49 protein-coding genes, 4 tRNA genes, 3 rRNA genes, 1 pseudogene and 1 riboswitch (2 of these 58 only partly in view) are annotated in these 57,671 nt (G+C 53.1%); of the genes and pseudogenes, 36 read left to right on the top strand and 21 right to left on the bottom strand.

The window, feature by feature from the left end; genetic code table 11:
• Nucleotides 1-320 (bottom strand): annotated as a pseudogene (locus tag ACVV26_RS21510) (IS3 family transposase) (it extends 799 nt beyond the left edge of the window).
• 186 nt (nt 321-506) lie between these two features.
• Between ACVV26_RS21510 and ACVV26_RS21505 the strand changes: the two are divergent.
• The gene (locus ACVV26_RS21505) at nt 507-1,715 is read left to right on the top strand and encodes a type II restriction endonuclease (RefSeq protein WP_474799261.1); all 1,209 of its coding nucleotides are present in this window, start codon (nt 507-509) and stop codon (nt 1,713-1,715) included.
• A 34-nt stretch (nt 1,716-1,749) separates the two neighbouring features.
• Here ACVV26_RS21505 and ACVV26_RS21500 read toward each other — a convergent pair whose 3' ends face one another.
• The 7 genes from ACVV26_RS21500 to ACVV26_RS21470 all read right to left on the bottom strand — a co-directional run bounded on the left by ACVV26_RS21500 (nt 1,750) and on the right by ACVV26_RS21470 (nt 10,573).
• Nucleotides 1,750-3,183: a DNA cytosine methyltransferase gene (locus ACVV26_RS21500; protein WP_313049510.1), complete on the bottom strand. Its 1,434-nt coding sequence runs from the start codon at nt 3,181-3,183 to the stop codon at nt 1,750-1,752.
• Between the two features lie 568 nt (nt 3,184-3,751).
• On the bottom strand, nt 3,752-5,446 hold the full coding sequence (locus ACVV26_RS21495) for an NAD-dependent malic enzyme (RefSeq protein WP_064407398.1): 1,695 nt from the start codon (nt 5,444-5,446) through the stop codon (nt 3,752-3,754).
• Nucleotides 5,447-5,511: 65 nt separating this feature from the next.
• The gene (locus ACVV26_RS21490; protein WP_086817676.1) at nt 5,512-6,372 is read right to left on the bottom strand and encodes a fumarylacetoacetate hydrolase family protein; all 861 of its coding nucleotides are present in this window, start codon (nt 6,370-6,372) and stop codon (nt 5,512-5,514) included.
• A gap of 35 nt (nt 6,373-6,407) precedes the next feature.
• Nucleotides 6,408-7,016 carry a L(+)-tartrate dehydratase subunit beta gene (ttdB, locus tag ACVV26_RS21485; RefSeq protein ID WP_064407400.1) on the bottom strand — a complete coding sequence of 203 codons (609 nt, stop codon included), beginning with the start codon at nt 7,014-7,016 and terminating at the stop codon, nt 6,408-6,410.
• Nucleotides 7,013-7,912, bottom strand: a complete 900-nt coding sequence (gene ttdA, locus ACVV26_RS21480; protein WP_074189069.1) for a L(+)-tartrate dehydratase subunit alpha — start codon at nt 7,910-7,912, stop codon at nt 7,013-7,015. Before ttdA ends, ttdB begins: the two co-directional genes overlap by 4 nt.
• 34 nt (nt 7,913-7,946) lie before the next feature.
• Nucleotides 7,947-9,242, bottom strand: coding sequence for an MFS transporter (locus tag ACVV26_RS21475; RefSeq protein ID WP_200012514.1), 1,296 nt, complete (start codon nt 9,240-9,242; stop codon nt 7,947-7,949).
• A 416-nt stretch (nt 9,243-9,658) separates the two neighbouring features.
• Nucleotides 9,659-10,573: a LysR family transcriptional regulator gene (locus tag ACVV26_RS21470; RefSeq protein ID WP_064407408.1), complete on the bottom strand. Its 915-nt coding sequence runs from the start codon at nt 10,571-10,573 to the stop codon at nt 9,659-9,661.
• Between the two features lie 219 nt (nt 10,574-10,792).
• Here ACVV26_RS21470 and ACVV26_RS21465 point away from each other — a divergent pair, with 219 nt between their 5' ends.
• From ACVV26_RS21465 to ACVV26_RS21420, 10 genes are all read left to right on the top strand, one after another.
• Nucleotides 10,793-11,860 (top strand): tartrate dehydrogenase, encoded by a 1,068-nt coding sequence (locus ACVV26_RS21465; protein ID WP_064407402.1) that lies wholly within the window; start codon nt 10,793-10,795, stop codon nt 11,858-11,860.
• Nucleotides 11,861-11,876: 16 nt separating this feature from the next.
• Complete coding sequence (locus ACVV26_RS21460; protein ID WP_474799260.1) at nt 11,877-13,148, top strand: glycerate kinase type-2 family protein; 1,272 nt, start codon at nt 11,877-11,879, stop codon at nt 13,146-13,148.
• Between the two features lie 295 nt (nt 13,149-13,443).
• Nucleotides 13,444-14,564, top strand: a protein-coding gene (locus ACVV26_RS21455) for an IS3 family transposase (RefSeq protein WP_105580531.1) whose coding sequence is annotated in 2 segments (ribosomal slippage) — nt 13,444-13,702 and nt 13,702-14,564 — 1,122 coding nt in all. Because the reading frame shifts where the segments join, the coding sequence is not laid out codon by codon here.
• 558 nt (nt 14,565-15,122) lie between these two features.
• Entirely contained in the window at nt 15,123-15,344 is a 222-nt protein-coding gene (locus ACVV26_RS21450) for a helix-turn-helix transcriptional regulator (RefSeq protein ID WP_313050971.1), read from the top strand.
• A gap of 516 nt (nt 15,345-15,860) precedes the next feature.
• Nucleotides 15,861-16,052, top strand: a complete 192-nt coding sequence (locus ACVV26_RS21445) for a helix-turn-helix transcriptional regulator (RefSeq protein ID WP_474799259.1) — start codon at nt 15,861-15,863, stop codon at nt 16,050-16,052.
• 137 nt (nt 16,053-16,189) lie between these two features.
• Nucleotides 16,190-16,618 carry a hypothetical protein gene (locus tag ACVV26_RS21440; protein WP_313050968.1) on the top strand — a complete coding sequence of 143 codons (429 nt, stop codon included), beginning with the start codon at nt 16,190-16,192 and terminating at the stop codon, nt 16,616-16,618.
• Nucleotides 16,615-18,987: a VapE domain-containing protein gene (locus ACVV26_RS21435; protein ID WP_313050967.1), complete on the top strand. Its 2,373-nt coding sequence runs from the start codon at nt 16,615-16,617 to the stop codon at nt 18,985-18,987. The genes ACVV26_RS21440 and ACVV26_RS21435 overlap by 4 nt, the downstream gene beginning before the upstream one ends.
• A gap of 551 nt (nt 18,988-19,538) precedes the next feature.
• Nucleotides 19,539-20,024 carry a terminase gpP N-terminus-related DNA-binding protein gene (locus ACVV26_RS21430; protein WP_474799258.1) on the top strand — a complete coding sequence of 162 codons (486 nt, stop codon included), beginning with the start codon at nt 19,539-19,541 and terminating at the stop codon, nt 20,022-20,024.
• Nucleotides 20,025-20,092: 68 nt separating this feature from the next.
• A complete protein-coding gene (locus ACVV26_RS21425) occupies nt 20,093-20,725 on the top strand; it encodes a hypothetical protein (RefSeq protein ID WP_474799257.1) in 633 nt (210 codons plus the stop codon).
• A gap of 412 nt (nt 20,726-21,137) precedes the next feature.
• Complete coding sequence (locus ACVV26_RS21420) at nt 21,138-21,707, top strand: recombinase family protein (RefSeq protein ID WP_474799256.1); 570 nt, start codon at nt 21,138-21,140, stop codon at nt 21,705-21,707.
• On the opposite strand, the gene ACVV26_RS21415 is transcribed toward ACVV26_RS21420, so the two are convergent.
• From ACVV26_RS21415 to ACVV26_RS21405, 3 genes are all read right to left on the bottom strand, one after another.
• Nucleotides 21,691-21,987: a hypothetical protein gene (locus tag ACVV26_RS21415; protein WP_474799254.1), complete on the bottom strand. Its 297-nt coding sequence runs from the start codon at nt 21,985-21,987 to the stop codon at nt 21,691-21,693. The two genes, ACVV26_RS21420 and ACVV26_RS21415, sit on opposite strands and share 17 nt — an antisense overlap.
• A gap of 264 nt (nt 21,988-22,251) precedes the next feature.
• A complete protein-coding gene (locus tag ACVV26_RS21410; protein ID WP_474799252.1) occupies nt 22,252-22,494 on the bottom strand; it encodes a hypothetical protein in 243 nt (80 codons plus the stop codon).
• Nucleotides 22,495-22,521: 27 nt separating this feature from the next.
• On the bottom strand, nt 22,522-22,851 hold the full coding sequence (locus tag ACVV26_RS21405; RefSeq protein WP_474799250.1) for a hypothetical protein: 330 nt from the start codon (nt 22,849-22,851) through the stop codon (nt 22,522-22,524).
• A gap of 95 nt (nt 22,852-22,946) precedes the next feature.
• Here ACVV26_RS21405 and ACVV26_RS21400 point away from each other — a divergent pair, with 95 nt between their 5' ends.
• The 5 genes from ACVV26_RS21400 to ACVV26_RS21380 are packed head-to-tail and all read left to right on the top strand — an operon-like array spanning nt 22,947 to nt 27,373.
• Entirely contained in the window at nt 22,947-23,747 is an 801-nt protein-coding gene (locus ACVV26_RS21400) for a hypothetical protein (protein WP_474799249.1), read from the top strand.
• Nucleotides 23,748-23,762: 15 nt separating this feature from the next.
• On the top strand, nt 23,763-24,041 hold the full coding sequence (locus ACVV26_RS21395; protein WP_474799247.1) for a DUF5681 domain-containing protein: 279 nt from the start codon (nt 23,763-23,765) through the stop codon (nt 24,039-24,041).
• A gap of 10 nt (nt 24,042-24,051) precedes the next feature.
• Nucleotides 24,052-24,213: a hypothetical protein gene (locus tag ACVV26_RS21390; protein ID WP_474799246.1), complete on the top strand. Its 162-nt coding sequence runs from the start codon at nt 24,052-24,054 to the stop codon at nt 24,211-24,213.
• Nucleotides 24,214-24,238: 25 nt separating this feature from the next.
• A complete protein-coding gene (locus ACVV26_RS21385; RefSeq protein ID WP_474799245.1) occupies nt 24,239-24,565 on the top strand; it encodes a hypothetical protein in 327 nt (108 codons plus the stop codon).
• Nucleotides 24,566-24,571: 6 nt separating this feature from the next.
• Complete coding sequence (locus ACVV26_RS21380; protein WP_474799243.1) at nt 24,572-27,373, top strand: lytic transglycosylase domain-containing protein; 2,802 nt, start codon at nt 24,572-24,574, stop codon at nt 27,371-27,373.
• A gap of 227 nt (nt 27,374-27,600) precedes the next feature.
• Here the strand turns inward: ACVV26_RS21380 and ACVV26_RS21375 are convergent, their stop codons facing one another.
• The 3 genes from ACVV26_RS21375 to trmA form a co-directional block, all read right to left on the bottom strand.
• The gene (locus ACVV26_RS21375) at nt 27,601-28,521 is read right to left on the bottom strand and encodes a hypothetical protein (RefSeq protein ID WP_474799241.1); all 921 of its coding nucleotides are present in this window, start codon (nt 28,519-28,521) and stop codon (nt 27,601-27,603) included.
• The gene (locus ACVV26_RS21370; RefSeq protein ID WP_313050880.1) at nt 28,514-28,723 is read right to left on the bottom strand and encodes a hypothetical protein; all 210 of its coding nucleotides are present in this window, start codon (nt 28,721-28,723) and stop codon (nt 28,514-28,516) included. The genes ACVV26_RS21375 and ACVV26_RS21370 overlap by 8 nt, the downstream gene beginning before the upstream one ends.
• Nucleotides 28,724-28,882: 159 nt before the next feature.
• Complete coding sequence (gene trmA / locus ACVV26_RS21365; protein WP_474801957.1) at nt 28,883-29,989, bottom strand: tRNA (uridine(54)-C5)-methyltransferase TrmA; 1,107 nt, start codon at nt 29,987-29,989, stop codon at nt 28,883-28,885.
• Nucleotides 29,990-30,102: 113 nt separating this feature from the next.
• Nucleotides 30,103-30,287, top strand: a riboswitch (cobalamin riboswitch).
• Nucleotides 30,288-30,355: 68 nt separating this feature from the next.
• Here trmA and btuB point away from each other — a divergent pair.
• The 9 genes from btuB (at nt 30,356) to ACVV26_RS21320 (ending at nt 38,841) form a co-directional block, all read left to right on the top strand.
• Nucleotides 30,356-32,197, top strand: coding sequence for a TonB-dependent vitamin B12 receptor BtuB (btuB, locus tag ACVV26_RS21360; protein WP_474801954.1), 1,842 nt, complete (start codon nt 30,356-30,358; stop codon nt 32,195-32,197).
• Entirely contained in the window at nt 32,142-32,993 is an 852-nt protein-coding gene (gene murI, locus ACVV26_RS21355; RefSeq protein ID WP_474799239.1) for a glutamate racemase, read from the top strand. Before btuB ends, murI begins: the two co-directional genes overlap by 56 nt.
• Before the next feature lie 382 nt (nt 32,994-33,375).
• Nucleotides 33,376-34,917: ribosomal RNA gene (locus tag ACVV26_RS21350) — 16S ribosomal RNA — on the top strand.
• 70 nt (nt 34,918-34,987) lie between these two features.
• Nucleotides 34,988-35,064, top strand: a tRNA-Ile gene (locus tag ACVV26_RS21345).
• A gap of 107 nt (nt 35,065-35,171) precedes the next feature.
• Nucleotides 35,172-35,247 (top strand) — tRNA-Ala (locus tag ACVV26_RS21340).
• A gap of 197 nt (nt 35,248-35,444) precedes the next feature.
• Nucleotides 35,445-38,353 (top strand): 23S ribosomal RNA (locus tag ACVV26_RS21335).
• 112 nt (nt 38,354-38,465) lie between these two features.
• A 5S ribosomal RNA gene (gene rrf / locus ACVV26_RS21330) occupies nt 38,466-38,581 on the top strand.
• Together the 16S, 23S and 5S rRNA genes with 4 tRNA genes alongside form the textbook arrangement of a ribosomal RNA operon.
• Nucleotides 38,582-38,635: 54 nt before the next feature.
• Nucleotides 38,636-38,712: transfer RNA gene (locus tag ACVV26_RS21325), tRNA-Asp, on the top strand.
• A 53-nt stretch (nt 38,713-38,765) separates the two neighbouring features.
• Nucleotides 38,766-38,841: transfer RNA gene (locus tag ACVV26_RS21320), tRNA-Trp, on the top strand.
• Nucleotides 38,842-38,913: 72 nt separating this feature from the next.
• Here ACVV26_RS21320 and hdfR read toward each other — a convergent pair.
• The gene (gene hdfR / locus ACVV26_RS21315; protein ID WP_474801951.1) at nt 38,914-39,765 is read right to left on the bottom strand and encodes an HTH-type transcriptional regulator HdfR; all 852 of its coding nucleotides are present in this window, start codon (nt 39,763-39,765) and stop codon (nt 38,914-38,916) included.
• Between the two features lie 89 nt (nt 39,766-39,854).
• Between hdfR and ACVV26_RS21310 the strand changes: the two genes are divergently transcribed.
• A complete protein-coding gene (locus ACVV26_RS21310) occupies nt 39,855-40,193 on the top strand; it encodes a MaoP family protein (protein ID WP_312984603.1) in 339 nt (112 codons plus the stop codon).
• Between the two features lie 25 nt (nt 40,194-40,218).
• Here the strand turns inward: ACVV26_RS21310 and ACVV26_RS21305 are convergent, their stop codons facing one another.
• A complete protein-coding gene (locus ACVV26_RS21305; RefSeq protein ID WP_474799237.1) occupies nt 40,219-41,739 on the bottom strand; it encodes a YifB family Mg chelatase-like AAA ATPase in 1,521 nt (506 codons plus the stop codon).
• Between the two features lie 335 nt (nt 41,740-42,074).
• On the opposite strand from ACVV26_RS21305, the gene ilvL reads away from it, so the two are divergent.
• From ilvL to ilvA, 6 genes are all read left to right on the top strand, one after another.
• Nucleotides 42,075-42,173: an ilv operon leader peptide gene (ilvL, locus tag ACVV26_RS21300; protein ID WP_474799236.1), complete on the top strand. Its 99-nt coding sequence runs from the start codon at nt 42,075-42,077 to the stop codon at nt 42,171-42,173.
• A gap of 139 nt (nt 42,174-42,312) precedes the next feature.
• Nucleotides 42,313-43,959 (top strand): acetolactate synthase 2 catalytic subunit, encoded by a 1,647-nt coding sequence (gene ilvG / locus ACVV26_RS21295; protein WP_474799234.1) that lies wholly within the window; start codon nt 42,313-42,315, stop codon nt 43,957-43,959.
• Complete coding sequence (gene ilvM, locus ACVV26_RS21290; protein ID WP_312984599.1) at nt 43,956-44,225, top strand: acetolactate synthase 2 small subunit; 270 nt, start codon at nt 43,956-43,958, stop codon at nt 44,223-44,225. The genes ilvG and ilvM overlap by 4 nt, the downstream gene beginning before the upstream one ends.
• A gap of 16 nt (nt 44,226-44,241) precedes the next feature.
• Complete coding sequence (locus tag ACVV26_RS21285; RefSeq protein WP_125295429.1) at nt 44,242-45,171, top strand: branched-chain amino acid transaminase; 930 nt, start codon at nt 44,242-44,244, stop codon at nt 45,169-45,171.
• A 60-nt stretch (nt 45,172-45,231) separates the two neighbouring features.
• A complete protein-coding gene (gene ilvD, locus ACVV26_RS21280; RefSeq protein WP_474799233.1) occupies nt 45,232-47,082 on the top strand; it encodes a dihydroxy-acid dehydratase in 1,851 nt (616 codons plus the stop codon).
• A 2-nt stretch (nt 47,083-47,084) separates the two neighbouring features.
• The gene (ilvA, locus tag ACVV26_RS21275; RefSeq protein WP_474799232.1) at nt 47,085-48,629 is read left to right on the top strand and encodes a threonine ammonia-lyase, biosynthetic; all 1,545 of its coding nucleotides are present in this window, start codon (nt 47,085-47,087) and stop codon (nt 48,627-48,629) included.
• On the opposite strand, the gene ilvY is transcribed toward ilvA, so the two are convergent.
• On the bottom strand, nt 48,626-49,516 hold the full coding sequence (gene ilvY / locus ACVV26_RS21270; protein WP_125295432.1) for an HTH-type transcriptional activator IlvY: 891 nt from the start codon (nt 49,514-49,516) through the stop codon (nt 48,626-48,628). The two genes, ilvA and ilvY, sit on opposite strands and share 4 nt — an antisense overlap.
• Before the next feature lie 150 nt (nt 49,517-49,666).
• Here ilvY and ilvC point away from each other — a divergent pair, with 150 nt between their 5' ends.
• Nucleotides 49,667-51,142 (top strand): ketol-acid reductoisomerase, encoded by a 1,476-nt coding sequence (gene ilvC, locus ACVV26_RS21265; RefSeq protein ID WP_474799230.1) that lies wholly within the window; start codon nt 49,667-49,669, stop codon nt 51,140-51,142.
• Nucleotides 51,143-51,189: 47 nt separating this feature from the next.
• On the opposite strand, the gene ppiC (ACVV26_RS21260) is transcribed toward ilvC, so the two are convergent.
• Nucleotides 51,190-51,471, bottom strand: coding sequence for a peptidylprolyl isomerase PpiC (gene ppiC, locus ACVV26_RS21260; RefSeq protein WP_001140255.1), 282 nt, complete (start codon nt 51,469-51,471; stop codon nt 51,190-51,192).
• A gap of 47 nt (nt 51,472-51,518) precedes the next feature.
• Nucleotides 51,519-51,800 (bottom strand): peptidylprolyl isomerase PpiC, encoded by a 282-nt coding sequence (gene ppiC / locus ACVV26_RS21255; RefSeq protein ID WP_125295434.1) that lies wholly within the window; start codon nt 51,798-51,800, stop codon nt 51,519-51,521.
• A gap of 121 nt (nt 51,801-51,921) precedes the next feature.
• Here ppiC (ACVV26_RS21255) and rep point away from each other — a divergent pair, with 121 nt between their 5' ends.
• Entirely contained in the window at nt 51,922-53,952 is a 2,031-nt protein-coding gene (gene rep / locus ACVV26_RS21250; RefSeq protein WP_474799229.1) for a DNA helicase Rep, read from the top strand.
• Between the two features lie 24 nt (nt 53,953-53,976).
• Here rep and gppA read toward each other — a convergent pair whose 3' ends face one another.
• Entirely contained in the window at nt 53,977-55,461 is a 1,485-nt protein-coding gene (gene gppA, locus ACVV26_RS21245) for a guanosine-5'-triphosphate,3'-diphosphate diphosphatase (protein ID WP_474799227.1), read from the bottom strand.
• 5 nt (nt 55,462-55,466) lie between these two features.
• Nucleotides 55,467-56,735 (bottom strand): ATP-dependent RNA helicase RhlB, encoded by a 1,269-nt coding sequence (rhlB, locus tag ACVV26_RS21240; protein ID WP_474799226.1) that lies wholly within the window; start codon nt 56,733-56,735, stop codon nt 55,467-55,469.
• Between the two features lie 118 nt (nt 56,736-56,853).
• Here rhlB and trxA point away from each other — a divergent pair, with 118 nt between their 5' ends.
• Together trxA and rho are read left to right on the top strand one after the other, a co-directional pair.
• The gene (trxA, locus tag ACVV26_RS21235; protein ID WP_002437994.1) at nt 56,854-57,183 is read left to right on the top strand and encodes a thioredoxin TrxA; all 330 of its coding nucleotides are present in this window, start codon (nt 56,854-56,856) and stop codon (nt 57,181-57,183) included.
• 352 nt (nt 57,184-57,535) lie between these two features.
• A protein-coding gene (gene rho, locus ACVV26_RS21230) for a transcription termination factor Rho (protein WP_002437993.1) crosses the window boundary here: on the top strand, nt 57,536-57,671 show its beginning. Its footprint extends 1,124 nt past the window's final position; the window shows 136 of its 1,260 coding nt (coding positions 1-136); it begins with the start codon at nt 57,536-57,538; its stop codon lies off the right edge, out of view.

The raw sequence follows: 57,671 nt of genomic DNA, 5'->3' as shown, positions 1-57,671 counted from the left end.
CCAGAGCTGACGGTGATCGTTAATGAAGCGGTACTTTAGTCGGGCTCCCTTGCAAAGTACCGCGCCGCCTTTTTCAAGATATCCCGCTCCTCCTCAGTTCGCTTGAGCTGCGCTTTCAACCGGAGGATCTCCGTCCGGGCATGCAGCAGATCCTGCGCCTGGTGCCCGGTGGCATCAGGTTTTATACAGCGGATCCATTTATAAAGGCTGTGCTGCGAGACGCCCAGGCGTTCAGAAACGTCGGCGACGGAATAGCCCCGTTCGGTGATCTGGCGGACAGCTTCTTCTTTAAACTCAGGGGTAAACCGTGGTGTGCCCATAGACTCCTCCTATGCTCAAAATATAGGGCAGATTTTTCTATGGGCCCGGGGTCACTCCAGTTTTCATGCTTCCTGGCTACGGCCGGGTTAACTTGCACTGTAATCATCCCGGTAAGCATTACTGGCTGCTTTTGTCTGACTATGAAAAAATGGCGAACTGAATTTCAGGACAACAGAGGGATGTGTATGTCGGCTTTTCATAACTGGTTACTTGAGATCGCAGGTGGGAATTACTTCGTTTATATCAAACGTCTTTCCGCCAATGACACTGGCGCCACAGGGGGCCATCAGGTCGGGCTTTATATCCCTTCCTGTATTGTTGAAAAGTTGTTTCCGTCTATCAACCATACCCGTGACCTCAACCCTTCGGTCTTTCTCACCGCACATGTATCATCTCATAGCTGCCCGGACAGCGAGGCCCGGGCGATTTATTACAATAACCGCTATTTTGGCAAAACCCGGAATGAGAAACGGATCACTCGCTGGGGAAGAGGCAACCCGCTTCAGGATCCTGAAAATACCGGGGCCCTGACGCTTCTGGCCTTCAGGCTTGATGAGCACGGTGGGGACAGTACGGCTGTAGACATCTGGGTCTGCGTCAGCCCGGACGAAGAAGACGTTATCGAGACCGCTATCGGTGAAGTGATCCCCGGTACGCTAATATCAGGCCCTACCGATCGCATTCTGGGCGGCCTGTCTCTGCAGCAGGCGCCCGTTAATTATAAATACATTATCCCGGAGGACTGGCAGCATCGCTTCCCGTCAGGAAATGAAATTATTGAGTATGCCGCCGGGCATTATGTGAAAAATTCACGCGATCCGGATGAGCAGCTTATTGACCGCCGGCGCGTCGAGTACGACATCTTTCTGCTGGTTGAGGAACTCCACGTTCTGGACATCATCCGCAAAGGATTTGGCTCCGTGGATGAATTCATTGCGCTGGCCAACTCCGTCAGTAATCGCCGTAAATCCCGGGCTGGCAAGTCTCTGGAGCTGCATCTGGAGCATCTTTTCATTGAGCACGGGCTACGGCATTTCGCCACGCAGGCAGTCACGGAGGGCAATAAAAAGCCCGACTTTCTGTTCCCCTCCGCCGAGGCTTACCACGACACTGAGTTTCCTGCAGACAATCTGCGCATGCTGGCCGTCAAAACCACCTGTAAAGACCGCTGGCGCCAGATACTGAATGAAGCCAACAGAATTTCTCCGGTTTACCTGTTTACGCTCCAAGAAGGGGTGTCACAGGCGCAGTACAAAGAAATGCAGGCGGAAGGGGTCAGGCTGGTCGTGCCGTCGTCCTTACATAAAAAATATCCGGAAGCGGTAAGGGCAGAATTAATGACGCTGGGCGCCTTAATTGCCGAGCTGACAGGGCTTTACGCCGATCTTCCTTAAATAATCTCCCGGCATACTCTGCCGGGATGCGCACTCAGATGTTTTCTACCTTCTCGGCATCGGCAGAAACGGCTTTCAAGATGTAAGGTTCCAGCAGTCTCGCAACCGCTTCAAACACAGGGACCACTACGGAGTTACCGAACTGGCGGTAAGACTGCGTGTCCGACACCGGAATACGGAAAGGCCTGCCGTCGGGCTTCTCGAAGCCCATGAGGCGCGCGCACTCACGCGGTGTCAGCCTGCGCGGCCGATGCGCCTGATTTTCTTCGTTCGCGAAATCTGTTTCACCCGTAGCCATATCCCAGCCACGATCAATCAGAATTTCAGATCCGTCTTTGTGATAGCGGGCAGAAAGCGTACGGGCAACGCTTTCCTTGTTTTCAGGGTTGACCAGGCCAAAACCGAAGCCGTTTCCCTTAGCCGCGTGCTTTTTGGCGTAGTTGTAAAGATACTCCCAGAGCTTCGGCGTCAGGATATATTTGCTGTCAACCATGGGCTCCAGAAGCTCGCCAAATGACGGTCGCTGTTCCGGATAAAAACGACTGACGTCCCGCAGGGTAAAGCCCTGATGAATATTCAGATCGCGGCGGAAACCAACCAGCACGATACGTTCACGGTGCTGGGGCAGGAAATGCTTTCCGTCGATGACTTTAGGATCGCTTTTACCCATGTCAGCCGCATCCGCCACTTCATAACCCAACTCGTCCAGGGTCTTCATAATGACTTTAAAGGTTTTACCCTTGTCATGGCTCTTCAGGTTTTTGACGTTTTCCAGCACAAAGACAGCCGGCTTTTTGGCGCGAATAATGCGCGCGACATCAAAGAAAAGCGTTCCCTGAGCTTCACATTCGAAACCGTGCGCCCGGCCGAGTGAATTCTTCTTGCTTACGCCAGCCAGGCTGAACGGCTGACACGGGAAACCGGCCAGAAGTACATCATGATCCGGCACGTGCTCGTCAATAAAGGCGTAGGCATCTGTTTCAGGCACTTCAGGTTTGTCACTGAGCGTGACTTCGCGAATGTCGAGATTAAACGTGTGCGCCTGCTCGTCGTTAAACCAGTTGGCTTTATACGTGCGCACTGCCTCTTTATTCCATTCACTGGTAAACACGCACTGACCGCCGATAGCCTCAAACCCTTTTCGTATACCACCAATGCCCGCAAACAGGTCAATAAACCGGAAGGCATAGTCCGGGTGATGCGCAGGCGCTTCCGGCAGCATTTTTCGCAGAAGCGCTTCTTCTGCTGACGTCAGCGACTTGGGCGGGCACTTACCATTGATCCAGCGATTAAGCGTCTCGCGACTCCACTCATTTTTACCGACTTTCCTGAGTAGCTCTGCCACGTATTTCTGGTCATAGATTTCCAGTACCTGTCCGATGAGCTTTTTATCATTTTCCTGACGCAACAGCTCTTCCACTGCCGCTTTCTCAAGCAGATCCTGTGCCAGTAATTCAAATTCAGACATATTGCCTCCAGGGGGTCTTATGGGTGAAACTTTATCACTCAAATGACCCAGAGGAAAGAGTTAATCTGGATATTTAAACAGTGTCTTGTCAGAGCGCCTGATGAACACTCAATGAGCTAGTCTCAGGCAAGACTTTGCAGAGGGCAGCTAAACCCAGTGAAGATCAAGCTATGAGCATACTTTTCAAGCTATGTGGGTATTTGCATTCATTTGACTACCATTTTGCATTCTACTTGACCATCGCCAACAAGAAATCGCCACCCATGTTGAGGGGGAAGACATAACAATACGTGAACGGCAGTTGTGTGCCAAAAGCGGACATGGCTAACAACACGGTACGTTAAATGGGGAGCAGATCAGCTCCACTGTGTATGCAACAGCGGGGCCTTCTTTGGCATTCAGAAAATGGCGACGGTGCTCAACTAACTTCTGGAACAACCTGATACCCGGGAAAAGGTTCCCCATTCTGTGCACATCCACCTCATCAGTTGCAGACATCATATTTCTGATGAGGTGTTAGGCATCTTTAGGCCACTCCACTTTTTACGTTATGTCGCAGTGCTACACCTTAGAACGAAGTGCGACGATAGTGTCGGTATTCCGGTTGCCAGAAGTTCGCCTCAATGGATTTGTTGAGCACTTCATCTGAGAGCTTTGCTGCCAGACCCTGCGACATGGCGCACTTGGCCACCATTCTGGCGATATGGCGAGAAACCTGATGGATCCCTGCCAGATCCGGCAACAGCGCGCCGTCTTCCCCGTTAACCAGCGGTGAGCACTCCGCCAGGGCTCGACTGGCTGACATCAGCATGGCATCGGTTACCCGTCTGGCACCAGAGGCGATGACGCCCAGCCCTATCCCCGGGAAAATGTAAGAGTTGTTGCACTGGGCGATGACATAGCGCTTGCCCTTGTATTCCACCGGTGCAAACGGGCTGCCGGTCGCCACCAACACCTGGCCATCAGTCCAGCGAATGAGATCCGCAGGAGTCGCTTCCACCCGCGAGGTGGGGTTAGAGAGCGGGAAGATGATAGGCCGGGCACAGTGCTTGTGCATAGTCTTCACCACCTCTTCGCTAAATAATCCCGGCTGGCCAGAGACGCCGATCAGGATATCCGGGCGACCATGCTCCATCACCTCCAGCAGAGAGATGTTGCCCTCCACCGGCCATTCTCTGATCCGCTCCAGCGGCTGAGAGAGTTTGCGCTGGAAGTCGAGCTGGTTCGGGTGCTTGTCGGTGATGAGGCCGCATCTGTCGACCATGAAGACCCGGCTACGCGCCTGTGCATCCGTCAACCCTTCCGCTTTCATCTGTGCCACTATCTGTTCGGCGATGCCACAACCCGCACTGCCCGCGCCAAGGAAGGCGACGCGCTTTTCGGAAATCCGGGTTCCGGAGGCTTTGCAGGCGGCAAGCAGGCTACCTAACGCTACCGCGGCAGTGCCCTGAATATCATCGTTGAAACAGCACAGCTCGTCTTTGTAGCGATTGAGCAGCGGCATCGCATTACCCTGGGCAAAGTCTTCGAACTGCAACAGGATATTAGGCCAGCGGCGTTTGGCGACCTGGATGAAGGCATCGACAAACTCATCATACTGTTCGCCACTGATGCGCGGATGGCGCCACCCCATGTAGAAGGGATCATCGAGCAACTGCTGGTTGTTGGTGCCCACGTCCAGCACCACCGGCAGACAGTAGGCTGGCGAGATACCGCCACAGGCGGTGTAGAGTGACAGTTTGCCAATGGGAATACCCATACCACCGATCCCCTGGTCACCCAGACCCAGGATCCGCTCGCCATCGGTGAGCACGATAACCTTGACGTTCTGCTTGGTGGCATTTTGCAGCATGTCATCAATCCGATCCTTGTCCGGATAGGAGATAAACAGACCGCGGGCTCGGCGGTAAATATTGGAGAACTCCTCACAGGCCTTACCCACCGTCGGAGTATAAATAATCGGCATCATCTCAGTCAGGTGGCTGTTTATTAATCGGTAAAACAGAGTCTCGTTAGTATCCTGGATGTTGCGCAGGTAGATATGTTTGTTCAGGTCGTTACCAAAGACCCTGAACTGACGGTAGGCGCGCTCGACCTGCTCTTCAATGGATTCGATATTCTGGGGCAGAAGACCTTTAAGGTTGAAGCTGCTGCGCTCCTCACTGGTGAAGGCACTGCCTTTGTTGAGCAACGGAATTTCCAGCAAAACAGGTCCGGCGTGGGGAATATAGAGAGGACGTTGCTGATTGTTTTCTTCTAGCATAGGATTGTACCTTGATTGTTTTCAGCAGCATTAAAATAAGCGCCACCGCAGCGGCGCTTTATATTTTAATAATGACCGATCACTGAGTGAGCAGAAACCCGGTTTACCAGACGGCCTATTTTTCCAATTTCCACTTCAATCAAATCGCCTTCTTTCATAAATAATGGCGGGGTGCGTTTTTTCCCAACCCCACCAGGTGAACCCGTGATAATGACATCACCGGCTTCCAGCGGACTAAAGCGGGAAATATATTCAATTAATTTAGCAACAGTATTTACCATGCTGTGAGTAGAATCATTCTGCACACGATTTCCGTTCAGCCAGGTACCAATTTCCAAATCCTGCGGATCGGTAATTTCATCACTCGTCACCATCCACGGACCAAACGCACCCGTGTTGCGCCAGTTTTTACCGGACGTGAACCAGGAATATTGCATGTCGCGAACCGAGCCATCCATAAAACAGCTGTAACCGGCAACGTGCTGCAAAGCCTCTTCCCGTGTGACGTTGTCGGTACGCTTGCCAATCACCACGGCCAGCTCACCTTCATAATCAAATTCATTACTGCTTTCGGGTTTATAGAGCGCTTCACCATGGGCACAGAGTGAATCAGGGAAACGAATAAACAACGTTGGTGCATCAATGGTCTGCTCAAACTCAACGCGCTTTTCCATGTAATTCATGCCGACACAGAATATCTTGCTCGGGTTTTCAATCACCGGAAGAAAACGAATTTCACTCAGATGGAAATCCGGTTCCCCTTTTTTCATATGTGTCAGTTCATTCAGTGCATTACCGGCAATTGCTGATTTCAAATCAGGGAAATAGGCAGACAGGCGTTTGCTAAAATCATAAACCTGGTCGCCTTCAACATGTCCCCAGGTTTTTTTACCGGAACGCGGATTGATGAAACTTAATAACTTCATAATTTATTCCTGTAACAACACGTTTGCTGCCATGATCATTTGATGAATTTAATCTGCTGATTTATTTCTTCGATAATAGAAACTTTTCGGGCGTTGTAGACTTTCTTATTCTCTTCAATCAAATTATTCCCCTCGGTATCAATGGAAATAATCAGCGGCCCGAACTCTTTTACCCGGGTGACCCATAAGGTTTCTGGCATCCCCAGATCACGCCATTGGGCATCTTCTATTTTTTCGACACAGGTTGCCGCCAGAACCCCACAGCCGCCAGGGAAGATGGCATGCACGGCTTTAAAGCGGCGACATCCTTCCTCGGTATTCGGTCCCATACCGCCTTTTCCAACAATCAGTTTCACGCCAGTTTGCTCGATGAACTCTTTTTCAAACTTCTCCATGCGCATACTGGTGGTCGGGCCAATCGAGATCATTTCAAATTCATTTTCACCCTTTTCCACCACGATAGGTCCGGCATGGAAAATCGCCAGCCCTTTCAGGTCAACAGGGAGTTCACGTCCCAGTTCAATCAGACGACGGTGAGCAACGTCGCGACAGGTCACTAATGTCCCGGTCAGGTACACCACATCACCGGTTCTGAGTGACAGTAAATCTTCATCTTTGATTGGCGTGGTCAGGATTTTTTTCATAGTACAACACCCTCGTGGGACAGAATTTCATAGGAGAGATCAGCAGCAAAACGGATTGCGCCACGACGGTGTGCCCAGCAGCCCGTCGACACGGCGACACCGATGGTGGAAGGATGGCGAGCCGAGGACTCAATATTGACCCCCATCACTGACGCATTCCCGCCCAGACCCTGCGGACCCAGTCCAACCCTGTTCAACCCATCTTCCAGTAACTTTTCCATTTTTGCCGCATCCGGATTCGGGTGCTGTGAATCCACCGGGCGTAAAATGGCTTTTTTGGACAGACGCGCAGCCGTTTCCACGGATGTTGACACGCCCACACCAACCAGCAGCGGCGGGCACGCATTGACCCCATAAGAGGTGATCACGTCAAACACAAACTGGTTTACGCCTTCGTATCCCTGGCCTGGCATCAGTACCTTGGCTGCACCGGGTAGTGAACAACCCCCACCGGCCATATACACCTCGATGGTGCAGTGGTCGTCATCGGGAATAATTTCCCAGTCGAGCCACGGGATCCGCGAGCCAGTGTTGGTGCCGGTATTTTTTTCGATAAAGGTTTCCACCGCGTTATGGCGCAATGGTGACTTTTTGGTCGCTTCCAGTGTGGCGTTTCTTAACACCTCTTCCAGTTGCCCGAGATAAGGGAAATTCGCGCCCGTGGTAATGAAATACTGAATGACGCCCGTATCCTGACAGCAGGGACGATCCAGCTCATCCGCTCTTTTCTGGTTTTCGGCCATGGAGTCATACACCACTTTAGCCAGTGTCGCGTCTTCATTAGCGCGCAGCTCTTCCAGTTTTTTAATAACATCAGCCGGTAAGCGTTTTCCGATATAACCGGTGAACCGGGCCATAACATCCTGTAACAGGGATATAGATTTCTGATTACTCACAATGAAACTCCTTTATTAAATTCAATTAACCACGTTATGAACAGGCAATTTGTTTTTCTAATTTACGGCGCCTGAATTCAATGGACAGTGTTAGTAGTGCGGAAATAACCAGCATTCCAGCAATAAAATACAGCGCGTAACTAAAGTCGCCCGTTGTTTCTTTCAGCCAACCGATCATGGCTGGGCCAACAAACCCACCCAAATTACCGATTGCATTTATTGCTCCAAGCCCTGCAGCTGCGGCTGGACCAGTGAGGAACAGCGATGGAATACTCCACAGAGGCGGTTTACATGAAGAGATTCCCATATTTGCCATGACCAACGCTAAAATAGCGAGAGGGAATGAGTGAGCAACTCCAGCTAATACAAACCCAATACACGCCAGGGAACAGGCGCCAACAACATGCCAGGTTCTTTCTTTGGTTTTATCAGAATGTCTGGCCCACAGAATCATAGCGACGGCCGCAAACGCAGGTGGAATGGCGTTAACAAATCCAACTTGCATCATGCTTAGGTCAAAGGTTTTTATAAATTGTGGTGACCAGATATTAAGAGAATACAACCCGGCGGATGTTCCAAAATAAACAACGGCCAGCGTCAGCACACGAATATCTGTCAACCCTTTCCAGATGCTCGTTTTAATAGTTGTATTTTGGTTTTGTTTTTCTGCAGCCAGCGTATCTACCAGCCATTTCGTTTCTGGTTCTGTCAGCCATTTATTTTTTTCTGGACGGTCATTCACATAGAACAATGTGAATATGCCCACTACACCGGCTGCTACTGTGCAGAACAGGAACATTAACTGCCAGCCTTTATAACCAAATGCGCCATCCAGAGTTAAAATAGTTCCCGCTAAAGGTGAACCCAACACTGCAGATATTGGCGCTGCGGCCATAAATACGGCAATCATTTGTGCGCGACGTTTAATAGGGAACCAGGTGCTGAGATAAAGGATAATCCCTGAGAAGGATCCCGCTTCAGCAACCCCCAACAAGAACCGGAGGACATAAAATTCCGTAGCCGTTTCGACATTCATCATAAAATACGTAATGACTGACCAGCTCAACAGGATTCTTGCTAACCAGATGCGTGGTCCAACTTTTTGCAGAATGATATTAGATGGGACATCAGTTAAGAAATACCCAAGGAAAAACAGTCCTGCGCCAAGGCCAAAAACGGCATCTGAAAAACCAAGTTCCTGGTTCATCGTGATCGCAGCAAAACCAATATTAATCCTGTCAAAAAAACCAATGAAATAAACCAGCATTACATATGGCATTATTCGCCATGTTATTTTTTTGAGGGCAGATAGTTCTAATGAATTTGTCATGGCATACCTTCCAGTATTATTAATTAATAATAAGTTGCGTCATGTCACACTTACATTTAGCTGCAGGGTGTGGCATCAAATATGCGCTGGGCCAATGACGGGATCATCCCACTGTGATTATATAAAAAAATGCAATACTGACCCGTAGAGTGCCATTTCCCCTGAAAAATACAACACGGATCAAAAATATGGATATTAAAATGAGATTGGTAACGTGTTTTTAACCAAAATCTTCTTGAAAGCTAACAAATAAAATTCAGTGATATCGTTTATATCTGTGAAGTACTTCAAATATTGACACATGAGTTACGGTGATGTCCTCATGTTGCTTATGAAGGGATGACTAAAATCATGGTGTGTTAGTCAAAGGGCAGGTCACGTGGAGGATGATAAAGCGCCATCCTGATGGCACTTTTTTAATATTGCCGCGAGATACGTTCAAGTTCCTGCATGACGATGACCATCATGTTATCGCGAGTTTCATCACGGGAATCCTTAACCCAGACAGCAGAAATCGGTAATTTTTTTCTTATGCTGACGTATTCTTTCGCCAGTGGAATGAACTTCACACTCGGGACCGACATACGACTGACCCAGCGCGGCATAATAGCAGCACCCAATTCGGCGGCAACCATATTAATAATGGTCTGCTTTTCATCAGAAATTTTTATTAACTGTGGCTTAAAATCAACATCATTAAATAAATCCATAGTTAAATCATAGCTGTGGGGGCGGATTTTTCTTTCAGGAACAATCATTGGAATGTTAATAAGATCGTCAGCATGTATTTCATTCTTCTGCGCAAGAGGATGTTGTTCATATATTGCCAGAACGACATCTTCATAAAACAGGAATTTATTTTCCAGTTCGCTATCCATTTTTTCCGGTGGACGAATAAATATTAAATCCAGACGTCCTGATTTCAGCTTGGGCAACAGTTTTGATGTTTTGTCTTCCATGATTTGAACTTCAACGTCTGGCCATTTTTCACGGAATATATGCAGGAGCAGAGGGATTAAACTGATTGCAGCACTGTCGATGGCACCAATACGCAAACGTCCGGAATTCTGCCGGGCAAGTTTCTGAAAACGTAGCTGGAGTTGATCGGCTCTCGAGACAATTTCTCGTGCTTCTTCAAGAAATAGTGCTCCGTGAGCGGTCAGGGCCACGTTGCGGGTGGAACGAGACAACAACCTTGTGCCGAGGCTGGCTTCGAGCAATTTGATATAACGCCCGAGTGCAGACGGATGCATCTCCAGCTTCTGCGAGGCATGCCCGAAATGCAGTTCATCTGCGACGGTAATGAAGCATCGAAGCTGTGTAAGTTCCATAAATTCCCCCAAGGATTATATCATTTTTTTGTATAAACCGATGCTGCTGATACTAATTACTTTTTATGGATAATGATAGTTGTCCTCTATGAGTTATTAATGACATCCACCGAAACTGTGACAGAGATTTAATAATAGCACCGACGGATGGCACAACGTTTTTTGTCAAAATATAACTTATTTAAAAAACACAAAATAATCAGACTTAGGAGTCTTACCATGCGTAACTACAAAATTGCGGCTATTCCTGCTGATGGTATTGGTACTGAAGTGATTGCCGCAGGCGTAAGTGTTTTAGAAACCCTGCAAAAAAAATTGGGCGATGTCACTTTCCAGATTGAGCATTTTGACTGGGGTTCTGATTATTATAAAAAAAATGGTGTGATGATGCCGGAGAACGGCCTGGAAACACTGAAAAATTTTGATGCGATTTATTTTGGTGCCGTAGGTGCGCCGGACGTTCCGGACCATATCACTTTATGGGGTTTGCGCCTTCCAATCTGCCAGGGCTTTGATCAGTATGCAAACGTCCGTCCGACTAGAATTCTTCCGGGTATTGAGTCTCCTCTGCGTAATGCTGGCCCGGGTGATCTCGACTGGGTGATTGTTCGTGAAAACTCAGAAGGTGAGTATTCTGGTATTGGTGGCCGTGCACATCGCGGATTACCGGAAGAAGTGGGCACCGAAGTCTCAATCTTCACCCGCGTTGGGGTTACCCGCATCATGCGCTACGCCTTCAAACTTGCGCAGTCACGTCCGCGTAAACTACTCACCGTTGTGACGAAATCCAATGCTCAGCGTCACGGTATGGTGATGTGGGATGAAATCGCGGCTGAAGTGGCGAAAGAGTTCCCAGATGTGGTGTGGGACAAAATGTTGGTTGATGCCATGACGCATCGCATGACATTGCATCCAAAAACCCTTGATACCATTGTTGCTACAAATCTGCATGCTGACATTTTGTCCGATCTCGCCGGCGCGTTAGCGGGCAGCCTGGGTGTTGCGCCTACAGCCAATATCGATCCTGAACGCCGCTTCCCGTCAATGTTCGAGCCAATTCACGGTTCTGCATTTGATATCACCGGTAAAGGTATTGCCAACCCGGTCGCAACTTTCTGGACTGCTGCACAAATGCTGGATCATCTGGGTGAACACGAAGCTTCACAACGTCTGATGCAGGCAGTAGAGGAAGTTTGTGCTGCCGGTATTAAAACGCCGGACGTGGGTGGGAAAGCGACAACACAAGATGTTACCGACGCGGTTATCTCTGCCATTATGAAAGCTTGAGGCACAGAGGATGAAGATGGCAACGTGGAATGACGAAAAGGCACGAGGTGCATTGCTTGAGATGTTCAATGCTGCGGTGAGAAGTGCCGATCCTAATGTGAATTTATCTGCTGCGTTGCCAGAACCACCCAAGGGGCGATGCATTGTGGTGGGGGCCGGTAAGGCTTCCGGCGCAATGGCAGCAGCACTGGAATCGGCATGGTCAGATGTGCCGATTTCTGGTGTGGTTGTCACCCGTTATGGGCATGCCGTAGCAACGCAACACATTCGTATTATAGAAGCCGCACATCCTGTTTCTGATTCGATGAGTGAAGTGGCTTCGATGCTTATCCTGGACGCTGTAAAAAATCTGACGTCAGATGATTTGGTGATCGCCCTAATTTCAGGTGGTGGCTCTGCTTTGATGGCGTTGCCGCGTAATGGTATTACGCTGTCCGAAAAACAGGCTGTCAACAAAGCGTTATTACGAAGCGGTGCCACCATTCAGGAAATGAACACCGTACGGAAGCATTTGTCTGATATTAAAGGGGGAAGGCTGGCATATGCCGCGCTTCCCGCGAAGGTTGTAACCTTAGTTATCAGTGATGTTCCAGGCGACCAGCCTGAGTATATTGCCTCTGGACCAACGGTACCCGATCAGAGCACCTATGAGCAGGCTTTAGATATTCTAAGACGCTATTCCATGGAATTGCCGGAGTCTGTGGCGCATGTGCTGAGAGAAGAACGCTATGCCGTGAGTGAAAGGGACATTGAGACTGATGTGCGGATGATTGCGACACCGGCCAAAGCGCTACATTCCGCAGCTGAAGTTGCGCGTCGGATGGGGATTACACCTATCATTCTCGGCGATGCACTTGAAGGTGAAAGTGCGCAACTGGGCATTGTGATGGCTGGAATAGCGCGTTCTGTTAAATATCACGGACAACCTGTAACGGCACCTGCGGTATTGCTGTCCGGTGGTGAAACGACGGTCACAATTGGGTCAGGCGTTGCGAAGCAGGGTGGCCGAAATACTGAGTTCCTGCTGAGCCTTGCGAATGCATTGGCAGGTGAAGAACATATTTGGGCTCTCGCCGGAGATAGTGATGGAATCGACGGAACAGAGGATGCGGCCGGTGCGTTTGTCAGCCCGAGCACGCTTGCCCGTGCAATTGAAAGAGGTCTAAGCGGGAAAAATATGCTGGCTGAACACGACAGCTACACTTTCTTCGCAGGAATCAATGACCTTATTAAAACGGGGCCAACATTGACGAATGTTAATGATATACGTGCAATTTTAATTGGTTAAGCAAAGCAGAATTGTGAACCTCGTCGAAGCCCGCTAAATGTTCAAACCGGGGAATAGAATTATTCCTGCACAATCGGCATGACCAGCCCTGATATAGGTTGGCACTTACCAGCCTGTAAAATGCCTGATGAACTGCATCGGGCGTTTTGTATTTCAGCGACGGTTTAACCAATTTTCTTGCCCGTTCAAGAGTGTAGTTATGCAGTGGACGCCCTTGCTAAAGTTGACCTGCTCCCCGTTGATTAATACACCGCGATGTTAGTAATGTCTTCATAAGCCACATGAGGACATCCCCATGAAGAAGCGTTTTTCCGAAGAACAGATCATCAGTATTCTCCGAGAGGCCGAAGCCGGGGTTTCTGCCCGTGAGCTCTGCCGCAAGCACGCCATTTCCGACGCCACCTTTTACACCTGGCGTAAGAAGTATGGCGGTATGGAGGTGCCCGAGGTTAAGCGCCTGAAGTCGCTTGAGGAAGAGAACGCCCGCCTCAAGAAGCTGCTCGCTGAAGCCATGCTGGATAAGGAGGCGCTTCAGGTGGCTCTGGGGCGAAAGTACTGACGACAGACCAGAAGCGGGAAGCTGTGGTGTTGATGTGTGATGCGACCGGTCTGTCGCAACGTCGTGCCTGCAGGCTTACAGGTTTGTCCCTGTCGACCTGCCGCTATGAGGCTCAGCGACCGGCTGCTGATGCGCATTTATCAGGGCGTATCACTGAGCTGGCACTGGAGCGCAGGCGTTTTGGCTACCGACGCATCTGGCAGTTACTGCGCCGTGAAGGCCTTCATGTTAATCACAAGCGCGTGTACCGCCTTTACCACCTTAACGGGCTGGGCGTAAAACGCAGACGACGTCGTAAAGGGCTGGCAACAGAACGTCTGCCGCTGCTCCGCCCGGAGGCGCCCAACCTGACCTGGTCGATGGATTTTGTCATGGACGCGCTGGCCACCGGTCGCAGGATCAAGTGCCTGACCTGCGTGGACGACTTCACGAAGGAGTGTCTGACGATTACCGCCGCATTCGGGATTTCAGGCGTTCAGGTCACGCGAATTCTGGACAGCATTGCACTGTTTCGCGGCTATCCGGCGACGATAAGAACGGACCAGGGGCCGGAGTTTACCTGCAGAGCACTTGACCAGTGGGCTTATGAGCATGGGGTGGAGCTGCGGCTTATCCAGCCGGGCAAGCCAACACAGAACGGATTTATTGAAAGTTTTAACGGACGATTCAGGGATGAGTGCCTCAATGAGCACTGGTTCAGCGATATAGTTCACGCCAGGAAAACGATTAATGACTGGCGGCAGGATTATAACGAGTGTCGTCCACATTCATCGCTGAACTACCAGACTCCGGCTGAATTTGCAGCGGACTGGCGAAACGGGAAATATGAAGAAAAACCAACCGACATTACTAACTGAAGGTTGTATCTAATCCTGGGGGCAGGTCAAAGTAGCCAATGCAATACTTTTGCTGACTACATTAATCTGGGAGAAACATCACATGAAAATGATCAGAGTTGTTAGTATCGATATCACCAAAACTTTTCTTCTGGTTCGTTTGGTGGCCAATCGACATTACCAATATGATCTGACGTGCACACTATTTATTAATGCAACAGGATGTTAACTACGTCAGCTAAGTATCCCTGTAATCCTAACCAATCACTTTTAGATATCTTCCAACAAACTGATTATGTCAGTGTTAGGCTAATGTCTGCTGATCGCTCAAACCTGACTGTCATATCTATGAAGCCTGTCAGATCAAGCCCGAGTCAACGCATTTTAGCATTTAGTGCTTTTTCCCTGCGCCCTAAGAGCGCCCTAAAAAATTAGCTGTTTTTTAAGTGGCTGTTTTTCCCATTTTAACGAACTTAGAGCATCAGCTTAATAAGCTGTTTATCTATATTTTTCATGTTGTTACGTTTTTATTGGCATTGTATCTTCCGCTTAGATAAATAATTGTGGAGGTTTCCGGCAATGGCGGAACAACAAAAAGTCATTTTACGCAGAGCTCAAGTTCTCGCTCTGGTGGGCATGGGTAAATCAATGCTGTATTCACTTATTGCTGATGGCGAGTTTCCGCGCCCAATTACCTTATCTGGAAGAAGCTCTCGCCGCCCTGCCGTTGGCTGGGTTAGCTCAGAGATCCAGGACTGGATTGATGAGCGGATATCGCGGCGTGATACACAGAACATTTAAACCGGCTTGGCCGGTTTTTTTTAGATTTTTGAAAATTATTTCGGAAACTCGGCATCAAGAAAAGCCATATGGCCATTGGGGAATGCTAGCGTCTTACTCAAATTTGATTAATTAACATATTGATATAAAAGAATTTTAATGTTGCGATGTCCGCGGGATGGACGCTAGGATTCATATCAGGACGGGGCGTTGCTCAGCGCTCTCCGAACTGGATAACCCACTAGTCGGTAACAAAAATGTGGCTGGTGGCACGCGAGTCGCATCGCGCGGGTTTTATCCGGGCCCGTTCCTACTGCCACCAGCCACACCCTAACGCCTGTAGGAAGGCGAAATTTTCCGGAGACAAATCATGAACAAATTTATTTCTGACCTGCTTACGCTCAAGCCTGCCGAACTGCTGATCGCGGTGTTCGCACCGGCAAGCCTCGTAGCCCTCTCGGCTGCATTTTTTTTCGAGTGAACCGTCTCAGGCAGACTCGTCGTGATGAGAGACTCAAAAGGAAATCTAAGGGGGAAATGATGCGTGAATATCTGTTGGTTCAGGACATGCTGGAGCTGCTGAGATGCTCGAAGGCGACACTGTACCGTGAGGTGCAAGCCGGAAGGATACCTCGACCGTTCCGATTGAGTGCCGGAAAGAGTGCCTGGCACAAGAACGATGTGAAAAAAGTGATTGAGCAGCGCCGTATGGCTGCGAACGGGCAATAAAAAACCCGCTGGCCGGCGGGTTCTTCGAGCGGCGTTTCCGTCGCTGATACTACAAAATTGTTAAATAAATAGTATCGGCAGTAGGCTTAAAGGTCAACGGCAACGCCTCAATTTTGATAAAAAATATTGAGGTCAATATGACTAAACAGGCAACATCCCTAAATGCGCTGCTGCGCGACAAAAACACCTGGTTTTTTGAACTGGACGCACTGCGTGAACAGATATCAGACCGCGATTTTATCCAAAATGTAGCCGAATCCCTTAACTGCGATCACATTGAAAGAACGATGCCGTATATCACTGCTGGCAGCAGAAAATTCGCGAGCGGGTGCCTTAAAGAGGCTGACTACAACAACCCATCTGAACATTATCGCCGGTTCTTTCTTGCCAAAAAAGGCGATTTTATCCCCGTTGACGGCTATGACCGCCTGATTGTCGTCTCCAGCCTGGATCTGCAGGAAATCTATGTGCAGCGCGGCGGCCGTAAACGGCAGAAACTGGTGAACATCGCTGACCTCGTACGGATTGTGGCGAACCTGGGCGAGACCGGGGAGGTGTCTTTATGAACATGATGCCTCGACGTATGGAGACCATAGAGCGCGCCCGTTCAGCCCTGAACTACATCGACCCGGCATGCGATCGCGGTCAGTGGGTAAAGATCGGCCAGGCTATCCATAGCGAGTGGCCTGATGACATCGGACTGGCTCTCTGGGACGGATGGTCGAAGCCTGCTAGCAACTACCGCGAAAAAGAAACCCGCTCCGTATGGTGCGGCTTCAAACAGGGCGGCGGCGTTACCGTTGCTGCGTTGTACGGCATCGCCCGAGACGCCGGATGGCGTGATAATGGTGACTATCCTGAAACTCCATTACCGACACCAGAAGACATTGATCGCCATCGTGCCGAACGCGAACGCCTGAAGCATGCAGCAAAGGCCGAAGAGCAACGCAAGCATGCTGCAGCAGCAAAGCGCGCGCGCGAGATTCTGGCTTCCGCCTCTAATCAATTAATAGGACACGCTTATTTTGAGCGGAAGGGTCGCATATTGTTTGGCAATGTAAGACGCGGCAAGTGGATACAGAATAGCTGGAGCGATGCTCTGCTGGTGCCGATTTATGATGCTGACCAGCAAGTTGTCGGCATCGAAGCGATATCGCCTGAAGGTGAAAAGCGCGGCCTTAGCGGTTGTCAGCGCAAAGATGTACTGTTTCCCCTTAAACCTTTTAAGAAAAGTGATGTAGTGCTGGTAGCTGAGGGGCTTTCTACTGCAGCGGCTGGAATGGATGCTTCGACTTATCCGGCTGTATGCGCATTCGGTAAGAGCAACCTGGCCGGGGCTGCGAAGATCGTCAAAAAGGTTAACCCTGCCGCTACAGTAATTGTCCTGGCGGACATCGGAGCCGAGAAGTACGCTCATGATGCAGCTGCAGCCGTCAATGGCCTCTGGTGCGTGCCAGAAGGACTGATCAGCGGCAATGATTTCTGGGATCTCTGGAAGCAAGACGGGGTTGATGCCGTTGGGCAACAGATTGTTGACTGCCTGAAAGCTGGGGTTCGAAAGGAACTGTCACAGAATAAGTCACCAACTCCGCCAGAGGCGGCCAATGATGACAAGCCTGCATCATATGCGGTGGCTATCGATGCCGACGAGAGCCGCGAGCGATCCGGGATCGCTGGGGGATGGGAATCCAAACTCCCTGATGTCCGCATGACCAGAAACGGCCCCGTTCCGCTCAACACGGCCGCCAATCTCCGCGCTCTGTGCGATATTATGGAGTGGCGCCCATGCCTTAACGAGATGGACGGTGAATATGAGGTGCTGACAGCGAACGGTGAGCAGCTTGGTGGTTCTCTTGAGGGGCAATATTCAGCGATGGTATCAACAACGCAGCGTCTCGGACTGCCGAAGGATACCATTAACGATCATCTTCCCGCCCTTTGCCGTGAAGCGTCATATCACCCGGTACGCCGCTGGCTACATGGTGCTAAGTGGGATGGAGCGCCGCGTGTTGATGCCGTAATTACGACCTTGAACGCCAAAGATCCTCATTTCGCACAATCCGTTATTGTTCCCTGGCTGATTGGCTGCGTTGCCTGTCTGTATGAGCCAAAATTCAGCTCAAAACTGGTTCCAGTGCTGCAGGGTGATCAGTCGCTTCGCAAGTCTGCTTGGGTGAGCCGCATCGCCGGCGTTGTTGAAGGCGCTTATTTCGATGGCGACCTGAACCCGAAAGACCGTGACAGCGTGAAACGCGCCGTCAGTCGCTGGATCTTTGAGTTTGCCGAACTGGAAAGTACGACAAAGCGGGAGAACGGTCACCTAAAGGCGTTTCTTTCATCAGCAACCGACCGCTTTCGTTCTCCCTATGCCAGAACTGATACTGTAAAGCGCCGCCAGACCAGCTTCATTGGTACGGTGAACGGCGACGGGTTCCTGAAAGACCCAACAGGCTCAACCCGATATGCGGTAATAGAGATGGCTGGCCGTGCCGACATGGACACATTGAACGATCTGCTGGGGTGGAGTTATAACGAAGGGCGTATTCGCCTGGAGCGCGAGGAAGCACTTCGGCAGTTTTGGCTTGAGGTGAAGGCTAAGTACGACGCTGGTGAAACCTGGATGTTGTCAGAAGACACGCTCCAGAAGGCCGCGGCCGTTAACGACAATTTTACTGACAAAGGCAGCGTTTATGAGTTCCTCATGGACTATCACGTTGGCAAGGACTGGGCTGATTCAGGCTGGTTTACTGCTGCTGATGTAGTTCAGTTCCACGGTGGGAACCCGGCAATGGCGCGTGAATATGGCAAGGCGCTGAAGCGCATGGCGTCAGAGAATATAATCGAGATGAAGGAAGGCCGCTCGCGTCGCGTTGAGTACCTCCTGAGGTATAATCGGAGAGACCGATACAGCTTCGAAGAAGGTAGTCCGATCTGACTTCTACGCCACCAGCCAAGCCCCGCATCAGCGGGGTTTTTTTGTTTAGTGGTGAAAGAGATGGTAATGGTGAAAGAGTGGTGAAAGAGATTTTGGGTCTTTCACCACGCTATAACTCTCGCCATTGCTGGCTTTGCTATGTTTGGTGAAAGGGTGAAAGAGAATTCTACTGAAAAGTTTCGGCTAGATAAAAGTAGGGTATACAGTGGTGACAGGTACTACACGGCATGGTGTCCATGGAGAAAGTTGACGAAGCTCATTCATCCCTTTCACCGCTTTCACCAAACCGGTCTCTAACCCGTGCAGTTACTGGGTTTGATGGTGGTGAATGCCTTTCACCATCATTCACCACTCTTTCACCATCATTCACCATGTACATATCTGGCGCGCGGATATCGATGGTGTCTTCCAGTTGCAGCTGTCACCAGTTTCACCAGTTGTTGGGCGCGATTTGTCGCTCCAGCGTATTTTCCACCCCCCAAAAATTTGAGGCTGACCGACACGGCGTGACGCTACCCTGTCGCTAAGAACGACAAATCGAGGGTTACGACATGGCGGAAAGAAAGGTTCTGCGCGCTACCGCTAAAGCGCTTTATGAGTCTGGCAGGAAAACCGTCAAACAGATTGCGGCGGAGATCAGCACCAGCAGCCGAACCGTAGAGCGGTGGGCTCGCGCCGATGGCTGGAAGCGGGTGCAACATTCCCCAGAACTAAGTGAGCGGGCACACTGCCTCGCTTCCCGGCTGGCGCAGATCCCAGAGGACGCGAAGCCTGAGGAACGGCAGCAGGCTGTCGAGGCAGTGACAGAACAGCAGGCGATTGACGAGCGAGCCGCACTGCTGGCCAGACATCGCAAGGAGTGGCATTACCCGCGTGCGCTTCTGGCGGAAGCCATCAAAGGGCGCGACACTGAAAAGGCGAAGCTTGCCAAAGCAGCCGCCGAAACGACTAAGATAATTCAGTCTGCCGAGCGCTTGGCATGGGGTATGGACTCAGGTGATGAGCCCAAGGTAACGGTAGTTATCGAACGCGAATAAACTAGACGACAAACAGGGAAAATGGACGCTATCCTCTCGCCACAAATGATGGGTATGGAGAGCATGTCATGGCATCACGTCTTGCGTATTTGGTTTTGGTAGGGGCTTCGTTTCCTTTATTCGCAATGAATATCGGTTCTTTTAGCCAGGAACGTAATGATTCTAATGTTATGACCATTACACTGACTGATGCTGGTTCCACATATCCTGAATGTAAGGGACACAAGGAAGCATTCGCCGATATTTATGATCCCAGACTTTTGCGTTCCTTCCCTCATGCAAGAGGATGTTGGTTCAGCGAAGTGGATGGATTTATCCCTGTTCATTTATGGACTTTCTCTGGTGGTGATGAGTTCACGGCATCGCTTAACCTGAATGATATTAAGTTCACGTCTGAATTTGATGCTGCAGCGGACAAGTACTACCAGAATAAGACGTCTCTAGATAAGAGTGCAGACAAGGCCGCTCCACTTTCAACAGAGCGGCTGATTGAAGATGCTGTTGTATTCGGGTCTTGCGCGATTATGTTTCATGCGAAAGAAATAGCTAAGACACCGCAGGAAAATGCCCTGGCAGCAAAACTAAGAACTAAGATCGCGGAAGATGGTAAGGTCGAACCTGCTGAGGTTGATCAGCATTGCCGCTCTGCTATTGAAAGAACTATGAATGTAGTTAGAGCGGATTCTGAGAAAGCACAATGAGTAAAGGCATGATGCTATTTATAGCCGTCTTTACAGTTCCGGCGCTAGCAGACTCTACTGCTGGTCGGTGCTATACCATTACGAATCCTGATTACCGCGCTTTGTGTTGTGCGAAGGCTCACCACCAGCCCGGCTACTGCTACAGCATCCAGCAATCGGATGTGCGAGCTCAGTGCCTGGCGGAAACTCCCCGCAAATAGATACAACATCCTTTCAGTGGAAGATGATAGCCTCGTTTTGGCACTGCACTTGGTTCCCGTTCATGCAACCGGCTCACATAATCGGCTCAAAAAGCACACCTTGTGAGCTATGCCTCCCCTGATTTTCCCCACATGGCTCAAATGTGTTGCTCAAATTTGAGCTAGACCATATATTGTGAACCATACTTTTTGAGCTATGTGTTGGGGGAACTATGGCCGTCGTTGGTTATGTTAGGGTGAGCACGGGAGAACAGAACGTAGAAGCGCAGCGACACAGCATCGAGCAAATCCACAAGATTGAAGAATGGTTTGCCGATGAAGGTGTGTCTGGCGCTGTGAAGGCGATGGAGCGCCCGGGCTTCTCCGATCTCTTCAAATATGTACGCAAGGGTGACGTGCTGGTGGTTCCCGCCGTTGACCGTCTTGGGCGCGACACTATCGACGTTCTCAAAACCGTAGAGGCGCTGCGCGGCAAGGGAGTGTCGATTATCAGTCTGCGTGAGGGGTTCGACCTGTCCACGCCAATGGGTAAAGCTATGCTGACGATGCTGGCGGCGGTGGCAGAACTGGAGCGCTCCAACATCAAAGCCCGCCAGATGGCAGGGATCGCTAGGGCGAAGGCTGAAGGGAAGGCGCTGGGACGAGAGAAGACGATAGACGATGCGGCTGTCGCTCAATGGCGTAGGGAGAACGGCGCAAGCATCCAGGCTACGGCCGCCCAATTCGGCATCTCACCAGCCAGCGTGAAACGCGCCTGCCGAGCCGTCAATCTTGTTTTTTAAGATGCTGTCGGTACTGATAGCCGATATCTTCTAGAATGGACTTAACTCGACTTAATTCCTGCTGTTGAGTATCAAGGGTTTCCCGTATAGCTATGATAGTGAATAGCAGACCAACCACTGTTACTGAACATAAGAAACCAATACCAGCGCCTATTAAGCCAGCGAACACGCTGGTGTTATAGGGGTTGATGTTGTAACCAGTAAAGAAACCGCCCAAAACAGCGATAACGACTGCGAGAGAGAGCAATTTCTCATAGGTTGATATAATAAATTCGCGCATTTTCTTCCCTTCTTTTTATTAAGTATTATGTAAAGCCATATAAAATGTAATGGCATATACCTTGTTAGGCTATATGTGTGATTTATTTTTTTCTATTTTCAAAGCCAACAACCTCTAACAGCCGGGCTGCACGCGTACATGGAAGCGGTTGGGAATTCTGAATTCCATTGCTCAGCCCTAACCATGGTGTAAACCACCGGTGCAGCGTCAGCCTCGTCAAACAAGCGACGACAAACAGTAAAGAGGTGTCAGCAATATGAGCTGTTATCGCCAGCGTTCGAGGCGGTACCTTACCGTTAGCCCATTCTCGGACATGGTGTGAATGTAGTCCGGGTTTTTCAGCGTGAGGTCGATCGCCTTGGTGCGGTGCGTTTTGTATTTGTGACGGGCTTCCTCCGGGAAGTTCTCTCCGGTAACCATCTCATCCCATGACTCATATGACTTCGCTCCGGGAACCATGATCACTTTCCATCTCTGGAACCGGCGCTCGATGTTTTCAAATTCCATTGCTCTCTCCTTACCCAATGTAGCGAACTAGCCTCTTAACCTGCCAATCAGCGCATCCAGACACCCTGACCGGCACGCCATCAATACCGAATTGGGGTAGTCGCAGTTCCAGCGGTCACTGCGCAATAGCGTGTTGACCCATCTGCGCAACGCCTCTTCATCGGTCTGCGTCACCCATCCGGGCGACCTATCGGAATAATCTGGATCCATTTCAACATCTGGCCCGGTAAATCCGGCCTGCTCCGCCGCCTCAATGAACTGGCGGTATGCGCCGCTGCGCGTAAATACCAGTGGTTCCGCGTCTTGCACCTGCCTGTATGCGTCCACCAGCTCCGCCGCTGCCTTTGAAAATTCCATCGCATCTCCCGCTAAACCAGTACCCGCCCGACAGGTCGTGACGGTTCAATGAAGCCATCAACGAACCATTAACGCACCATCAAGGGTATAAACAAATGAAGAGTATCTCAGAAATTGAATCCCGCCTCGCCGGCGCACGGGTAAATCTGACAGCAGCACTTGAGCGCGGTGATGCCGACACAACGCCGTTCCGCAACGCTGTAATCGAAATTGAGCGCGAGCTGGCTGCAGCGCAGGCTGAACAGGCCAGCGCAGAACGCGCCCGGCAGTGCGCCGAACAGGACCGCCTGAGCGAACTGTCCGCTAATGCAATCAGCAAAGCACACAATGCGGTAATTGATGCCGCTGGCGCTGATGTGGTTGCAGGCGTCGATATGCCCACCGTGATTAACGATCCTGCCGTTTCCAATGCTGCCGCCCGTTTGGCCGCTGTCCGTGATCGCCTGAATCGTGAAGAGGCTACGTACCAGTCGCACAACGCCAAGTACCTTAACCTAAAAGGCCGACTCACCGACAAGGAACACATCCGTGAAGAGATCCTCGCCCGCCGCGTAACCGGCGACGAAAAACCCGGTGATGCCGCAGAAGTAGCGCTTCTGGCGGAAGATATCTCTTCGCTGAAAGAGCTGGTGGCTGATGCGCACCGTAATGCTGAGCGATTCCGCCCGAACACTTCACGCCGCACGGTTGCCGACGCAGAGGCAGAACTGGCGAAGGCTCAGTCTCGCAGTGTGTACCTCGCGAAACAAGCCCGACTTCAGGAGCTGGAACGTGCCTTCCTGGCTGCTCACGCTGAAATGGTCGCGGCTGGGTTCGCTGTCGGTGAACGTAACAAACATACCATGTTCCGCGCCTCCCCGGAGCTGCGCGCCATCACTTACGGCACGCCGTACTGATCAAGGAGCCAGGAGATGAGTGAGAAACGTAACGCACAGGGGCGGTTCGCCCCTGGTCATGAGGGGAACCCAAACGGCCGCCGTCCACGCAAAACCCCGGAGCAGAAGCTGCTTGAGGCTATTGAGCGCGACGCACCGGCACTGGTGGAACGTGGCCTCACCGTGGGGATGACCGACAACCAGGTGCTGGCGCAGTCGCTGGCATACCTCACCGAATGCCTGCGCACCCGCAACATCCAGGCCGAAGCCGAGCTCCACGCAATCAAATACACCGCCCTCGGCGGCGTCCACTGAGGCGGAAATCATGGAAATTCTCGTAAAAACCATTCCCGCACTGACCGAGCTGCACCGGCTGAAAGCTGAAAACCCGGAAATGCTTAAGGAGCTGACCATCGCCCCTATGCCGGGCGAGAAGCAGCCAGAACCGGGCAAGCGCGTCGTAATTCGTAACAGCAAGAAACCCTGAATTTTTAATCACAGAGACTAATAACATGAATACTCAAGACCTTGGCACCATCGAAGACCGCCTGATTAGCCTGAATGGACAGGCAGCCAGCCGTGAGCGCGCTGAGACGCGCTTAAGTTATCTCTCCAAAAAGCGCGATACCTCCGGGTTATCCGCTGATGAGATAGCAGAAATTGACGCGATCGCCGCCGAGCTGCAGAAACTCGCCAGCGACGAGTGCGATGGAATGATGAAGTCGCTCAATGGTTCTGTGAGCAATTTCCTGCGCCGCACCAAACGCCGCCCGGAACTGATGGCTAAATCTCTGCGCAATCCGCGCCGCCTGGTGCTTCCGACGAAGGTTCGGGGGTAAGACACTATGTCGATTAAGATTCCTATCAGTGCGGAGTTTGACGGCTCCGAGCTGAACAAACAAATTACGGCAATTAACGCTCGTATCAAGCAAATGGGCGACACGATTGCCAAGGCGAACGGGCAGAAGTTTGAGCCTGTCACCCTGAAGACCAAGGAAGATCTGAAGTACTTCGTCCAGCAAAGCGAAAAGCTGCTGAAGATTCAGGGCGAGCTGCGCACCAGAATGCAGAAGTCGGGCCAGGGGAGCGCCAATCCGTTCATGGCGAACTGGAGCAACATGTACCTGAATGAGGCGACACGTCTAAAGCGCCAGCAAGAGGCGCTGGTTTTCCTTGGCGCCTCGTTCGAAGATGCCAGCGCAGTTCGCCGTCCCAGTACACCACCACCTCCTCCTCCGGTTAACCGTAACCCTCCAGGCGGCTCTGCTGGGGTCGATGGTGCTAATCCGTGGGCGCAACAGGGAACACGCATCCTCCAGTCAGGTCTGAATGCAGCAGGCCCGGTGGGCGGCATAGCCTCGCAGGCGGTCGGCACCGGAATGGTTTCCGGCTTCGGAGCTGGCCTCATGGGGCTGGTCGGTGGGATGGCTGCGCTTGGCGTTGGTAAACTGGTGGGTGCGATTGCTGACAAGATTAGCGATGCACAAACCGAAGCAATCGCCAGCGACCAGCTCATGCGTCGCCTTGGTGGCGGGTTGGGATACCTGTCAACCAGAAACGGCGTTCGCTCTGCTGCTGAGAGACTGGGGCTAAACTACAACGACGCGACGCCGCTTGCTGAGAGCATGTCCAGACTCGGCAACCTCTCTGGTGCTCGCGCCGGGGATCTGCCGGAGGAGCTCGTAAACGCCGGCGGATTATCTCGAGGATTTGGTGTCGATCCTACGGCTGGGGTCGGGTTATTTGGACAGTTACGTGGCATGCGTCTCACCAATAGCGCCGAGGACAGCCGACGCGTTGGTCTGATTATCGGCGAGACCATCGCCAAATCCGATGCGTTCGCAAAAGCTGATGAGGTAATGGAAGCGATCGCAGGCTTTGCGACGGCGCAGACCCGCCAGTCACTGGGCGTTCTGAATCTGGCAGGTTACTCCGGACAACTCTCAGCGATGTCTGGTTCTGGCATTCCTGGACTGGATGTAGCTGGCTCAGCCGCGTTGATATCCCGAATCAATTCGACCCTTGCTCAGGGCGGGGCAAGGGGAGAAGCCAGCCAGTTTTTCACTTCCATGGTTGGCAACCGTATGGGTCTTGACCCAATCCAGACTGCTATCATGAAAGAGGGCGGCGCTTTTGCCACCAACGATAGCATGTTCGGCACCGGTAGTATGGCTGCCCGCTTTGGCATTAAAGGGCCGGGTGGTAATAGAACGTTCCTGCAGGAGACGCTTGGGGTTATTCGGGAGAAATACCGCAATCCGGGAATGCAGGCGATGGCAACGGCAAACCACCTTGGTGTCGGTATGAACCAAGCAATGGCCCTGTTGAGTATTAAGCCTAATGAGATGGGTGATATTCAGCGGCGGATGGGGCGCATCGGGTTCGATATGAAGGATCTGAGTGCGGATGGTATCGCCGATATTGCCCACATCAACTCGTCTGGCACCGATCTGAACAAAATTGGTGAGAGCTTTCTGTCCCGTACAGGTAAAGGTGCGCTGAGCGGTGAGGAATCTGACCGCCTGCGTAATGCGATGGCTGGCGGCAATTCCGAAGAGCTAAAAGACATCCTCACCGAACTGGCGGCACAAAAGGGGCAGGCTGAAACCGAGGGCAGCAAGACGCGTGATACCATCACCGGCGTCGCCAATCGCCTTCAGGATTTCGCAAGCAAGTCACTACCATTGTTGAATGACTCGCGTGCAGCCTTGCTGTTTCTGGCCGGGAAACAGGGTGGCGGCAGTGCAGCCTCTCTGCGAATGAAGGCCATCGAGTCTGACCACGATGACCGTGTTGGCGCGATTAAAGGGAAGTACGATAATCTGCTACGCGAAGAGGGTCAGCGCCTCATGGATGCCCGTATGGCTGGCGACCCGACTGACCCGGCATCGCTGGAGCGCTCGCGAAAGCTCCAGGAGGAAAGTAACGCCCGCTATGACGAGCTCGTTCGGAAACGCGACGCGGAACTGGAAGGCGAAAAGCAGCGCTTCAGGCAGGATCAGGAGAGCGAGCGTCAGGAAACTATAAGGCGCTACGAGGCGACGAGTGCTTCATCTGAACGCCGTCCTGGCGAGAGTCCGATAAATCACGAGGCCGTGGCGCAAATCGAGTCGGGAGGCCAGCACTATGACCGTGCCGGTAATATTATTACTTCCTCTGCGGGGGCAATGGGCCGCATGCAAACGATGCCTGGCACACTGCGCGATCCCGGTTTCGGTGTTGCCCCGGCCCGTAATAACACCCCGGAGGAGATGGAGCGAGTTGGTAAGGACTATATCGACGCAATGTATTCCCGATACGGTAACATTGATCAGGCGCTTGCCGCATACAACTGGGGGCCGGGCCGTGTCGATGCTGCCCTCAAGAAACACGGCTCCGACTGGTTTCGCTATGCCCCAAGAGAGACGCAGCAATACATTCGCAATTATCACCGCACGAATGCTCAGATTCCTGACAGAATACCAGCCCAAGTGCCAAGCGATGAACAGTACCGCCGCCAGTCGTCGTCATCCGCAGCTCAGTATGGTCCCCTCACGGGCGAGGTGAATGTGAATCTGGCGATGGCCGGAGATCTGCGCCGCCTTCTGGAACCAGCGCCGCCACTGAAGACAACTGTATCCGCGCCGAAACCACATGGATTATCCTGACCAGGAGAAAGCCCCTTTGAGGGCTTTTTGCTATATGGACATCGTACAGGAGGCCAAGATGAAAAGTGGGTGCCGTTACTACGTATCGATGGGGATCAGGTCGTAAACATCCCCGAAGAGTTGAAGCTCGATACGGACGATGTGGTCGTTTATCGCCGCGGGGACGCGCTGGTGATTGAGCCGCGCAAGGAGAGAGCCCCGGTTGACTCAGCCGGGGCCAGTGATGATTAACCGTCGCACATCGGGCAGCGAGTTTCTGTCCTGCCGTTCCGCAGGCGCGCCTCAATGGCGTAATGCTGGCAGCGGTCGCAAATATGTGCGGTCGGCGCGAACTGTTCCGTGAGGTGAATGGCGATATTCGTCTGCTCCATGGACTCCCGCACAAACTCTGGCGATGACAAGCTGGTTGCGCTGCATACATGAGCCTCCGGCAATCCTTTAGCGCGTCTTGGCTTACAGACCGGACAAACGTACTGGATAGTGCCATCGTCTCTGTGGAACTCCACCAGCGAGCCAAACTCGCCCTGATGCTTATCGCAGCGGTATTGAAATCTCCTGACGCGTTGATTCCAGATTGATTTACCCGGCTGCTTATCGTGGAATTTGGCACTATCTACCTGGCGGATCGCCCGTGATATTGCCTCACCAGCGTGCCAGGCATCAAACCGCCGCCAGGTCGGATTTCCTTCTGCATCGATCAGCCCAACGCGACGTGGGTGCAGGTCAATCGGAGTTTCCTGTGGCTTACCGCGCGCATTGAAGCCCCGCTCTGTTTCCCGGCGCCTGTTCCAGCAGCTTACGCAGGTTCCTGTAGCAGATACGATGCGAAGATCGCGGCGGCCGCAGCGCACGCACTCATTGCTGGAGCGTACATCCTGCCATGTCGGATGAGCGTCTTCGTCCGTATGCAGTGCCCGACCGGCCTGGCAACTGCGGCACTTCATCAGGCGCAGCGGGGTTTCATCCGTGACCTTCTCGTGCGCTGCGGTGAAATTCTGGTGGCAGGTTTCCCTGGTAATGAGGGCGCAAAGGCGCTCGCACTCGAAGAATAGTTTTCCAGGCATCAGGTCAGGAAATTTTTCTACAAAATCGATGCCTGCCGTATGATCACGGTCTGATTGGAGGATGATATTTGTATGGTCACGCATTCTTCTTGCTCTCAGCAAGCCACTTAGTTGCTACCAATAGACCAAGCTCAATAGCTTCACTCTGGGTTACGCTGTGTTCTGCGGTGATCTTTCTCAGAACCGCGAGCGCGTTCTTAGTGAGGGTTACAGAGGTACGAAGGTTGCCGTTTTCACGGAGGCTGGTGCGGTGTTTTTGCTGTCTTTCTCGTGCTGATATTGGCATGAATACATTCCTGTATGGTCACGAATGTATCCAGCGTATGGTCACGACGACATTGTGTGGCAGGAAATGTAACCCGCAATGATTCGGGTAAGCATTAAAAAATAAAATGCCCCATACGTGTACCATATGGGGGATTTTGATGGTTATTTTGATTTTTACTTATTGATTTTTAATGGTTAAAAGAACTCCACATTCCATATGGTGGGTATAGGGGAACTGGTCGAACAGCGCCAGCCGCTCAACGCTATGGGTGTGCGACAAGGTTTCCAGGTTCTGGCACAGCGTCTGCGGGTTGCAGGAGATGTACAGAATACGCGGGTAAGCCTGCACCATTTTCACCGTCTCGTCATCCAGCCCGCTGCGCGGCGGATCGACGAAGATCGTTTCACACTGGTAGCTTTTTAAATCGATCCCCTGAAGACGATTAAACTCCCGTACGCCGTTCATCGCCTGAGTAAATTCTTCCGCCGCCATGCGGATGATCTGCACGTTGTCGATATGGTTGGCGGCAATGTTGTACTGTGCTGCAGCCACCGACGGCTTGGCGATTTCTGTGGCCAGTACGCGTCGGAAATTGCGCGCCAGCGCCAGCGAAAAGTTACCGTTACCGCAGTACAGCTCCAGCAAATCGCCACGGGAACCACGGGTGACATCCAGCGCCCACTCCAGCATTTGCACGTTCATGGCGGCGTTCGGCTGGGTAAAGCTGTTTTCCACCTGGCGATAAATCATCTCTTTGCCGTCAACCACCAGACGCTCGTCGATGTAATCCTGGTCGAGCGCGATTTTGGTTTTGGTGGCGCGGCCAATCAGATGCACGTTGAGATTTCTGGCACGCAGCGCGTCACGCAGCTCGGCGGCCTGCGTCTGCCACGTTTCATCAAGCTTTTTATGATACAGCAGCGACACCACAGCTTGATCGCTGTGAGTAGAGAGATAATCAATCTGGAACAGCTTATGGCGCAGCACTGGGTTATTGCGTACGCCGTCGATCATTGCGCTCATCAGGGCGTTAATCAGCTCGCTGGCGGCGGGGAAACTGTCCACCCGGATACGCTGTTTAGTCTGCTGATCGAAAATGATGTGGTACAGGTCATCGCCGTCGTGCCAGATGCGGAACTCGGCGCGCATCCGGTAATGGCTGAGCGGCGAGCGGAACACCTCCGGTGCAGGGGCGTCAAACGGCCTCATCATTTCCTGCAGACGGACTACCTTCTCGGCCAGTTGCGCGTCGTACTGTTCGGTGGGGAGGTGCTCTGGCGTCATCATGCGTTCCTGGTGATAAAAATTTACGCAGGGGATTGTAGGGATTGCAGCCGTGATGTCCAGCCCTGTATAGCGGTTTACGCATGGAAGTCTGGACATCCATATGGCGATGCAGGTAGCATTCGCGTTCCGGTTCGAAAAGATAAGATAGGGAATCCAGTGAAAATCTGGAGCTGACGCGCAGCGGTAAAGACAGGTGGGACGAACGCATTCGTGCAGACACTGCTTAATAAAGTGGGAAGTCTTCGTCCAGACAACGCCTCCAAGCCCGAAGACCTGCCGGAATACGTCGCAATTATCACGATCATCGCGTGCTATCGGTCGTGGGTGCGGCATCCTTTTATTAGCTGGATGCTTTATATAATGATGATAAAAAAACTCGCGCTGCTGACGGGCCTTTCCGTTACGGCGTTTTCCGTCTGGGCGCAAAGCAGTGCCGACACCCTGGTGGTGACCGCCAACCGTTTCCAACAGCCTGTCAATACCGTACTGGCTCCCACCGATGTGGTGACTCGCGCAGAGATCGATAAATGGCAGGCGCGCACGGTGGTGGATGTCCTGCGCCGTCTTCCTGGCGTGGATATCGCCCAGAACGGCGGCCTGGGGCAATCCGCATCCGTATATGTGCGCGGTACTGAAGCCAAACAACTGCTGATGTTGATCGATGGCGTGCCAGTGGCGCGTTCCGGTATTTCTAACGATCCTGAACTGAATCAACTTCCGCTTTCATTAGTGCAGCGTATCGAGTTTATTCGCGGCCCGCGTTCGGCGGTGTATGGCTCCGGCGCGATTGGCGGCGTGGTAAACATCATTACCCAAACCGGGGATGAGAAATCGCAGATTAACGCCAGCGTGGGATCTAACAGCTACCAGACCTATGATGGGGCGCTGCGTCAGCATTTTGGCGATACGGTCGCGACGGTCGCTGGCGCCTATACCAGCACCAAAGGGTTTAACGTTCAGCCGGACTCTTCATGGGCGGGGGATGACGATCGCGACGGCTACCGCAACAAAACCTTCTGGGGTGGCCTGCAACACAAATTCAACGACAATTTTGACGGCTTCTTCCGTGGCTACAGCTTTACCAATAATATCGATTACGACCAGGGTAACTACGGCTATGAGGCGGGTGGCGATGAGCGCCAGCTGTATAGCCAGAACTGGGATACTGGCTTGCGCTTTAACTCCGGCATCTATTCTTCTCAGCTGATCGCCAATTATCAGAAGAGCAAAGATTATAACTACAGCAGCGTTTATGGCCGCTATAACGACGGAACGACGCTGGACGATATGGAACAGCGTTATATCCAGTGGGGCAATAACGTTATCGTCGGCCACGGTTCAGTTAGCGCAGGCGTTGACTGGAAGCAGGAACGGCTGACCTCCTCAGACAACTATGCGCGTGACGTGTATAAACGCGAAAACACTGGCCTGTATCTGACCGGTCAGCAGCAGTTTGGCGATGTGACGCTGGAAGCGTCCGGTCGTGAAGATCATGACGACGAATTTGGCTGGCACGGAACCTGGCAAACTGCCGCGGGCTGGGAATTTGTTGATGATTATCGCGTGACCGTCTCTTACGGCACCGGCTTCCTGGCGCCGTCGCTGGGACAGCAGTACGGCGCGGAGCGTTTTGGTATCGCCTCCAACCCGAATCTCAAACCGGAAGAGTCAAAACAGTGGGAAGCCGGGCTTGAAGGCCTGACCGGCCCGGTGGACTGGCGCCTCTCCGCGTATCGCTATGAGATCGATAACCTGGTGACTTACAGCCAGACGGCATATTACAACATCAACTCTGCCACCATTAAGGGTGTGGAATGGACAGGTAATGTGGATACCGGCATCTTTTCTCACCGCGTAACGTTGCAGTACATCGACCCGCGTGACGACGAAACCGATGAGGTGCTGCCGCGCCGCGCCAAACGCCAGGCGAAGTATCAGCTTGACTGGACGATGTTCGATGTGGATATGGATATCGCATGGCAGTATTTTGGCCGCCGCTATGATAACCGCTCGTCAACCTATAACCCTGAGCAGCGGGTATTGCCGAGCTATAGCACTGTCGATATTTCCGCATCATATCCGGTAACGTCTCACCTCACAGTTCGTGGTAAAATAGGTAATCTGTTGGATAAAGATTACGAGACGGCTTATGGCTACCAAACTGCTGGACGAGAATACACCTTGTCAGGCAGCTACACCTTCTGATGCACGTCCCACCGTACTGGTCTTTGACTCTGGTGTCGGTGGGCTGTCTGTCTATGATGAGATCCGGCAATTGCTGCCGGATCTGCATTACATCTACGCGTTCGATAATGTCGCGTTCCCGTACGGCGAAAAGACCGAAGAATTTATCGTTGAGCGCGTGGTAGAAATTGTCACTGCGGTTCAACAGCGTTATCCCCTGGCGATTGCCATTATTGCCTGTAATACCGCAAGCACGGTTTCCCTTCCCGCCCTGCGCGAAAAATTCGAGTTCCCGGTAGTGGGCGTGGTTCCCGCGATTAAACCTGCGGCGCGCTTAACGGCGAATGGCGTGGTGGGGCTACTGGCGACCCGCGCGACGGTGCGCCGTCCTTATACCCATGAGCTGATTTCCCGCTTTGCTAATGAATGCCGGATTGAAATGCTGGGATCGGCGGAGCTGGTGGAACTGGCCGAGGCGAAGCTGCATGGCCATCCGGTTTCTCTCGATGAGCTGCGTCGTATCCTCAAGCCGTGGCTGCGGATGCCGGAACCGCCGGATACGGTTGTGCTGGGTTGCACCCATTTCCCTTTATTGCAGGATGAACTGCTCAGCGTACTGCCGGATGGCACCCGGCTGGTGGATTCCGGTGCGGCAATCGCCAGACGGACCGCCTGGCTGCTTGAGCATGAAGCGCCCGATGCAAAATCGCGTGATGAAAATGTGGCGTACTGCATGGCGCTCAGCCCGGAAACTGCGCAATTAGTACCCGTTCTGCAACGCTACGGCTTCGCAAAGCTCGAAAAACTGCCACTTTAAAGACAATTTGGGTAAAAAAGAGACGGTTGATTTATTTTTTGAAAACAGGGCTTGTCACCGTCAGAGAAGTCCCTATAATGCGCCTCCACTGACACGGAACAACGGCGAATGAGCCGGCCGGTCAGCGAAGTCCCTCCGGGGAGTTGGGCAGGGAATAGCGAAATTAAACGCTTGACTCTGAAAGAGGAAAGCGTAATATACGCCACCTCGCGACAGTGAGCTGAAAGCCGCGTCGCAACTGCTCTTTAACAATTTATCAGACAATCTGTGTGGGCACTCGCAGGATTGATATCTCAGCATCTTCGGATGCACATAGAATTATCAAGTCTCTGAGTGAACACGTAATTCATTACGAAGTTTAATTCACGAGCATCAAACTTTTAAATTGAAGAGTTTGATCATGGCTCAGATTGAACGCTGGCGGCAGGCCTAACACATGCAAGTCGAACGGTAACAGGAAGCAGCTTGCTGCTTTGCTGACGAGTGGCGGACGGGTGAGTAATGTCTGGGGATCTGCCTGATGGAGGGGGATAACTACTGGAAACGGTAGCTAATACCGCATAACGTCGCAAGACCAAAGAGGGGGACCTTCGGGCCTCTTGCCATCAGATGAACCCAGATGGGATTAGCTAGTAGGTGGGGTAACGGCTCACCTAGGCGACGATCCCTAGCTGGTCTGAGAGGATGACCAGCCACACTGGAACTGAGACACGGTCCAGACTCCTACGGGAGGCAGCAGTGGGGAATATTGCACAATGGGCGCAAGCCTGATGCAGCCATGCCGCGTGTATGAAGAAGGCCTTCGGGTTGTAAAGTACTTTCAGCGGGGAGGAAGGGAGAGTGGTTAATAACCACTTTCATTGACGTTACCCGCAGAAGAAGCACCGGCTAACTCCGTGCCAGCAGCCGCGGTAATACGGAGGGTGCAAGCGTTAATCGGAATTACTGGGCGTAAAGCGCACGCAGGCGGTCTGTCAAGTCGGATGTGAAATCCCCGGGCTCAACCTGGGAACTGCATCCGAAACTGGCAGGCTTGAGTCTTGTAGAGGGGGGTAGAATTCCAGGTGTAGCGGTGAAATGCGTAGAGATCTGGAGGAATACCGGTGGCGAAGGCGGCCCCCTGGACAAAGACTGACGCTCAGGTGCGAAAGCGTGGGGAGCAAACAGGATTAGATACCCTGGTAGTCCACGCCGTAAACGATGTCGACTTGGAGGTTGTGCCCTTGAGGCGTGGCTTCCGGAGCTAACGCGTTAAGTCGACCGCCTGGGGAGTACGGCCGCAAGGTTAAAACTCAAATGAATTGACGGGGGCCCGCACAAGCGGTGGAGCATGTGGTTTAATTCGATGCAACGCGAAGAACCTTACCTGGTCTTGACATCCACAGAATTCTGCAGAGATGCGGAAGTGCCTTCGGGAACTGTGAGACAGGTGCTGCATGGCTGTCGTCAGCTCGTGTTGTGAAATGTTGGGTTAAGTCCCGCAACGAGCGCAACCCTTATCCTTTGTTGCCAGCGGTCCGGCCGGGAACTCAAAGGAGACTGCCAGTGATAAACTGGAGGAAGGTGGGGATGACGTCAAGTCATCATGGCCCTTACGACCAGGGCTACACACGTGCTACAATGGCGCATACAAAGAGAAGCGACCTCGCGAGAGCAAGCGGACCTCATAAAGTGCGTCGTAGTCCGGATTGGAGTCTGCAACTCGACTCCATGAAGTCGGAATCGCTAGTAATCGTGGATCAGAATGCCACGGTGAATACGTTCCCGGGCCTTGTACACACCGCCCGTCACACCATGGGAGTGGGTTGCAAAAGAAGTAGGTAGCTTAACCTCCGGGAGGGCGCTTACCACTTTGTGATTCATGACTGGGGTGAAGTCGTAACAAGGTAACCGTAGGGGAACCTGCGGTTGGATCACCTCCTTACCTTAAAGATACAGCCCGCGCAGTGCTCACACAGATTGTCTGATAGAAAACGAGCAGTAAAAATCTCTGCAGGCTTGTAGCTCAGGTGGTTAGAGCGCACCCCTGATAAGGGTGAGGTCGGTGGTTCAAGTCCACTCAGGCCTACCAAATTTTCCCTGACACTGCGTTGCGAAATGACCCGCACAGTTCACTGTGCTTCGTCCTTGCGCGCCTTGTCTCAGGAAAAATTGCGGTTGACGGGATTTCACTACGATGGGGCTATAGCTCAGCTGGGAGAGCGCCTGCTTTGCACGCAGGAGGTCTGCGGTTCGATCCCGCATAGCTCCACCATCTTTACTGCAAGATACCAGAAAACTTCAGAGTGGTCCTGAAAAGGTCCACTGCGAAGTTTTGCTCTTTAACAATCCGGAACAAGCTGAAAATTGAAACGGCATGCCGTCGCATTTCTCCGTAATAAGGAATGACGATGCCATGCCAGAGTCTCTCAAACACTTGCAGCACGAAGCAGAAACTGCTCCGGGTTGTGAGGTTAAGCGACCAAGCGTACACGGTGGATGCCCTGGCAGTCAGAGGCGATGAAGGACGTGCTAATCTGCGAAAAGCGTCGGTAAGGTGATATGAACCGCTATAACCGACGATGTCCGAATGGGGAAACCCAGTGCAATTCGTTGCACTATCGTTAACTGAATACATAGGTTAACGAGGCGAACCGGGGGAACTGAAACATCTAAGTACCCCGAGGAAAAGAAATCAACCGAGATTCCCCCAGTAGCGGCGAGCGAACGGGGAGCAGCCCAGAGTCTGAATCAGCATGTGTGTTAGTGGAACGGTCTGGAAAGTCCGACGGTACAGGGTGATAGTCCCGTACACAAAAGCGCATGTGCTGTGAACTCGATGAGTAGGGCGGGACACGTGACATCCTGTCTGAATACGGGGGGACCATCCTCCAAGGCTAAATACTCCTGACTGACCGATAGTGAACCAGTACCGTGAGGGAAAGGCGAAAAGAACCCCGGCGAGGGGAGTGAAAAAGAACCTGAAACCGTGTACGTACAAGCAGTGGGAGCCTCATTTATGGGGTGACTGCGTACCTTTTGTATAATGGGTCAGCGACTTATATTCTGTAGCAAGGTTAACCGTATAGGGGAGCCGCAGGGAAACCGAGTCTTAACTGGGCGTTAAGTTGCAGGGTATAGACCCGAAACCCGGTGATCTAGCCATGGGCAGGTTGAAGGTTGGGTAACACTAACTGGAGGACCGAACCGACTAATGTTGAAAAATTAGCGGATGACCTGTGGCTGGGGGTGAAAGGCCAATCAAACCGGGAGATAGCTGGTTCTCCCCGAAAGCTATTTAGGTAGCGCCTCGTGAATTCATCTGTGGGGGTAGAGCACTGTTTCGGCTAGGGGGCCATCCCGGCTTACCAACCCGATGCAAACTACGAATACCACAGAATGTTATCACGGGAGACACACGGCGGGTGCTAACGTCCGTCGTGAAGAGGGAAACAACCCAGACCGCCAGCTAAGGTCCCAAAGTCATGGTTAAGTGGGAAACGATGTGGGAAGGCCCAGACAGCCAGGATGTTGGCTTAGAAGCAGCCATCATTTAAAGAAAGCGTAATAGCTCACTGGTCGAGTCGGCCTGCGCGGAAGATGTAACGGGGCTAAACCATGCACCGAAGCTGCGGCAGCGACGCTTATGCGTTGTTGGGTAGGGGAGCGTTCTGTAAGCCGTTGAAGGTGGACTGTGAGGTCTGCTGGAGGTATCAGAAGTGCGAATGCTGACATAAGTAACGATAAAGCGGGTGAAAAGCCCGCTCGCCGGAAGACCAAGGGTTCCTGTCCAACGTTAATCGGGGCAGGGTGAGTCGACCCCTAAGGCGAGGCCGAAAGGCGTAGTCGATGGGAAACAGGTTAATATTCCTGTACTTGGTGTTACTGCGAAGGGGGGACGGAGAAGGCTATGTTGGCCGGGCGACGGTTGTCCCGGTTTAAGCGTGTAGGTGGGTGTTCCAGGTAAATCCGGAATGCTGTTAACACTGAGGCGTGATGACGAGGCACCACGGTGCTGAAGTGACAAATGCCCTGCTTCCAGGAAAAGCCTCTAAGCATCAGGTAACACGAAATCGTACCCCAAACCGACACAGGTGGTCAGGTAGAGAATACCAAGGCGCTTGAGAGAACTCGGGTGAAGGAACTAGGCAAAATGGTGCCGTAACTTCGGGAGAAGGCACGCTGGCATGTAGGTGAAGCGGTTTACCCGTGGAGCTGAAGCCAGTCGAAGATACCAGCTGGCTGCAACTGTTTATTAAAAACACAGCACTGTGCAAACACGAAAGTGGACGTATACGGTGTGACGCCTGCCCGGTGCCGGAAGGTTAATTGATGGGGTTATCCGCGAGGAGAAGCTCCTGATCGAAGCCCCGGTAAACGGCGGCCGTAACTATAACGGTCCTAAGGTAGCGAAATTCCTTGTCGGGTAAGTTCCGACCTGCACGAATGGCGTAATGATGGCCAGGCTGTCTCCACCCGAGACTCAGTGAAATTGAAATCGCTGTGAAGATGCAGTGTACCCGCGGCAAGACGGAAAGACCCCGTGAACCTTTACTATAGCTTGACACTGAACACTGGTCCTTGATGTGCAGGATAGGTGGGAGGCTTTGAAGCGTGGACGCCAGTCTGCGTGGAGCCATCCTTGAAATACCACCCTTTAATGGCTGGTGTTCTAACGTGGACCCGTGATCCGGGTTGCGGACAGTGTCTGGTGGGTAGTTTGACTGGGGCGGTCTCCTCCTAAAGCGTAACGGAGGAGCACGAAGGTTGGCTAATCCTGGTCGGACATCAGGAGGTTAGTGCAATGGCATAAGCCAGCTTGACTGCGAGCGTGACGGCGCGAGCAGGTGCGAAAGCAGGTCATAGTGATCCGGTGGTTCTGAATGGAAGGGCCATCGCTCAACGGATAAAAGGTACTCCGGGGATAACAGGCTGATACCGCCCAAGAGTTCATATCGACGGCGGTGTTTGGCACCTCGATGTCGGCTCATCACATCCTGGGGCTGAAGTAGGTCCCAAGGGTATGGCTGTTCGCCATTTAAAGTGGTACGCGAGCTGGGTTTAGAACGTCGTGAGACAGTTCGGTCCCTATCTGCCGTGGGCGCTGGAGAATTGAGGGGGGCTGCTCCTAGTACGAGAGGACCGGAGTGGACGCATCACTGGTGTTCGGGTTGTCATGCCAATGGCACTGCCCGGTAGCTACATGCGGAAGAGATAAGTGCTGAAAGCATCTAAGCACGAAACTTGCCCCGAGATGAGTTCTCCCTGAGACTTTAAGTCTCCTGAAGGAACGTTGAAGACGACGACGTTGATAGGCCGGGTGTGTAAGCGCAGCGATGCGTTGAGCTAACCGGTACTAATGAGCCGTGAGGCTTAACCTTACAACGCCAGAGTGGTTTTGGTGCTGGGTGATTGAGAGAGATTTTCAGCTTAACCGGATTAATGCCTGCGGCCCTGTGAGAAATAACCAGTGCGGCAGGTGAACAGAATTTGCCTGGCGGCAAGAGCGCGGTGGTCCCACCTGACCCCATGCCGAACTCAGAAGTGAAACGCCGTAGCGCCGATGGTAGTGTGGGGTCTCCCCATGCGAGAGTAGGGAACTGCCAGGCATCAAATTAAGCAGTAAACCGGGGCAATAAACCGGTGTTGTGGAAAAATTCGGTGGAGCGGTAGTTCAGTCGGTTAGAATACCTGCCTGTCACGCAGGGGGTCGCGGGTTCGAGTCCCGTCCGTTCCGCCACTTATTAAAAAAATTAAGCCTGCTAACTTAGCAGGCTTAATGATAAAAAATATAGGGGCGTAGCTCAGTTGGTAGAGCACCGGTCTCCAAAACCGGGTGTCGCGAGTTCGAGTCTCTCCGCCCCTGCCAGTAATAATCCTTAGCTTCGGCTAAGGATTTTTTTTGCTTTTTTTCCTTCCTTATAGATAACCTTTCAGCCAATCAGATAATGATTGGCGCTTTCAGCAATTCTTTAATCCATTGTTGCTTATCGCTATTCTGCAGCCAGATCGCATAAAGCGGGCGGGAGAGCGTGGCGGAATCAGCCACCATAAAAAGATCGCTTTTATCCGCCGCCCATGCGGTAGGCAACCAGGTGCAACCGTTCAGTTGTGGTAGCATTTGACGGGTAATTTCAGCGGAACTGGTGGTCAGAAAGGGAATATCATCCTGGCTGATAAGACCTGTCTCGTGCTGTTGAAAGTCAGGCCCCCATTCCAATCGTAGGTAACTCAATTCAGCGCGTTTTTTGTCGGGTGCTGAAGCAAAAAGGGCCAGCGCGAAATGCCCCAGCAGCTGGCTGGAAAACTCATCCATTTTCGGCGCTTCGGTGGTAATGAGCAGATCCAGTTGGCGTTCATGCAACTGTTTGACCAGCGACTGACGTTGCGCGATGCGGGCCTCAAACTGAAGATTGCTGTAAGTCCCGTACAGGCGCATCAGCCAGTCTGTCAGCACGCATTCCCATAACGAGGCGCTGGCTCCGATCGACAATTCGTTATGCCGGGTAGTGTGCGCGACTTCTTTCTTTGCCGCCTGCCAGGTGCTCATCAAATTCTCAGCATAGGGCAGTAATTTTTCACCCGCTGTGGTCAGCCGGATGTTGTTACGATGGCGGGTAAAAAGATTCACGCCCAACTGGTTCTCTAACTGACGGATACGAAAGCTAACTGCTGATTGCGTCAGGTAAAGCGCTTCCGCAGCACGCCCAAAATGGCGAGTTCTGCTGACTTCAAGGAAGGTTTTAAGCAAGTCAGTATCCACATCTCTCTCCGCAAAATTTTTTGTCGTTATGATTTAAATGTTTTGTTTGACGCTCTGTCAAGCGTAACTAATACTCCGCGCCATAAATAGCTCGGCCAAGAGAATTAGGAGCGTGTAGGATGGCGGAAAGCTTTACGACGACTAATCGATTTTTCGACAATAAATATTATCCGCGCGGGTTCTCTCGCCATGGTGATTTCACGATCAAAGAAGCGCAGTTGTTAGAACGTTGTGGCTATGCGTTCAATGAACTGGATTTAGGAAAACGCGAACCCACAAACGACGAAGAGAAACAGTTCGTCGCAGTTTGCCGGGGAGAGCGCGAGCCTGTAACGGAAGCTGAGCGTGTGTGGAGTAAGTACATGACGCGTATCAAGCGCCCAAAACGTTTCCATACCCTGTCAGGCGGCAAGCCGCAGATGGAAGGCGTGGAAGACTACACTGAGAGCGATGATTAAAAAATAGGGGCGATAAGCCCCTTTTTTACGCCAGCATCTTTTGCAGATGCACCAGCATCCTGTCGATAGCGCGATAGGACAATGCTTCCATAATGTGCTCGCGGAATATCCGTTCTGACCCAGCCATATCCGCAATCGTCCTGGCTACTCTTAATAACCTGAACCACGCGCGAGTTGAAAGGCCCAGCGCGGTTAAGATCTCTTCCATCCAGACCGCGTCCTCACTGGATAATTCGCAAAAAGCGTTGATGTCAGGGTTATCCAGTTGTGCATTCAACTTACCCTGGCGTTCATATTGTCGTTCCTGAACACGTTGTACCCTTGCACGTACCACAGCGCTGCTTTCTGTCGATAAATTCCGTTGGCTTAACATGCCTGGCTGAGGCAGCGGGATTTCCAGCGACATATCAAACCGGTCGAGAAACGGCCCGGAGAGCCGTCCCAGATAGCGTAAGGTTTGTTCCGGCGTACAGCGATTATGGTTGCCCTGATAATGCCCCGTTGGGCTGGGGTTCATGGCAGCAATGAGTTGAAAGCGTGCCGGATAGCTGACTTTAGCGCGAGTCCGCGAGATATGGATAATGCCGGACTCAATCGGTTCTCTCAGCGCATCCAGCACGCGTCGCTCAAACTCCGGTAATTCATCCAGAAAAAGCACGCCATTATGGGCCAGTGAAATTTCGCCGGGTAAGGGAATAGCGCCGCCGCCAACCATCGCTGTTAATGACGCGCTGTGATGAGGAGCCCGAAAGGGGCGCTGACGCCACTGTTGATAGATCGTCAACGGGTTAACCAGGCTATGGATTGCTGCGCTCTCCAGCGCCTCCCGATCGCTTAATATCGGCAGTAACCCATTAAGCCGACTGGCTAACATGGTTTTGCCCGTACCGGGCGGCCCGATAAACAGCAAGTTATGGCCGCCCGCTGCCGTAATTTCCAGCGCACGCTTTCCCTGCTGCTGACCCACTACCTCATTGAGATCGCCTGTTATTACCGGTACCGCAAGAGGTTCTCTACAGGGCGGCTCCAGTTCAGCTTTGCTCTCAAGAAAAGCGCACACCTGCTGTAAATGCTGGGCAATGAGACAGCCTTCTTCCTGAATTAGCCCTACCTCCTGCGAATTGTCTTTAGAGACGACGATCTTTCTCCCGCAGCGTAATGCTTCCATTGCGGCGCAGATTGCACCGGGAACGCCTCTCAGAGCGCCTGTAAGCGCGAGCTCACCAACAAACTCGTAACACTCCAGATTTTGGGCAGTAAGCTGCTCAGACGCCGCCAGCAGCGCCACAGCGATAGGCAAATCATATCTCCCTCCTTGCTTAGGTAAATCCGCCGGTGCCAGGTTAATGGTGATTTTGCGTGCCGGGAAGGTGTACCCGCTGTTGATCAAAGCGCTACGAACGCGATCTCTGGCCTCCTTCACGGTGGTTTCAGGTAGCCCAACAATAGTGAGCCCGGGTAAGCCCTGGCTGATATGAACTTCAACTGTCACCAGCGGGGCGGTGACGCCTAACGCTGCACGTGTATAGATGACCGATAGCGACATAACTCCTCCAGTGAGGAGATTTTGTCAGTTTGCTCGCGACAGAAAAAACAGTGTTTGATGAATTTACGAGCGTCATTCCAGGCTTTGTATGCAGTTTTCATATTTGACATGGGAACCGGAAGAGAAGCCGCAAAACTAAAAGTGAGCCAAAAACCGTGAGAACTGCGTTATTCCTGAAAAAAAACCATTTCGAATTTTAACGTTAAAAAACAGCAGCTTCTTGAGTATTTCATCCGAAATCAAAAACGCCAACTGTAAAAATTTGTTGTATGTTGTTCCCGCTCTATGGTAACTCTTTAGGTATTCCTTCGATTACGATGTAAGAAATAACCAAAATGACAGCCCTTCTACGAGTGATTAGCCTAGTCGTGATTAGCGTGGTGGTGATTATTATCCCACCGTGCGGGGCTGCACTTGGAGGAAGAAAGGCTTAAAAATCAAGCCTGAATCAACGAGAACCCCCGCACCGAAAGGTCCGGGGGTTTTTTATTAGCTAAAGAATGGTGATGAGAGGTGAATGATGTGTTCTAGCATAAAATCCTGTTTGCCTCATTCTGTGACGGAAGATTAACTATGAATGGTGCTCAGTGGGTGGTACATGCTTTGCGGGCTCAGGGAGTGGACACGGTTTTCGGCTACCCAGGTGGTGCGATAATGCCCGTGTACGATGCGTTATATGACGGAGGCGTCGAGCATTTACTGTGCCGCCACGAGCAAGGTGCCGCCATGGCCGCTATCGGCTATGCGCGTTCGACCGGTAAAACAGGCGTTTGCATCGCCACCTCTGGCCCTGGTGCCACTAACTTGATCACCGGCTTAGCGGATGCGTTACTGGATTCCGTTCCCGTTGTCGCCATCACCGGGCAGGTTGCTTCCCCGCTGATTGGCACCGACGCGTTTCAGGAGGTGGATGTGCTGGGTCTTTCACTGGCATGTACCAAGCACAGCTTCCTTGTTGAATCCTTAGAAGAATTGCCAGGCATCATCGCCGAAGCGTTTGAAGTTGCGAATTCAGGCCGCCCTGGTCCGGTTCTGGTTGATATCCCCAAAGACGTTCAAATTGCCAGCGGCGATCTCGAGCCTTGCCTGGCGGCAGTAGAAGACACCTTTGAGATACCCTATGCCGAGCTGGAACAGGCTCGCGCCATGCTGAACCAGGCGAAAAAGCCGATGGTCTATGTGGGCGGCGGTGTTGGGATGGCGCAGGCCGTTCCTGCGTTACGTGAATTTTTAGCCGTCACCGCGATGCCCGCCACCGTCACGCTGAAAGGCCTCGGCACAGTACCAGCCGATTATCCGGGCTATGTAGGGATGCTGGGCATGCACGGCACCAAAGCCGCCAACCTGGCGGTGCAGGAGTGCGACCTGCTGATCGCCGTGGGCGCGCGCTTCGATGACCGCGTGACCGGCAAACTGAACACCTTCGCGCCGCACGCGAAAGTGATCCATATGGATATCGATCCGGCAGAGATGAACAAACTGCGTCAGGCACATGTCGCCTTGCAAGGTTCCCTGAATCACTTACTGCCTGCTTTACAAAAACCGTTAGCCATCGATGCCTGGCGCGAAGAAGTTAGCGCATTGCGTGCCGAACACGCCTGGCGTTACGACCATCCCGGCGAGGCCATCTATGCGCCGCTGCTGTTAAAACAGCTCTCCGAGCGTAAACCGCACGATTGCGTAGTGACCACCGACGTCGGTCAGCACCAGATGTGGGCCGCACAGCATATGTCCTTCAGCCGCCCGGAAAACTTCATCACCTCAAGTGGTTTGGGTACGATGGGATTTGGCTTGCCGGCAGCGGTCGGCGCGCAGGTGGCGCGTCCTGACGATATGGTGATCTGCGTGTCCGGTGACGGTTCATTCATGATGAACGTCCAGGAGCTGGGCACGGTGAAGCGAAAGCAGCTGCCGTTAAAAATCGTGTTACTGGACAACCAGCGTTTAGGCATGGTTCGCCAGTGGCAGCAGTTGTTCTTCGCCGAGCGCTACAGTGAAACCACCCTGACCGATAACCCTGATTTTTTAATGCTGGCCCGCGCCTTTGGCATCCCTGGCCAGCACATTACCCGCAAAGACCAGGTAGAAGCCGCGCTTAACGAAATGTTGACGAGCGAAGGGCCGTATCTGCTTCACGTCTCAATCGATGAACTGGAAAACGTCTGGCCGCTGGTACCACCGGGTGCCAGTAACTCACAAATGCTGGAGAAATTATCATGATGCAACATCAACTGGCGGTACAGGCGCGTTTTCGTCCAGAGACGCTGGAGCGCGTGCTCCGTGTGGTTCGCCATCGCGGTTTTGAAATCTGCTCAATGAACATGGCGACGGCAAGCAACGCCGAAAATATAAATATTGAATTGACCGTTGCCAGCCTTCGCCCTGTCGAATTACTGTTTAGTCAGCTTAGTAAGCTGGTCGATGTCGCTTATGTCGAGATCCAGCAAGAAACACATCACTCATTATCACAACAAATTCGCGCATAAGCGCAAAGGAAGAAAAATGACGACGAAGAAAGCTGATTATATCTGGTTCAACGGTGAGATGGTTCCGTGGGGCGAGGCGAAGGTTCACGTGATGTCTCATGCGCTGCACTATGGTACGTCAGTCTTTGAAGGCATCCGTTGCTACGACTCCCATAAAGGCCCGGTGGTTTTTCGTCATCGCGAGCACATGCAACGCCTGCGTGACTCCGCAAAAATCTATCGCTTTCCGGTCACGCAGAGCGTGGACGAGCTGATGGAAGCGTGCCGTCAGGTGATCCGTAAAAACAATCTGGTGAGCGCTTACATTCGTCCGCTGGTCTTTGTCGGCGATGTCGGTATGGGCGTGAACCCGCCTCCGGGATACACCACCGATGTGATTATCGCCGCGTTCCCGTGGGGCGCATACCTGGGTGCCGAAGCGCTGGAGCAGGGCATCGACGCCATGGTTTCTTCCTGGAACCGCGTTGCGCCGAACACCATCCCGACCGCCGCGAAAGCGGGCGGCAACTATCTTTCCTCCCTGCTGGTTGGCAGCGAAGCGCGCCGCCACGGTTATCAGGAAGGTATCGCACTGGATGTGAACGGTTATATCTCCGAAGGCGCAGGTGAAAACCTGTTTGAAGTAAAAGACGGCATTCTGTTCACTCCGCCGTTCACCTCTTCGGCGCTGCCGGGTATCACCCGTGATGCGATTATCAAGCTGGCACAAGATCTGGGTATCGAAGTGCGCGAGCAGGTGCTGTCCCGCGAATCGCTGTACCTTGCCGATGAAGTCTTTATGTCCGGTACCGCCGCTGAAATCACCCCGGTGCGCAGCGTGGACGGCATCCAGGTCGGCGAAGGCCGCTGTGGCCCAGTCACCAAACGTATTCAGCAAGCATTCTTTGGCCTTTTCACCGGTGAAACCGAGGATAAATGGGGCTGGTTGGATCAGGTAAATTCATAATTAAAAATGGGACGGCTCGCACCGTCCCATTTAACAGATACAGATGGGAGTAACTAAAGCATGCCTAAGTACCGTTCCGCCACCACCACCCATGGCCGTAATATGGCGGGTGCCCGCGCATTATGGCGCGCCACCGGCATGACCGACGCCGACTTCGGCAAGCCGATTATCGCGGTGGTGAACTCTTTTACCCAGTTCGTGCCGGGCCATGTGCATCTGCGTGATTTGGGCAAACTGGTTGCCGAGCAAATCGAGGCCTCAGGCGGCGTAGCAAAAGAGTTTAATACCATTGCTGTGGATGATGGCATCGCCATGGGCCACGGCGGCATGCTTTATTCACTGCCGTCCCGCGAACTGATTGCCGACTCGGTGGAGTACATGGTGAATGCCCACTGCGCCGATGCCATGGTGTGCATTTCCAACTGCGACAAAATCACCCCAGGAATGTTGATGGCCTCGCTGCGCCTGAATATTCCGGTGATCTTCGTTTCAGGCGGGCCAATGGAAGCAGGCAAAACCAAGCTTTCTGACAAAATCATCAAACTGGACCTGGTTGACGCCATGATCCAGGGCGCGGACCCGACAGTCAGCAACGAACAAAGCGATCAGGTTGAACGCTCGGCGTGCCCGACCTGTGGCTCCTGCTCCGGGATGTTCACCGCTAACTCCATGAACTGCCTGACCGAAGCGCTGGGCCTGTCGCAGCCGGGCAACGGCTCGCTGCTGGCGACCCACTCCGATCGTAAAGAGCTGTTCCTGAACGCCGGTAAACGCATTGTTGAGTTAACTAAACGCTATTACGAGCAGGACGATGCCCGCGCGCTGCCGCGCAATATCGCCAGCAAAGCCGCGTTTGAAAACGCCATGACGCTGGATATTGCCATGGGCGGCTCGACCAACACGGTATTGCACCTGTTGGCGGCGGCGCAGGAAGCCGAAATTGATTTCACCATGAGCGATATCGATAAGCTATCGCGCCAGGTGCCGCAGCTGTGTAAGGTTGCGCCAAGCACCCAGAAATACCATATGGAAGATGTGCACCGCGCAGGCGGCGTGCTGGGGATCCTGGGCGAACTCGATCGCGCAAACTTGTTGAATCGCGACGTGTATAACGTGCTGGGGTTAACCCTCCCGGAAACGCTCGATCGTTACGACATCATGCTGACCAAAGACGATGCGGTGAAAAGTATGTTCTCCGCAGGCCCGGCGGGTATCCGCACCACGCAGGCGTTTTCTCAGTCCTGCCGTTGGGATTCGCTGGATGATGACCGCCAGGGTGGCTGTATCCGTTCGCTGGAGCATGCCTACAGCCAGGACGGCGGTCTGGCGGTGCTGTACGGCAACTTTGCTGAAAATGGCTGCATCGTGAAAACCGCAGGCGTGGACGACAGCATTCTCAAATTCACCGGCCCGGCAAAAGTCTATGAAAGCCAGGACGACGCGGTAGAAGCCATTCTTGGCGGCAAAGTGGTGGCGGGCGACGTGGTGGTTATCCGTTACGAAGGGCCGAAAGGCGGACCGGGTATGCAGGAGATGCTCTATCCGACCACCTTCCTGAAATCCATGGGTCTTGGCAAAGCCTGCGCGCTGATCACCGATGGACGTTTCTCCGGCGGTACTTCCGGCCTGTCCATCGGCCACGTTTCCCCGGAAGCGGCAAGCGGCGGCGCGATCGGCCTGATTGAAGACGGCGATCTGATTGCCATCGACATCCCGAATCGCGATATTCAGTTGCAGGTCAGCGATCGCGATCTGGCTGCCCGTCGTGAAGCGCAGGAAGCGCGTGGCGAGCAGGCCTGGACGCCGCGTAACCGCGAACGTCAGGTTTCCTTCGCCCTGCGTGCCTACGCAAGCCTGGCCACCAGTGCGGATAAAGGCGCGGTGCGCGATAAATCGAAACTTGGGGGTTAATCATGGCCGACGTCCAACCCCTGCCTGCCGCCCCCTGTGGGGCGGAATATTTGCGCGCGGTGCTGCGTTCGCCGGTATATGAAGTGGCGCAGGTTACCCCGCTGCAAAAAATGGAAAAACTGTCATCCCGCCTCGGCAACGTGATTCTGGTGAAGCGGGAAGATCGCCAGCCGGTTCACAGCTTTAAGCTGCGCGGCGCTTACGCCATGATGGCGAATCTTTCCGACGAGCAAAAATCTCGCGGCGTGGTCACGGCATCTGCCGGCAACCATGCCCAGGGTGTCGCGCTCTCTTCGTCACGCCTCGGACTGAAATCGCTGATTGTGATGCCGGTCAGCACGGCGGATATCAAAGTAGACGCGGTACGCGGCTTCGGCGGTGAAGTGCTGCTGCACGGTGCGAACTTCGACGAAGCCAAAGCCAAAGCGATTGAGCTCTCCACCCAGCAGGGCTTCACCTATGTGCCGCCGTTCGACCATCCGGCAGTTATCGCCGGGCAGGGCACGCTGGCGCTGGAACTGCTTCAGCAGGACGCGCATATCGACCGGGTATTTGTTCCGGTGGGCGGCGGCGGCCTGGCGGCGGGCGTGGCGGTGTTGATCAAACAGCTAATGCCGCAGATCAAAGTGATCGCCGTAGAAGCAGAAGATTCCGCCTGCCTGAAGGCGGCGCTGGATGCCGGTAAGCCGGTAGATTTGCCGCGCGTTGGGCTGTTCGCCGAGGGCGTGGCGGTGAAGCGCATCGGCGATGAAACCTTCCGTGTCTGCCAGGAGTATCTGGATGACATCGTGACGGTAGACAGCGATGCGATCTGCGCGGCGATGAAAGATCTGTTTGAGGACGTGCGCGCCGTGGCGGAGCCGTCTGGCGCGCTGGCGCTGGCAGGCATGAAGAAGTATATCCAGCAGCACAACATCCACGGCGAGCGTCTGGCTCATGTGTTGTCTGGCGCGAACGTTAACTTCCACGGGCTGCGCTACGTTTCCGAGCGCTGCGAGTTGGGCGAACAGCGTGAAGCGCTGCTGGCGGTCACTATCCCGGAAGAGAAAGGCAGCTTCCTCAAGTTTTGTCAGCTGCTGGGCGGCCGTTCGGTTACGGAATTTAACTACCGTTTCGCGGATGCCAGAGACGCCTGCATTTTCGTGGGCGTGCGGTTGAGCCGTGGCATGGAAGAGCGCAAAGAGATCCTCAGCATGCTGGCCGACGGTGGCTACGCTGTGGTGGATCTGTCCGATGACGAGATGGCGAAACTGCACGTGCGCTATATGGTTGGCGGACGGCCTTCGCGCCCGCTCCACGAGCGGCTGTACAGTTTCGAATTCCCGGAATCGCCGGGCGCGCTGCTGAAGTTTTTACAAACCCTCGGCACCCACTGGAATATTTCGCTATTCCACTACCGCAGCCACGGCACCGATTATGGCCGCGTGCTGGCCGCGTTTGAGCTGGGCGATCACGAACCGGATTTCGAGACCCGACTCAATGAGCTGGGTTACGACTGTCATGATGAGTCAAATAACCCGGCGTTCCGCTTCTTCCTGGCGGGTTAGTGGTTCGGCAATAACGTCCAGAACGCATCAATAAGCGGCTCATGCAGCCGCTTTTTTTGTGCGCAAACGCCAAGCTCAAACGGCGTTTTCTCATCGCTGCGCTCTAAAATCATCACGCGGTTACGCACCGGTTCCGGGCTGTTTTCCAGCACCACTTCCGGCAGCAACGCCACGCCGCAGCCGAGCGCCACCATGGACACCATCGCTTCGTGTCCGCCGACGGTAGCATATATCGACGGATTGCTGATTTTCTGGCGGCGGAACCATAATTCGATGCGGCGGCGCACCGGCCCCTGATCGGCCATGATAAACGGCACCGTCGACCAGTCGGGGTCATCTACTGAGACCTGATTGCGCACCGGGCAGGGCAGCGCCGGGGCGATCAGCACCACCGCCAGATTTTCCAGCATCGAGAACGCCACCGCGCCGGGCAGCGTTTCCGGCTTGCCCGCAATCGCCAGATCCGCTTCGCCCGTGACCACTTTTTCCATCGCGTCGGCGGCATCGCCGGTGGTGAGCTTAATTTCTACCGAAGGATGCTCGGCGCGGAACCGGTCAAGGATCGGCGGCAGATGGCTGTAAGCGGCGGTGACGGAGCAGAAAATATGCAATTCGCCCGAGAGCGATGGCCCCTGCTGATCGATGGTGTGGCGCAGTTGCTGATACTGCAACAGTGTTTGTTGGGCGAAAACGCGCAGCGATTCTCCAGCTTCGGTTAACGTCACCGTGCGGTTGTCGCGTACAAACAGCGCCTGGCCGAGATCCTCTTCCAGCCGCTGGATCTGCCGGGAAAGTGTGGATGGGCTGACGTGCATCGCCCGCGCGCTACGGCCAAAATGGCGGCTTTCCGCCAGATGCAGGAAGGTTTTAAGATCGCGTAAATCCACAGGCGGCACTCCCGGTTTGACGTTGCAGAAATTGCAATGTGACGTTGTGAATATATCAATTTCCGCAATAAATTTCCTGTTGTAATGTGGGTACATTCTCGCTCGACAGCGAACCGAACAATAAGCACCACAACACGACGAGGTTTCATCATGGCTAATTATTTCAACACACTGAACCTGCGCCAGCAGCTGGCGCAACTGGGTAAATGTCGCTTTATGGGCCGCGACGAATTTGCCGATGGCGCAAGCTATCTTCAGGGTAAAAAAGTGGTCATCGTCGGTTGTGGCGCGCAGGGCCTGAACCAGGGCCTGAACATGCGCGACTCCGGTCTGGATATCTCTTATGCCTTGCGTAAAGAAGCCATCGCGGAAAAACGCGCCTCCTGGCGTAAAGCCACCGAAAACGGTTTTGCCGTGGGCACTTATGAAGAGTTGATCCCGCAGGCGGACCTGGTAGTTAACCTGACGCCAGACAAACAGCACTCCGACGTGGTGCGTTCCGTTCAGCCGCTGATGAAAGACGGCGCGGCGCTGGGCTACTCTCACGGTTTCAACATCGTTGAAGTGGGCGAGCAGATCCGTAATGACATCACCGTGGTGATGGTTGCGCCGAAGTGCCCTGGCACCGAAGTGCGTGAAGAGTACAAACGTGGTTTTGGCGTACCGACCCTGATCGCCGTACACCCGGAAAACGATCCGAAAGGCGAAGGCATGGCGATTGCTAAAGCCTGGGCTGCGGCCACCGGCGGTCACCGTGCGGGCGTGCTGGAATCCTCTTTCGTTGCGGAAGTGAAATCTGACCTCATGGGTGAGCAGACCATTCTCTGCGGTATGTTGCAAGCCGGTTCTCTGCTGTGCTTCGACAAGCTGGTGGAAGAAGGCGCTGACCCGGCTTACGCGGAAAAACTGATTCAGTTCGGCTGGGAAACCATCACCGAAGCGCTGAAGCAGGGCGGTATCACCCTGATGATGGACCGCCTGTCTAACCCGGCGAAACTGCGCGCTTATGCGCTGTCTGAACAGCTGAAAGAAATTATGGCGCCGCTGTTCCAGAAACACATGGACGACATCATCTCCGGCGAGTTCTCCTCCGGCATGATGGCGGACTGGGCCAACGACGATAAAAACCTGCTGACCTGGCGTGAAGAGACCGGCAAAACTGCCTTTGAAACCGCGCCGCAGTATGAAGGCAAAATCAGCGAGCAGGAGTACTTCGATAAAGGCGTACTGATGATCGCGATGGTAAAAGCGGGCGTTGAACTGGCGTTCGAAACCATGGTGGATTCCGGCATCATCGAAGAGTCTGCATACTATGAATCACTGCACGAGCTGCCGCTGATCGCCAACACCATCGCCCGTAAGCGCCTGTATGAAATGAACGTGGTTATCTCCGATACCGCCGAGTACGGTAACTACCTGTTCTCTTACGCCTGCGTACCGTTGCTGAAAGAGTTTATGACCACGCTGCAACCGGGCGACCTGGGCAAAGCGGTAGAAGGCAGTGCGGTGGATAACGCGCAGTTGCGTGACGTGAACGACGCGATCCGCAGCCATGCGATTGAAGCGGTAGGCCAGAAACTGCGTGGTTATATGACGGATATGAAACGCATCGCCGTCGCGGGATAATCTCCGTTACGACAAAAAAACCCGGTGAATTTCACCGGGTTTTTTTATTAGTTACGGTACAGCACCTTAATGATGTGGTAACCGAACTGGGTGTGCAGCGGGCCGGTTGGTTCCAACACCGGGCAGGAGAACACCACTTTATCGAATGCCGGCACCATCTGGCCCTGGCGGAATTCGCCTAAGTGGCCGCCTTTTTTGCCTGATGGACAAATGGAGTGCTTCTTCGCCAACTTCTCGAAATCGCCGCCGTTTTTAATCTGCTCCAGAAGATCCAGAGCCAATTTTTCTTCTTTAACCAGAATGTGCAGTGCTGCCGCTGTTTTAGCCATGTGGGTGCCTTAAGTCATAGGGATTACGGCGGCTATAGTAGCGATCCTTAATGGCGATACAACACCTTAATGATGTGATAGCCGAATTTAGTTTTTACCGGCCCGAAGGGTTTCAACAGTGGACAACTGAACACCGCCTGGTCAAAAGGGGCGACCATCGCACCTTTGCTGAACTCGCCCAAATTGCCGCCGTTGCGCCCGGATGGGCAACTGGAGTAGCGTTTTGCCAGGGTATCAAAACTGACGCCGCGCTCGAGTTTTTGCATGATCTCCAGCGCCAGTTTTTCAGTCTTGACGAGGATATGCAGGGCCGCTGCGGTTCTTGCCATAATTAATCTCCGGGAAGTCATTCGCTTGCCTTCACTTTACCATTCCCTGACCGGATTGCCGTTAATTCCTCGTTCCGCTTTTGCTACAATCCCTCCCCCGTTCGAAGATTGAGCAACCATCATGCGTTTAAACCCCGGTCAACAACACGCTGTCGAATTCGTCACCGGCCCCTGTCTGGTGCTGGCGGGCGCTGGCTCCGGTAAGACTCGCGTGATTACCAATAAAATCGCCCACCTGATCCGCGGCTGCGGCTACCAGGCAAAACATATCGCGGCGGTGACCTTTACCAATAAGGCAGCGCGCGAGATGAAAGAGCGCGTGGCGCAAACCCTCGGGCGCAAAGAGGCGCGCGGCCTGATGATCTCAACTTTCCATACCCTGGGGCTTGAGATTATCAAACGCGAATACAAGGCCTTAGGCATGAAGGCCAATTTCTCGCTGTTCGACGACACCGATCAGCTGGCGCTCATCAAGGAACTCACCGACGGATTGGTGGAGAACGATAAATCACTGTACCAGCAGCTGCTGTCTACCATTTCGAACTGGAAAAACGACCTTCTGAACCCGGCCCAGGCGGCGGCGCAGGCCAAAGGCGAGCGTGACCGCATTTTTGCCCATTGCTATAGCCTGTATGACGCCCATCTAAAAGCCTGTAACGTCCTTGATTTTGACGACTTGATCCTGCTGCCGACTCTGCTTTTACAGCGCAATGAAGAAGTACGCGAGCGCTGGCAGAACCGCATCCGCTATTTGCTGGTGGATGAGTATCAGGATACCAACACCAGCCAGTATGAAATGGTGAAACTGCTGGTGGGCGCGCGGGCGCGGTTTACCGTAGTGGGTGATGACGATCAGTCCATCTACTCCTGGCGCGGCGCGCGACCGCAAAACCTGGTGTTGCTCAGTAAAGATTTTCCGGCGTTGCAGGTGATTAAGCTGGAGCAGAACTACCGCTCATCAGGGCGCATCCTGAAGGCGGCGAACATCCTGATTGCCAATAACCCGCACGTATTCGAAAAAAAGCTGTTTTCTGAACTGGGTTATGGCACTGAGTTAAAAGTGCTTTCTGCCAATCATGAAGAGCATGAAGCGGAGAGAGTGGCGGGTGAACTTATTGCCCATCACTTCATCAATAAAACCCAGTACAAGGATTATGCCATCCTCTATCGCGGTAACCACCAGTCGCGGGTGTTTGAAAAACTGCTGATGCAAAACCGCATTCCGTATCGCATCTCTGGCGGGACGTCGTTCTTCTCGCGCCCGGAAATTAAAGATTTACTGGCCTATCTGCGAATACTCACTAACCCGGACGACGACAGCGCGTTTATGCGGATTGTGAATACGCCGCGCCGGGAAATCGGCCCTGCCACGCTGCAAAAACTGGGCGAATGGGCTAACCAGCGTAACAAGAGCCTGTTCACCGCCAGCTTCGATATGGGGCTGAGCCAGACCCTCACCGGGCGCGGCTATGAATCCTTAACCCGCTTTACCCACTGGCTGGGCGATGTAGCCCGCCTGGCGGAACGCGAGCCGGTGGCGGCGGTGCGCGATCTGATCCACGGGATTGATTACGAATCCTGGCTTTACGAGACCTCGCCCAGCCAGAAAGCCGCGGAAATGCGCATGAAAAACGTTAACCAGCTGTTTAGCTGGATGACTGAAATGCTGGAAGGCTCGGAGCTTGAGGAGCCGATGACGCTCACTCAGGTTGTCACCCGTTTCACGTTGCGCGACATGATGGAACGCGGTGAAAGCGAAGAGGATCTCGATCAGGTCCAGTTGATGACCCTGCACGCCTCAAAAGGTCTGGAATTCCCTTATGTGTTCCTGGTCGGCATGGAAGAAGGCCTGTTGCCGCATCAGAGCAGCATTGATGAAGATAACGTCGATGAGGAGCGCCGGCTCGCCTACGTAGGGATCACCCGCGCCCAGAAAGAGCTGACGTTTACCCTGTGCAAAGAGCGCCGCCAGTACGGGGAATTAGTGCGCCCGGAACCAAGCCGCTTCCTGCTGGAATTGCCGCAGGACGATGTGCTTTGGGAGCAGGAACGTAAGGTGGTTTCACCTCAGGAGCGGATGCAGAAAGGACAGGGGCATCTGGCGAATTTGAAGGCGATGATGGCAAAGGCGCGAGGCGAGAACAATACGTAAGCGCCCGGAAAAGGGCGCAGACGATTAATGAATGTCTAACGGCCAGTGAACGTAACTCTGCCAGAGTTGTTCCTGCTCCAGCGACTCGGCGGCAAGCGGATGGCTGGGTAACCAGTTTTCCGGCAGGGTGAGGGTGAGCGTATCGCCCTTTGCCGACAAATCTACCGTCGGCAGCGTATCGTCGCGGCGGCGGCTGGCGAACATTATCGACAGCCGCAGCAGACGGCACAGCTGCTCGGCCACACGCGGCGGCACGGCGTTTTGCTGGTGCAAAGAAGAAAGATCTACCGGGCTGGTTTGATTCAACAGCAGGGTGGACAGCAGCTTTTTCTGCGCGGGGGTGAAGCCGGGTAAATCAAGGTTGCTCACCAGCCATGCGGCGTGCAGCGGTGCCTGTTTGAAATCGACGCTTAAACCAATTTCGTGCAGTTGCGCCGCGGCATACAGCATCGCTTTGCTGAGTTCATCCAGTTGCCAGGCGTTCGCCGTCTGGGCGATAAACTTTTCTGCCAAATGTGATACGCGCTGTGCCTGTTCGGTATCAACCAAAAACCGGCGCTGAATATTACGCAGCGTGCGGCTACGAATATCCTGATCCACCGACAAATGCAGCATACCGTAGACCAGCCCTTCGCGCAGCGCGCCGCCCGCCAGCGTCATGCACTCAATTTTCAGTTCTTTAAAGATGGCGATCAGAATGGCGAGACCGCTGGGGAATACCAGCGCGCGCTCCAGCGTCAGTCCTTCGATTTCCAGCTCTTCCAGGCGGCCGCAATGAATAGCGCGCTGTTTCAACTGTTCGAGCTTGGCAAGCGTGATGCGCTCGTCCATGCCCTGCGCCATCATGATTTCCTGTAGCGCCTGTACGGTGCCGGATGCGCCGACACAGGTTTGCCAGCCGTGTTTTTGCAGCTCGCCGATAACCGGTTGTAACACCGCGCTGGCAGCCTGCTGTGCTGCATCGAAGTTTTCTTTGGTCAGGCTACGATCGGTGAAAAAACGCTCAAGCCAGGTCACGCACCCCATCGACAGGCTAAATAGCGAGGTCGCCTGCGCGGCGGTGCCGGTCACCAGTTCGGTACTGGCACCGCCAATATCCACTACCAGACGACGATCTGCGCCACCCGTGGTGTGCGCCACGCCCTGGTAAATCAGCCGCGCTTCTTCTTCACCGCTGATCACCTGAACCGGGCAGCCTAAAATTTGCTGCGCTTTTTCGATGAATTCGGCGGAGTTGACCGCGAGCCGCAACGTGGCGGTGGCGACGGCGCGTACCTGGAGAGAAGGGATATCCTGCAAACGTTCAGCGAACAGCCGCAGGCATTGCCAGCCGCGTTCCATTGCTTCTTGCGAGAGAGTGTTGTCACTGCTTAAGCCCGCCGCGAGGCGGACTTTGCGTTTGATGCGCGTGAGGGTCTGGATACTTCCCGCCACCTCACGCACGACCAGCATATGAAAACTATTCGAACCGAGATCAATGGCTGCATACAGCGAGGCGGCGGAGGGCATCTCTGTTAACCTGTGCGGCGACGGTTTCGGGGCGCACCACCGGTGCGACGTGGGCCATTGCCGGAACGAACGCGGGTAAGGCGTTTCGGCGGTGGCAGTTGGCTCAGCAGCGCATCAGGGTTATATTTGCTGACCGGAATCGAATGGCTGATATAACTTTCAATTGCCGGAAGGTTCAACGCGTACTCTTCACAGGCCAGGCTGATAGAGTGCCCGCTGGCGCCTGCACGCCCGGTACGGCCAATGCGGTGAACGTAATCTTCGCAGTCGTCCGGCAGGTCGTAGTTGAACACATGCGTTACCGCTGGGATGTGTAAGCCACGAGCCGCAACGTCGGTCGCAACCAGAATATCCAGATCGCCACGGGTAAATTCTTCAAGAATACGCAGACGTTTTTTCTGCGCTACGTCGCCGGTTAACAAGCCTACGCGATGACCGTCGGCGGCAAGATGGCCCCAAATGTCTTCACAGCGATGTTTGGTATTGGCGAAAATAATCGCGCGGTCTGGCCACTCTTCTTCAATCAGCGTTTGTAGCAGACGCATCTTTTCTTCGTTGGACGGATAGAAAAGTTCTTCTTTAATCCGGTGGCCGGTTTTCTGTTCCGGTTCGACTTCCACATATTCCGCGTTGTTCATCTGCTCGAAAGCCAGTTCACGCACGCGGTAAGAAAGGGTGGCGGAAAACAGCATATTCAGACGCTGGGTCACCGGCGGCATGCGACGGAACAACCAACGAATGTCTTTAATAAAGCCGAGATCGTACATGCGATCCGCTTCATCAAGCACCACGACCTGGATTGCACCCAGATTAATGTGGTTCTGTTTGGCGTAGTCGATTAAACGACCGGTGGTGCCGATCAGGATATCAACGCCGCTTTCCAGCACTTTAAGCTGTTTATCGTAACCGTCGCCGCCGTAGGCCAGGCCGATTTTCAGGCCGGTGGACTGCGTAAGCGGTTCTGCATCAGAGTGAATCTGGACGGCGAGTTCGCGCGTCGGCGCCATAATAATCGCGCGCGGCTGATTCACCTGGCGGTTTTCGATCGCCGGGTTAGAAAGGAGATAATGAAACGTTGACGTTAAAAACGCCATCGTTTTGCCGGTACCGGTTTGCGCCTGTCCTGCAACATCACGTCCCGCCAGCGTCAGGGGAAGTGCGAGTGCCTGAATCGGAGTGCAATTATGAAATCCTTTCTTTTCAAGGGCTTCAATCACCGCAGGGTGCAGGGCGAAGTCGGCAAACTTCTGTTCTGTTAAATGTGTTTTGCTCATAGTGTGGTAGAATATCAGCTAACTATTGCTTTACGAAAGCGTATCCGGTGAAATAAAGTCAACCTAATGTTGGTTAATGCTACACCAACACGCCAGGCCTAATCTTGTGGAGTAAAACATGAGCGATAAAATTATTCACCTGACCGATGACAGTTTTGACACGGATGTACTTAAAGCGGACGGGTTGATTCTTGTTGATTTCTGGGCAGAGTGGTGCGGCCCTTGTAAAATGATTGCGCCGATTCTGGATGAAATCGCTGATGAATATCAGGGCAAATTGACCATTGCCAAGCTGAACATTGACCAAAACCCAGGCACGGCACCGAAATACGGTATCCGCGGTATCCCAACCCTGCTGCTGTTTAAAAACGGCGAAGTGGCTGCGACTAAAGTGGGTGCGTTGTCTAAAGGTCAGCTGAAAGAGTTTCTGGACGCTAACCTGGCGTAATTGCCTCTTAGCCGGCGCGTGCACGGTCTGGAAAATTTTCGGACCGCTGGACGCCCGGCGATAGTCGTGCTAAGTTGTTTATCAACTGCTGTTTGAACTTGCCTTATAGTTTAAATCTTGTAATACCCAATACTTCCCGGCGCTGAGAGACAAACTTCTTTTAAGCACGCGTGAAGTGATTATTATCCGGGCTCATCATTCATTCCGTCTTGTCGTTTCAGTTCTGCGTTCTTTCCTGCAACCAGGCCACGAACAGACATGAGATGAAGGCCGTTAACAGGCATGGATGTTCCTGCCATACCATTCACAACATTAAGTTCGAGATTTACCCCGAGTTTAAGAACCCACCATTATGAATCTTACCGAATTAAAGAATACGCCGGTTTCTGAGCTGATTACTCTCGGCGAAAATATGGGGCTGGAAAACCTGGCCCGTATGCGCAAACAGGACATTATTTTCGCCATCCTGAAGCAACACGCTAAGAGTG

Source organism: Atlantibacter sp. MEI4A-1023 (genome assembly GCF_056155425.1).
This window is presented reverse-complemented; position numbering and strand designations above follow the sequence as displayed.

Excerpts from the sequence above, each read along its gene's own strand:
- ACVV26_RS21505 (WP_474799261.1), top strand. The coding sequence starts at position 507 with ATGTCGGCTTTTCATAACTGGTTACTTGAGATCGCAGGTGGGAATTAC.
- ACVV26_RS21500 (WP_313049510.1), bottom strand. The coding sequence starts at position 3,183 with ATGTCTGAATTTGAATTACTGGCACAGGATCTGCTTGAGAAAGCGGCA.
- ACVV26_RS21495 (WP_064407398.1), bottom strand. The coding sequence starts at position 5,446 with ATGCTAGAAGAAAACAATCAGCAACGTCCTCTCTATATTCCCCACGCC.
- ACVV26_RS21490 (WP_086817676.1), bottom strand. The coding sequence starts at position 6,372 with ATGAAGTTATTAAGTTTCATCAATCCGCGTTCCGGTAAAAAAACCTGG.
- ttdB (WP_064407400.1), bottom strand. The coding sequence starts at position 7,016 with ATGAAAAAAATCCTGACCACGCCAATCAAAGATGAAGATTTACTGTCA.
- ACVV26_RS21475 (WP_200012514.1), bottom strand. The coding sequence starts at position 9,242 with ATGACAAATTCATTAGAACTATCTGCCCTCAAAAAAATAACATGGCGA.
- ACVV26_RS21470 (WP_064407408.1), bottom strand. The coding sequence starts at position 10,573 with ATGGAACTTACACAGCTTCGATGCTTCATTACCGTCGCAGATGAACTG.
- ACVV26_RS21465 (WP_064407402.1), top strand. The coding sequence starts at position 10,793 with ATGCGTAACTACAAAATTGCGGCTATTCCTGCTGATGGTATTGGTACT.
- ACVV26_RS21460 (WP_474799260.1), top strand. The coding sequence starts at position 11,877 with ATGGCAACGTGGAATGACGAAAAGGCACGAGGTGCATTGCTTGAGATG.
- ACVV26_RS21450 (WP_313050971.1), top strand. The coding sequence starts at position 15,123 with ATGGCGGAACAACAAAAAGTCATTTTACGCAGAGCTCAAGTTCTCGCT.
- ACVV26_RS21445 (WP_474799259.1), top strand. The coding sequence starts at position 15,861 with ATGATGCGTGAATATCTGTTGGTTCAGGACATGCTGGAGCTGCTGAGA.
- ACVV26_RS21440 (WP_313050968.1), top strand. The coding sequence starts at position 16,190 with ATGACTAAACAGGCAACATCCCTAAATGCGCTGCTGCGCGACAAAAAC.
- ACVV26_RS21435 (WP_313050967.1), top strand. The coding sequence starts at position 16,615 with ATGAACATGATGCCTCGACGTATGGAGACCATAGAGCGCGCCCGTTCA.
- ACVV26_RS21430 (WP_474799258.1), top strand. The coding sequence starts at position 19,539 with ATGGCGGAAAGAAAGGTTCTGCGCGCTACCGCTAAAGCGCTTTATGAG.
- ACVV26_RS21425 (WP_474799257.1), top strand. The coding sequence starts at position 20,093 with ATGGCATCACGTCTTGCGTATTTGGTTTTGGTAGGGGCTTCGTTTCCT.
- ACVV26_RS21420 (WP_474799256.1), top strand. The coding sequence starts at position 21,138 with ATGGCCGTCGTTGGTTATGTTAGGGTGAGCACGGGAGAACAGAACGTA.
- ACVV26_RS21415 (WP_474799254.1), bottom strand. The coding sequence starts at position 21,987 with ATGCGCGAATTTATTATATCAACCTATGAGAAATTGCTCTCTCTCGCA.
- ACVV26_RS21410 (WP_474799252.1), bottom strand. The coding sequence starts at position 22,494 with ATGGAATTTGAAAACATCGAGCGCCGGTTCCAGAGATGGAAAGTGATC.
- ACVV26_RS21405 (WP_474799250.1), bottom strand. The coding sequence starts at position 22,851 with ATGGAATTTTCAAAGGCAGCGGCGGAGCTGGTGGACGCATACAGGCAG.
- ACVV26_RS21400 (WP_474799249.1), top strand. The coding sequence starts at position 22,947 with ATGAAGAGTATCTCAGAAATTGAATCCCGCCTCGCCGGCGCACGGGTA.
- ACVV26_RS21395 (WP_474799247.1), top strand. The coding sequence starts at position 23,763 with ATGAGTGAGAAACGTAACGCACAGGGGCGGTTCGCCCCTGGTCATGAG.
- ACVV26_RS21390 (WP_474799246.1), top strand. The coding sequence starts at position 24,052 with ATGGAAATTCTCGTAAAAACCATTCCCGCACTGACCGAGCTGCACCGG.
- ACVV26_RS21385 (WP_474799245.1), top strand. The coding sequence starts at position 24,239 with ATGAATACTCAAGACCTTGGCACCATCGAAGACCGCCTGATTAGCCTG.
- ACVV26_RS21380 (WP_474799243.1), top strand. The coding sequence starts at position 24,572 with ATGTCGATTAAGATTCCTATCAGTGCGGAGTTTGACGGCTCCGAGCTG.
- ACVV26_RS21375 (WP_474799241.1), bottom strand. The coding sequence starts at position 28,521 with ATGCGTGACCATACAAATATCATCCTCCAATCAGACCGTGATCATACG.
- ACVV26_RS21370 (WP_313050880.1), bottom strand. The coding sequence starts at position 28,723 with ATGCCAATATCAGCACGAGAAAGACAGCAAAAACACCGCACCAGCCTC.
- trmA (WP_474801957.1), bottom strand. The coding sequence starts at position 29,989 with ATGACGCCAGAGCACCTCCCCACCGAACAGTACGACGCGCAACTGGCC.
- btuB (WP_474801954.1), top strand. The coding sequence starts at position 30,356 with ATGATAAAAAAACTCGCGCTGCTGACGGGCCTTTCCGTTACGGCGTTT.
- murI (WP_474799239.1), top strand. The coding sequence starts at position 32,142 with ATGGCTACCAAACTGCTGGACGAGAATACACCTTGTCAGGCAGCTACA.
- ACVV26_RS21310 (WP_312984603.1), top strand. The coding sequence starts at position 39,855 with ATGGCGGAAAGCTTTACGACGACTAATCGATTTTTCGACAATAAATAT.
- ACVV26_RS21305 (WP_474799237.1), bottom strand. The coding sequence starts at position 41,739 with ATGTCGCTATCGGTCATCTATACACGTGCAGCGTTAGGCGTCACCGCC.
- ilvL (WP_474799236.1), top strand. The coding sequence starts at position 42,075 with ATGACAGCCCTTCTACGAGTGATTAGCCTAGTCGTGATTAGCGTGGTG.
- ilvG (WP_474799234.1), top strand. The coding sequence starts at position 42,313 with ATGAATGGTGCTCAGTGGGTGGTACATGCTTTGCGGGCTCAGGGAGTG.
- ilvM (WP_312984599.1), top strand. The coding sequence starts at position 43,956 with ATGATGCAACATCAACTGGCGGTACAGGCGCGTTTTCGTCCAGAGACG.
- ACVV26_RS21285 (WP_125295429.1), top strand. The coding sequence starts at position 44,242 with ATGACGACGAAGAAAGCTGATTATATCTGGTTCAACGGTGAGATGGTT.
- ilvD (WP_474799233.1), top strand. The coding sequence starts at position 45,232 with ATGCCTAAGTACCGTTCCGCCACCACCACCCATGGCCGTAATATGGCG.
- ilvA (WP_474799232.1), top strand. The coding sequence starts at position 47,085 with ATGGCCGACGTCCAACCCCTGCCTGCCGCCCCCTGTGGGGCGGAATAT.
- ilvC (WP_474799230.1), top strand. The coding sequence starts at position 49,667 with ATGGCTAATTATTTCAACACACTGAACCTGCGCCAGCAGCTGGCGCAA.
- ppiC (WP_001140255.1), bottom strand. The coding sequence starts at position 51,471 with ATGGCTAAAACAGCGGCAGCACTGCACATTCTGGTTAAAGAAGAAAAA.
- ppiC (WP_125295434.1), bottom strand. The coding sequence starts at position 51,800 with ATGGCAAGAACCGCAGCGGCCCTGCATATCCTCGTCAAGACTGAAAAA.
- rep (WP_474799229.1), top strand. The coding sequence starts at position 51,922 with ATGCGTTTAAACCCCGGTCAACAACACGCTGTCGAATTCGTCACCGGC.
- gppA (WP_474799227.1), bottom strand. The coding sequence starts at position 55,461 with ATGCCCTCCGCCGCCTCGCTGTATGCAGCCATTGATCTCGGTTCGAAT.
- rhlB (WP_474799226.1), bottom strand. The coding sequence starts at position 56,735 with ATGAGCAAAACACATTTAACAGAACAGAAGTTTGCCGACTTCGCCCTG.
- trxA (WP_002437994.1), top strand. The coding sequence starts at position 56,854 with ATGAGCGATAAAATTATTCACCTGACCGATGACAGTTTTGACACGGAT.